The sequence below is a fragment of the Stutzerimonas stutzeri SDM-LAC genome, from assembly GCF_000235745.1.
In the GTDB taxonomy this organism is placed as follows: domain Bacteria; phylum Pseudomonadota; class Gammaproteobacteria; order Pseudomonadales; family Pseudomonadaceae; genus Stutzerimonas; species Stutzerimonas stutzeri_H.
On sequence record NZ_AGSX01000066.1, the window covers coordinates 1 to 40,760 of the forward strand.

The window sequence follows — 40,760 nt, forward strand, 5'->3', positions numbered from 1 at the left end:
ATACAGCGTCTAAACCCGCTGTCAACCACCTCTTTCAACCGCTTCCGATCAACCTGACCGAAGCCACCAACAGCGCAAAACCACCACCCTGTCAGCCCGGCGCATTCTACTTGAATTTGCCGTCCGTGCAAGCCTTAATTTTTGCTAACTTCTTGATTTACAAGAGGTTTCGCCTAAGGCCTGCGCCGGAGAAGGTGCGCATTATAGGCACTCAGAATCTGGCGTCAACCGTTTTCTATCGCCTGGCTGGGCGTGCTCCTCCTCCACCTATATAGAAGATTGAAACAGAAGATTGAAACCTTCTACGAACAAGCAATCTCTTTACGTAATCGGGGCCACGAGACACGTTTTTTACGTCCGGGTTCCCTAGCGGCTGCTTCCGACAAGTTAACTACCGCACATCCCTGACTTACACCCCCCTTCGAAGGGTCGCTCCGTCGCCTTAGATGGAACCACTTCACAGTCATCCTCGGCCTTCCTGTCTAGGATTCGCACCTCAATGGCGTGCGGGCATTGCACGTAGTAAGTCGTTGCGCATGAAGCGCACCTGTAAAGCGAAGCGCTGACGCAGGCATCAACTGAGTCATGGAATGACGTTTTCAAGCAAGCTAGCCGCCCACGTATTGGCGGTAGCGAAAGCTCCCATCACAGCTACCTGCTTCGCCGGCGACGATGTTCGCTATGCGGGAGAGTACGAGTTCTTAGAGCAGGAGCTTGGCAAGGCAGCGTCGCTGCACGCCGCCGGCTCCGTTGACTGGGAATCCGTTCGGGTCGGGAGCGAAAGCCTGCTAAGCACCCAGACAAAGGATCTGCGTATTGCGGCTTGGCTGACTTGGAGCCTGTATCAGCGTGATTCGTTTCTCGGATTGCATGCTGGCCTGTCCATGCTCGGCTTCTTCTGTCGCGACCATTGGGACGATATCCACCCACGCAAGGACCGCACTCGTACCGCTGCGATCACCTGGCTGGTCCCACGCATGGAACAGGTGCTCGCCGACCATGTGCCGATGGGCGAACAGCTCCCACTGTTCGAGCAAATCGCGGTCGAGCTGCGCAGCCTCGAAGGCTGCCTGGCGGCGAAGCTAGGACCACAGGCGCCTCTCCTATTGCCTCTATGCCGCCGGCTCGAGGAAATGGTCAAACGAGCCGGCGCTGCGCATCCGCAGCCAGGAGCTGTCGGTGCAGCTATAGCCCAGGTCAAGCAGGTAGCGGCGCAGGTATTCACGGCCACAACCCCAGTCGAGCACGAGAAAGACGCCCACAAGAGCCTGCGCAGCTTGCAGGATCAAGCCCGACCACTTTGCGGCTGGTGGCTCAAGCAGAAAGCCACCGACCTCAAGCCGCTACGGCTGGCTCGCACCCTGCTTTGGCTGTCCATCGATAGCCTTCCCGAACGCAACGCCGAGCAGATCACAGCGCTACGCGGCATTCCAGCAGACAAGCTAGCCGGCTATCGCGAACGCTTCTCTCAAGGACTTTACGCCGACCTGCTGGCCGACCTAGAAGCCAGCATTGCCCGCGCGCCGTTCTGGCTCGACGGTCAGCGTCTAGCCTGGGAATGCTTGAGCGAGCTGGACGCCGAACAGGCGATGCGCGAGGTTGAGATTCAGCTCGCCCTGTTCCTGCAGCGCATGCCAGGCCTCGACGAATTGCGATTTCACGACGGCGCTCCGTTCGCCGACACCGAAACCCGCGCCTGGATCAGCGCCAATGTGATGCCTCATGTGCAGCCGGCGCAGACCGTAAGTGAATCGCACGCCAACCACGGCGGAGCCACACTCGTATGGGAAGAGGCGCTGCAGGAAGTGCTCCCACAGTTGCGCAAAGACGGCCTCAAAAGCGCGGTACAGAAGCTCAAGATAGGCCTCAACCAAGCCCGCGGCGGGCGCGAACGCTTCTTCTGGCAACTGACCCTGGCCCGCTTGTGCTTCCAGGCCAAAAAATACGACCTGGCCAAGACCCAACTTGAATCCCTCGATCAGACGCTGCAGGCCTCAGGCCTCGGCGACTGGGAACCCGATCTCGCCCTCGAGGTGCTGCGTCTGTTGCATAGCTGCTGCGAGCTGCTGCCGCAGAACCACGCCGTGCGTGAAAGCAAGGATGAGATTTACCGCAGGCTGTGCCACCTCGATCTCGAAGTGGTACTCGATTAGGCCCCCGGGCCGTAAATGCAAAGGAGAAGACCCATGGCCAAAGAAGGCTCGGTAGCCCCAAAAGAACGCATCAATGTCACCTTTAAGCCCTCGACCGGCGGCGCTCAGGAAGAGCTGGAGCTCCCATTGAAATTGATGGTGCTCGGCGACTTCACTCAGCGCCCTGACGATCGCAAGATCGAAGACCGCAAGCCGATCGCCATCGACAAGAACAGCTTCGACGAAGTCTTGGCCAAGCAGGAGCTGAACCTCACCTTCTCGGTGCCAAACCGCCTGCAGGATGAACCCACCGACGAAGAGCTGGCCGTGCAGCTGAACATCAACTCGATGAAGGACTTCAACCCGGCCAACCTGGTCGAGCAGGTTCCGGAACTGAAGAAGCTGATGGAACTGCGCGACGCGCTGGTCGCCCTCAAAGGCCCGCTGGGTAACGCGCCGGCCTTCCGCAAAGCGATCGAAAGCGTGCTGGCCGATGACGTCTCGCGCGACCGCGTACTCGGTGAGCTGGGCCTCGCCGCGAAAGAACAACTGGACGCCTGAATCTCCCGACAAGGAAAGCCAACACAATGAGCACCAATGCAGCAGCCGTCGAAAGCGGCAAAAACCTCGCCGAGGTCGGCATCCTCGACCGCATCATCGCCGAAACCAAACTGACTCCCGATGACGAGGCTTATGACATCGCCAAGCGCGGTGTGTCGGCTTTCATCGAAGAACTGCTAAAGCCACAGAACGAGCACGAGCCCGTCAAAAAGGCCATGGTCGACCGTATGATCGCGGAAATCGACGCCAAGCTCAGCCGTCAAATGGACGAGATTCTCCACCACCAGCAATTCCAGGCGCTGGAATCCTCCTGGCGCGGCCTCAAGCTGCTGGTCGATCGCACCAACTTTCGCGAGAACATCAAGCTTGAGGTTCTCAACGCGTCCAAGCAGGACTTGCTCGACGATTTCGAAGACAGCCCGGAAGTCGTTCAATCCGGCCTGTACAAGCACGTCTACACCGCTGAGTACGGCCAGTTTGGTGGCCAGCCGGTCGGCGCGCTGATCGCCAACTACTTCTTCGATCCGAGCGCGCCCGACATCAAGACCATGCAGTACGTCGCATCGGTCGCCAGCATGTCTCACGCGCCGTTCATCGCCGCAGCCGGCCCGAAGTTCTTCGGCCTGGAAAGCTTCACGGGTCTGCCGGACCTCAAGGACCTCAAGGACCACTTCGAAGGTCCGCAGTTCGCCAAATGGCAAAGCTTCCGCGAGCAGGAAGATGCCCGCTACGTCGGCCTGACAGTTCCACGCTTCCTGCTGCGTAATCCCTATGACCCGGAAGACAACCCGGTCAAATCCTTCGTTTACAAGGAAAACGTGGCTAACAGCCACGAGCACTACCTGTGGGGCAACACTGCCTACACCTTCGCCAGCCGTCTGACCGACAGCTTCGCCAAGTTCCGCTGGTGTCCGAACATCATCGGTCCACAGAGCGGTGGCGCGGTGGAGGACCTTCCCCTGCACCATTTTGAAAGCATGGGCGAGATCGAAACCAAGATCCCAACTGAGGTCCTGGTCTCCGACCGTCGTGAATACGAACTGGCCGAAGAAGGCTTTATCGCCCTGACCATGCGCAAGGGCAGCGATAACGCCGCCTTCTTCTCGGCCAACTCGGCGCAGAAGCCTAAATTCTTCGGCAACAGCGAAGAAGGCAAGAACGCTGAGCTCAACTACAAACTCGGCACCCAGCTGCCTTACCTGTTCATCGTCAACCGCCTGGCGCACTACCTCAAGGTGCTGCAGCGCGAGCAGATCGGCGCCTGGAAAGAGCGCACCGACCTGGAGCTGGAACTGAACAAGTGGATCCGCCAGTACGTGGCCGACCAGGAGAACCCAAGCTCCGAAGTTCGCAGCCGTCGTCCGTTGCGCGCCGCGCAGGTCGTCGTCAGCGATGTCGACGGTGAGCCGGGCTGGTACCGCATCAGCCTGAACGTGCGCCCGCACTTCAAGTACATGGGTGCCGATTTCACCCTGTCGCTGGTTGGCAAGCTGGACAAGGAATAAGCATCCATGGCCTACGGCAGCCTGTTCGAACGCCTCGGCGGCGACGCCGACAAGCGCGCCGGCTGGAGCCGCGAAGTCGCGGCAATGGCTTCGGTGGCTGCCCATCTGGCCAAAATGCTCAGCACTCGGGCGGGCAGCGTGCAAACGTTGCCCGACTACGGGTTGCCCGATTTGAACGATATGCGCCTGTCATTGCACGACTCGCTGCAGCAGGCGCGTATTGCCATCGAACGTTTTATCGAGGCGTACGAACCGCGTTTGAGCGAGGTCCGGGTGCTATCCCTGCCCCGCGACCACGACCCACTGAGCTTGTCTTTTGCCATCGAAGGCCTGCTGGAAGTCGACGGTTTCAAGCGTCACGTGAGTTTCTCCGCGAGCCTGGATGGCAGCGGACAAGTAAAAGTCCACTAAGGAGAGCCTGATGTCCGGTCAACCCGCAGCCCGTTTGGGCGACCCCACCGATTGCCCGAAAAAGGGCCACGGCACTAACCCGATCGCGGCTGGCTCTCCTGACGTGCTATTTGATGGCATGCCCGCCGCGCGCATGGGCGACGCCTCCGCCTGCGGCGGTGCGCTGTCGGGCAGCGTAATCCCGACCGTGCTGATCAATGGCAAACCGGCCACCACCATCGGCACCGTGGGCAGCCACGGGAATGTGGTGGCGGCGGGGTCCGGAACGGTATTGATTGGCCTCAATGGGGGTGGCGCAACCATCGGCCCGGTCGGGCCAGTGTCTTTTGTAGCGGGTGCCGTAGCCGCTCTCGCTGACGCACTAATCCCAAGCGCCGAAGCGGCCAAGCAGAACAGCGAGGCGCTGGATTATCGATTGGAGTTGAAATCAGGCGGTAATCGCATCCTGACTCCATTGGAAATTCCTGACTACGACGAGCTAGCCCGCGGCATCACGAAGAATCTGGAAACTATCGATTTTCTGGTCAGCAACCGCGAGCAGCCCGCCGATAGCCTAACCCTGGAGGTACTGGACGGCAGCACGCTGATCTACGCCGAGGCCGATACCTCCAAGCTGCTGCCCACCGGCGAACACCCGTGGCAATGGGATGGCTACAGCTTGGCCGGCGTCCTTGATACCAAGGTGCTCAAGAGTGCCGCGCTCAAGGTGCGGCTGATTGCAGTAAAGGGCGGCGTACAGCAGATTGTGGACATGCCATTAGCAAATGAAAGCGAAGAGGTGGATTGGGTCGATGTACGGATTGATCGAAACGCCGCAACGGCACAGATTGACGTCCGCCCCAGTTTCTCCGACGGAGGCGTCAGCGGCCGAAACACCAGCCTCACCGCCAAGACCTACGAGCAGTTGAAGACCATGGCCAAAGCCGGCATCGAGCACTACTGGTCTCGCAACGGCAGTCGGCCGAATGGCATTGGCGCCCCAATTAGAACGACAAACGGGGAAATAGAAATAACCGTCATCGCGGACGTCAATGGCCGCCCCAGCGCCAGGGATTTCCCTCTGATCGAAAAACTGGACGCCAACTTCGGCCGCTCCACCAGCTTCGCCATGTTCAAGAAGATCTATCACAACGCCGGATTCTGGGATGCCGCTCGCTATCCGACCGGTTTCGCCGATGGCCACTTCGAACATACCGCCGCCCATGAGTTCGGCCACTTGGTGCTGAACGACTATGGCGATGGCGGGCTGATTCCGGAGTACTCCTGGAGCCACAAGCAAACCTCCAGCGTTCTCACCCAATCCCCGAACGACAACCATCCGGTTCCCGGCAACGGTGAAATCGATGTGATGCATTACCACTCCGACTATCCACGCGGCCCCCAGGGGTACCAGGACTACTGGAGCCGCTCGGTAGCCTCCGAGCAAGACGTCAAGGGCCTGCTGTGGCTCTCCCGGGTACGTTTCAATGACTAAAACTATCGCTTTCCTATTCGCGTCTTTGCTGGCCGGCTGCAGTGCTCAGACCAAAACCGTATTTATCGCAGACTTCGAAAATGCCTGTTCCTTCCCGGTCCAGGTCCGGGTTCAGGATTATTCCAACGCCAAGGGCAGCGGCGTACAGAATCAATACCTGGAGCCTGGACGCGTCGCGGAAGTGCTCTCCTACATATCCTTCGGAGACGACCTGGAGAGCAGCTTTCCCGCCACGTATCGCTTGACCCTCTCGGCCAACGGCTCCCAGCGTTCGCTCAACAAGCAGCAGTTTCTCGCGCAACTGAAGCGGTCCGACTACCAGCGAAAGGGCAACGCCATACATACCTGGGCGATCAGGGATGCCTCGTTGTGCCCACGAACAGCTCCATAGGTAGAACCTCGATGTCCTTCAACCACTACTACCAGAGCGAACTCACCGCCCTGCGCCAACTCGGCAAGCGCTTCGCCGAGCGCAGCCCTGCGCTAGCGCCGTTTCTGGGACAAGCGGGGCGCGACCCGGATGTCGAACGGCTGCTGGAAGGCTTTGCCTTCCTCACTGGCCGGCTGCGGCAAAAGCTCGACGACGAGCTGCCGGAGCTGACTCACTCACTGATGCACCTGCTTTGGCCAAACTACATGCGCCCGCTGCCGGCGTTCAGCATGTTGCAGTTCGACCCGGTCAAACGCCCAGGGCCCGCACTCATGGTGCCGCGCAATACACCGGTCGAGTCCAAGCCGATCCAGGGCGTTACCTGCCGTTTTCGCACCGCCTACGCCACGGAAGTTCTACCGTTGGCGCTCGACGGCCTGGATTATTCGGTTAAGGGCGGCGGCGCTCTGCTCAGTCTTCGCCTGCAGATGACGGCCGACGGTCATCTCGGCGAATTGAACCTCAAACAGCTGCGCCTTCATCTCGCCGGCGAGCGTTATATCAGCCAGATGCTTTACCTGAGCCTGCTGCGCAATGTGGCCGGCGTGCAGCTGGTCGCGTTGGATGCCAATGGCAAACCTTTCACCGACGGGTTCGGCATGCCTCTGCCCGCCCTCAATATCGATCCGTCAAAGCTGCAACCGGTAGGCTTTGCTGAAGACCAGGCGTTGATTCCCTACCCACTCAATACCTTCCGCGGTTATCGCTACTTGCAGGAATATTTCGCCTTTCAGGAGAAATTCCTGTTTGTCGACCTGCAAGGTCTGGATGCAGTCAAGCGCCTGCCGCAAGAAGTGCTGGAGCAGGCTCGCGGCTTCGAATTGCGCTTCGACATACACAAGGCCGGCGTGCAGCGCATCCGCCCGACCCTGGAAAACGTACGGCTGTATTGCACGCCGGTGGTCAATCTGTTCGAGCACGATGCGATCCCAATTCGCCTGGATGGCAAGCAGGATCAGTATCTGTTGATGCCATCGGAGCTGGACAGCAATCAGTGCGGCGTCTTCTCGGTCGACCGCGTCACCGGCTGGAAGCCCGGCGGCATGGGCTATGAAGAATACGTGCCCTTCGAATCGTTCGAGCATGATCCAAGCTTCGATGTCCCCGTGGCGCGCCCGCATTACAGCGTGCGCCAGCAGCCTTCGATGCTCGGCGATGGGCTCGAGACATACCTGAGCTTTGGCCTGCGTAACCTCGATCAGCACGAGACGCTGTCCATCGAGCTGACCTGCACGAACCAGAACCTGCCGCGCCAGCTGCGTCTCGGCGATATCTGCCTGCCCAGCGAAGACACGCCGGAGTTTTTGACCTTTCGCAACATCAGCGCCGTGACGCCGAGTTACGCGCCACCGTTGCACCGCGACTTCCTCTGGAAGTTGATCAGCAACATGTCACTGAACTACCTGTCGCTGGCCAACGTCGAGGCGCTCAAGGTCATCCTTGAAACCTACGACCTGCCGCGCTACTACGACCAGCACGCCGAAAAGGTCAGCAAGCGACTGCTGGGCGGCCTCAAGCAGATCGGGCACCAACATGTCGATCGGCTGCACCGCGGTCTGCCGGTGCGCGGTGTGCGTACCGAGCTGGTGATGGACCCCGAGGGCTATCTGGGCGAAGGCGATCTGTTCCTTTTCGCTTCGATACTCAATGAATTCTTTGCCTTGTACGCCAGCCTCAACTCGTATCACGAGCTGCGCGTCAGGAGCACACAAGGAGAGGTGTACCAATGGACGCCGCGCATGGGGCAGCAACCCCTGCTCTAAACCGGATCAGCCGGGGCATCCGCGAGTACAGCCTGTTCCAGGGTGTGCTGCTGGTGATGGACCGTCTGAAGGCCGCACATCCCGATCTGGACGAAGAGGCGCTCTACGAACACCTCGAATTCCAGGCCAACCCAAGCCTGGGGTTTCCCGGCAGTGACGTTGATCGCGTCGAGTTTTTTCAGGAGCACGGCGAGCTACGTGCACGCCTACGCATCAACCTGGTCAGCTTGTTCGGCGCCGGATCGCCACTGCCAGCCTTCTATGGCGAGCAGGCCCTTGGCGACAGCACGGAAGGAAACCCGACACGCGAGTTTCTCGACCTGTTCAACAACCGCTTGCAGCGCTTGATGCTGCCGATCTGGCAGAAGTACCGCTACCGTGCGCGCTTCACCAGTGGCGCGCGTGACCCGCTGTCCGAGCAACTGTTTGCCCTGATCGGGCTGGGCGGTGAACAGATCCGGGCCGCCTCCGAGCTCAATTGGAAGCGCCTGCTGCCCTACCTGGGCCTGCTAAGCCTGCGTGCGCATTCGGCCGCATTGATCGAGTCGGTGCTGCGCTACTACTTCAAGCATGCCGACCTGCGCATCGAGCAGTGTCTGGAGCGTCAGGTCGAAATACTTGCTGAGCAACAGAACCGCCTCGGCCGAGCCAATAGTCAACTGGGCGAAAGCCTGGTGCTTGGCGAACGCGTTCGCGATCGCGGCGGCAAATTCCGCATCCACATACGCCAACTGAGCTGGGACCGCTTCCACAAGTTTTTGCCCGTGGGCAGCGGCTACCAGCCGCTCTGCGCGCTGGTTCGCTTCACCCTGCGCGACCCACTCGACTACGACATACGCCTGGAGCTGCGTCGCGACGAAATCCGCGAAATGCGCATCGGCGCCGAAAACCCCTGCCGCCTCGGCTGGACCAGTTGGCTTGGCAGCGAACGCGCCGACGGCATGGTCACCTTGGGCAGCCAGACTCATTAAGGACGATGAAATGATTAACGTAGACCTTCAACAACTGGTACAGGCACTCGACGCCGAGACCAAGCGCGACTTGGAAGCCGCAGCCGAGCGCTGCGTAGTGCGTGGCGGCAGCAAGATTCTCGTTGAAGACCTGCTGCTGGGCCTGCTAGAGCGGCCCGAAGGCTTGCTGATGCGCGCCTTGCAGGACGCTGACGTCGATGCCGGATCCCTAGCTCACGCTCTGCAGCCGCGCGGCGAGCACAGTGAATCGCGTAACCCGGTCTTTTCTGCCGAACTGGTGCAGTGGCTACAGGATGCCCTGTTGGTAGGCAACCTAGAGCTCGGCCAGAGTCAGATCGATCAGGCCGCACTGATCCTGGCGCTGCTGCGCAATCCGATGCGCTATGCCGGCAGCCACTACCAGCCGCTGTTGTCGCGCCTGAACACCGAACGACTGCGCGAGTTCGCCTTGGCTCAGCAACCACAGGCGGTCCCTGGCAAGGCGGCGCCAGCGGGCGAGTCCAACCTGTCGCGTTTCACCCACAATTTCACCCAGCAAGCCCGGGACGGCAAACTCGATCCGGTGCTGTGCCGCGACGCCGCGATCCGCCAGATGATCGACATTCTCGCGCGCCGTCGCAAAAGCAACCCTATCGTGGTGGGCGAAGCCGGCGTCGGCAAAACGACAATCGTCGAAGGCCTGGCGCTGCGCATCGCCAATGGTGAAGTGCCGGACGCGCTCAAGGGCGTCGAACTGCTGTGCCTGGACCTTGGTTTGCTGCAGGCTGGCGCGAGCGTGAAAGGCGAATTCGAACGGCGGCTGCAAGGCGTTATCGACGAGGTCAAAGCCTCGCCCAAGCCGATCATCCTGTTCATTGATGAAGCCCACACCCTGATCGGCGCTGGCGGCCAGGCTGGGAGTGGCGATGCCGCCAACTTGCTCAAGCCGGCATTGGCCCGAGGCGAGTTGCGCACCATCGCGGCTACCACCTGGAGCGAATACAAGAAGTATTTCGAGAAGGACCCGGCCCTCGCACGCCGCTTCCAGCCGGTTCAGCTTCACGAGCCCACCGTCGACGAAGCAGTGACCATCCTGCGCGGCCTCGCCCCGGTGTATGAAAAGAGCCACGGCATCTACCTGCGCGACGACGCCGTGGTCGCCGCCGCCGAGCTATCGGCCCGCTACCTGGCCGGCCGCCAATTGCCCGACAAGGCGGTGGATGTTCTAGATACCGCCTGCGCCCGGGTACGCATCAGCCTGGCGGCCGCACCTGAAGCGCTGGAGCGCCTGCGAGGCGAGATCGCCGAGGGTGAACGCCAGGGGCTCGCGCTGCGCCGTGATCTCGATGCTGGCCTGCACATCGACACCGACATTCTGGACAGCCTGGAAACGCGCCTGGCGGCAGCCCGCGCAGAACTCGAGCAATTGGAAACCCGCTGGGCCACTCAGCGTTCGCTGGCCGAGAGGCTATTGGATCTGCGCAAACAATGCGCAACTGCTCGAACATCGCCCGAGTGCGTATCCGATGACGAAACCCGCCCTGATCTTGAACAGCTCGAAGCCAAGCTAAGGGACCTTCAGCTCGAGCTTGCCAGTGCCCAAGCCGCCGAGCGGCTGGTGAGTTTCGAGGTCTGCCCTCGTTTGGTGGCCGAAGTCATTAGCCACTGGACCGGCGTACCGCTCTCCCAGCTGGCGCGCGAGCACAACAGCAAGGTGCTCAGCTTTGCCGCCGATCTGCGCCAGCGTGTGCGCGGGCAGGAACAGGCCATCGAAGCACTGGACCGCTCCATGCGTGCCACGGCTGCTGGACTGAACAAGTCCGATGCGCCGGTCGGTGTCTTTCTGCTGGTAGGCCCAAGCGGCGTCGGCAAGACCGAAACCGCACTTGCGTTGGCCGACCTGCTCTATGGCGGCGAGCGTTTCCTCACGACCATCAACATGTCCGAATTTCAGGAAAAGCACACCGTATCTCGCCTGATCGGTGCGCCACCCGGTTATGTGGGTTACGGCGAAGGCGGCATGCTCACCGAGGCCGTGCGCCAGAAGCCCTACTCGGTCGTGCTGCTTGATGAAGTCGAAAAAGCCGACCCGGACGTAATGAACGTCTTCTACCAGATCTTCGACAAGGGCGTGGCCAACGACGGTGAGGGACGGGAGATCAACTTCCGCAACACCCTGATCCTGATGACCAGCAACCTGGCCAGCGATCGTATCGCCGATCTTTGCCAAGGCGGCCAGCGACCAGAGACCGAAGACCTGGAGCTGGCGATTCGACCTGCACTGACCCAGCACTTCAAACCGGCCCTGCTAGCCCGCATGCGGGTGGTCCCCTATTACCCAATTCAGGGTGACGTGCTGAACGAACTGGTGGCGCTCAAACTGTCGCGCTTCGGTGATCGCCTAACGCGGCGCCAGTTGCAGTTCAGTCACTGCGAGGCACTGGTCCGGCACCTGGCTGAGCGTTGCACTCACAGCGACAGCGGTGCACGCCTGATCGATCACCTAATCGATCAGCACCTGCAGCCACTGGTCGTCGATCGGCTGCTCGACGCCATGGCGAGTGGCCAAGCATTGCAACGTGCGCATGCAACTCTCGACGGCGACGGGGCGGTGGTTTGTGAGTTCGCTTAAGGTGCCGCCTATGCTGACTGAGCATTCCGCGCCTGCCAGCGCGCTACTGGATCGCTTAGCCGAGCTGGCCTGGACGACGGATACAAGCGGCTGGCTGGACGGGCTGGTACAAACGGCGGCGCAGCTGGCGAGCTGCCCGCTCGCCCAGCTCTACCTGCTCGATGCGACCCACACACGTCTGACCCTGTCGGCCGAGTGGTTCGATGGTGCCCGGCGGCAAGAAACCGCGAGCCTGCCCAGCGACTACCGAGACGAACAATTGCTGCAGTACTGTCTCAGCCAGAATCGCCAGCTGAGCATCGTCCCGCTGGACGCCAACCTGCACGAAACCGGTTTTCTTCCTGAATCGTCGCGCCCTTGGCGCAGCCTGCTCTGCTTGCCGCTGGAGAATGCAGAAGGTCATGTCGTCGGGCTGATGGTGGCTGCCAGTACCGCCACTCAGGACCTCACCGCTGCGACCGCAACCTTGACCAACCTCGGCCGTTTTGCCCTCGGCCAGGCCCATCTGCTCAATAGACTACTCGGCGTGGCCCAACCTGCACCTGGCGAGATCACCCCGAGGCGCCCATGCACCAGCGGGTACGGGCTGATTGGTGAGAGCCCGCGCATGCGTGCGGTTTACGGGCTGATCGGCAAAGTCCTGCACAACCCCGTCAGTGTTCTGCTGACAGGTGAAACAGGTACTGGTAAGGAACTGGTGGCACGCGCTATCCATGATTGCGGCTCGCGGCGCAGCCAAGCCTTCATCGTGCAAAACTGCGCGGCTCTACCCGAACACCTGCTCGAGAGCGAGCTGTTCGGTTATCGAAAAGGCGCCTTTACCGGTGCCGAACGCGACCACGAAGGCCTGTTCGATGCGGCCGACGGTGGCACGTTGTTCCTCGATGAAATCGGCGACATGCCGCTGACCCTACAAGCCAAGCTGCTGCGTGTTCTGCAGGAAGGCGAGGTCCGACCGCTTGGCAGCACGCGCACCCATAAAGTTGACGTCCGAATCGTCGCCGCAACTCACCAAGACCTGCACAAGCGAGTCGAGGAGGGGCGCTTTCGTGAAGACCTGTACTACCGCCTGTCCATCTTCCCGATCGAATTGCCGCCGCTTCGGGACCGCGATCAGGACGTCCTTCGTCTAGCCCGCCACTTTGCCGACAAAGCCTGCGGTTTTCTGCAGCGCGATACCGTGCGCTGGTCGGACGCGGCGCTTGAGCAACTGGCTGACTATGCCTTTCCCGGCAACGTGCGCGAGCTCAAGGGGCTGGTCGAACGTGCCGTGCTCCTGAGCGACGGCGGCGAACTATTACCGGAACATTTCAGCCTGCGCACGGTGGATAACGACCTGGACAGCACGCTGGATTTACGCGCGCGGCTGGAACGGGTCGAGCGCAACCTGCTGATTGACTGTCTGCTTAAGAACGGCGGCAACCAGAGCCAGGCCGCTCGAGAATTAGGGCTACCGCGCCGCACCTTGCTCTACCGCATGGAGCGCCTGGGTGTTAACGCCAGCACCCTCTGAGCTCAAGGAGATGAGCATGAGTGTTCATAGATTGCTGACTGTTGCTGCCTTGGCGGGGTTTGTAACAGCGCTAGCCGGCTGCGGCACTTTAATCGGCCTCGATACGGTGCTGCTACCGATTGACCTGACAGACATCGCAAACGCTCCGATTGATAACCGGTAGCCTCGCCCCTCGACCTGAACGGCTTCATGGAAGCGCTCCGAACAAGGATTTCACATGTTCAACCCGGCCAACGACACCCATTTCAGCCTCGCAATCGAAGGCATCGAGCACGATCTACAGGTTCTGGAATTCAAGGGCCGGGAAGCGCTTTCGCAGCCCTTCGCATTCGAGCTCGAACTGGTTAGCGAACGCCCCGATCTGGAGCTGGAAGACATGCTGCATCAGCCGGCCTTCCTCGCCCTCTCACCGGCCGGCACCGGCATCCATGGCGTGATCTACCGCGTCGCTCAGGGCGATTCCGGTAAGCGCCTGACGCGCTATCACATAACCTTGCGTCCGCAGCTCGCTTATCTGGCTCACCGCACCAACCTGCGAATCTTCCAGCACCTGACGGTTGAGCAAATCATCAGCCAAGTGCTCGAAGAGCATGGCATCCAGGCCAACGCTTTTCGCTTCGCCCTCGGCTCGGTCTACCCCGAGCGCGACTACTGCGTGCAGTACGACGAGACCGACCTTCACTTCATCCAGCGCCTGTGCGAAGAAGAAGGTATTCACTACCACTTCCAGCACAGCACCGCCGGCCATGTATTGGTCTTTGGTGACGACCAAACGGGCTTTCCCAAGCTCGCGCCGGTTGCCTATCAACAGGACTCCGGGTTGGTTGCCGATCAGCCGGTGATCAAACGTTTCGCCCTGCGCATGGAAACCCGCACCAGCCGGACCACCCGCCGCGACTATGACTTCGAGAAACCGCGCCTGATTATGGAAGGGTCCTTCCAGAGCGAATTCCAACCGGACCTGGAAGACTACGACTACCCCGGCCGCTTCACCGAGCGCCCCCGCGGCAAGCACCTGTCGCAACGCGCTCTGGAACGCCACCGCAGCGACTACGAGTTGGCTGAGGGTGAGAGTGACCAACCACAGATGATCACCGGCCACTTCCTGGCCATGAACGAGCACCCGCGCAGCGGCTGGAACCAGCTCTGGCTGCTCAATGAAATTCACCACGAAGGTAAACAACCGCAGGTACTGGAGGAATCGGTGACGAGCGATAGCCTCGCCCGTGACGGTTTCACCCAAGGTTACCGCAACCATTTCACCGCAACGCCCTGGGACATTCCCTATCGCCCAGCCCTAAGCCATCCCAAGCCCAAGGTCCTCGGTAGCCAGACCGCAGTCGTTACAGGCCCAGCCGGCGAAGAAATCCACTGCGACGAATACGGTCGCGTAAAAGTCCAGTTCCATTGGGATCGCGAAGGCCAGGCCGACGACAAAACCAGTTGCTGGCTGCGTGTTTCCTCAAGCTGGGCCGGCGACCGCTACGGCAGCATCGCCATACCGCGGGTAGGCATGGAAGTACTGGTGACTTTCCTTGAAGGCGATCCCGACCAGCCTCTGGTAACCGGTTGCCTGTACCACAAGGAACATGTCGTCCCCTACGACCTGCCGGCCAACAAGACCCGCAGCGTCTTCAAGACACTATCGAGCCCCGGCGGAGACGGCTACAACGAACTGCGCATTGAGGACCGCAAGGGCCAGGAGCAGATCTACCTCCACGCTCAGCGCGACTGGGACGAAAACATCGAGCACGACCAGAAGATCCGCGTCGGCCACGAGCGCCACGACACAGTCGTGGCCAACATCTACACGGAACTCAAAGCCGAAGAACACCGCACCACCCACGCCAACCGCAAGACCGAAGTCCGCGCCAATGATCACCTTACCGTGGGCAACAGCCAGCACGTGAAGATCGGCACGGGGCAGTTCGTCGAGGCGGGTAACGAAATCCACTACTTCGCCGGCAGCAAAGTCGTCATCGACGCGGGCATGGAGCTCACCGCGTCAGGCGGCGGCAGCTTCCTTAAACTCGATCCCAGCGGCGTTACGTTGAGTGGCGCGACCATCAAGATGAATTCCGGTGGCGCGCCCGGCAAAGGCTCGGGCATAAGCATCCTCACTCCCCAAATTCCGCGGGCGGCCGACAAGGACAGGGCTGGAACGAAACCCAAGCTCGCGCTGGCCAACACCCAGCTGCAATTGGCCCGCAAAGCTCGTCAAATCGGCGCCAGCCGCTGCCCGATTTGCGAAGCATGCAGAGAAGGAATGTGTGAGATTGGAGCGGGACAATGAACAAAACGGTTGAAGACTGGCTCAGCGCGCAACAGGCCGAACAGAGGCAGCTGCTGCTCGTTATCGATAGCCTCGCAGAGCCCGCTCCGCTGCCTCGTCTGTTTTCAGCGGACCTGGTGCACAGCTACGCCAATCTCTACCAGGGCACCGAGGTCGCCGAGATGGCCAGCGTGGGCCCCTGGCTGATAGTGCTGAACGAGCTGAACCTCACGCAGCTAGCGCCACTCACCGACGCACCGGAGCAGAATTGGGGCTGGCTCGCCAGCGTCGAATACGCAGACCTGGCGGCGCTCACGCAACACTGGCACGCCCGTATCTTCGCCGACGAACAGGGGCAACGGTCGCTCTATCGGTTCCAGGACAACCGCATCGTTGCGCGTCACCTCGCCGAACTGGACGTCTCACAACGCCCTCTGCTGCTTGGTCCACTGACAAGCGCGCTCTGCTGGGATGATCACGACTGGCAATGGTTCGATAACGAGCAACCAGGCGAGTATCCCGAACCCTTCGAAAAACCGTGGTTGTCTATCCCAGAACCCGAGCACGTAAGGCGCGCTGTGACACACCACAATCTCGAGTTGTGGCTGTGGGAGAACCACACGCTGGCGACCACCAAGCTCGCAGAGACCCAGGTGCTGAGCGAATGGCTGGACCGTCAACTCGACAATGCGAAGGAGTGGCACTGGCACAGCGAGCCGCAACTGCACTTCCTGCTCCGCTACCAGCTCGACCCCGCACTGGCGGACCATCCGGCCTGGCTGCCAGCTGACCGGGAAACATCGGACGCCCACTATTCACGAGTCAGTTCAGTGCTGACTTCAAGCCATTCAGCACAGGGTTGATCAGATGACGTCTCACACCTTTTCTCGAAGCCACTTCCTGCCCATTCACGCATGGTCTGTACTGTTTGGCTTTCTGCTCAGCGGTTGTAGCACGCTCGGCTCGGTCGGCGCCGATACCTTTACGTTGAAGGGCGAGCTACCGGCTGACTTCGCACTGAAGGCCCAAGCGCATTACGGCGGGGCCGAGGGATGCAGTGATCGCGGCCATGTGAAGGGTTTCAAGAAAGAGTATGAAAAGGTGCCGCATGGGTATGAGTTCGAAATTCCAGTTAGTTATCGCGACGGACTTTGTGAACTGCAATTGACCAGGGTCGGGCTTTTTATTCATGCGAAGTACGGCGAGCAGGACTGGCAACATAGCTACGATAACGGCGGGTTAGTGGTTGTTGAAGAACTTCCGCCGAACGGCACACATTATCAACGCGACGAAACTGTATCTAGAACGGCTCAATGTTCATGGCTCTTTCAAATCAGCAAGCTGGAGTTAGGGATAGCCAAAATGCTGGACTGTAAAGGCGCCGGGACGTATTTGTTACGCAATTCGCTTTCGCAAACCAATGTTAGGCTCAGCTTTGAACTAAGTAACAATGACCGTCCTTATATGAGGAACTATTGGTCAAAAACAACGACAGGCTGGAAGCCGTGCACGGGACGATGGGGAACAAAGTTCGAAGAGCTTTGTACAGCCCCTCCGCAGTTTCGTACTTTCACTATGGATGGCGGTGAATGCACGGTCTATCCGAACTGCACAGAGTGACTAACGGATGAGCACGTCAACCTCGCAAACTTTGCTCCAATGTCCGATTCGCTTGGCCCGGGTAAGCTTTCGTTTAGTAGACGAGCATGGAAGTGGCAAGCCCTACGCTGGACTGACCTGCCAAGTTACAGATCGGCAGGGGTTTGATTGCTCCCCGACACTAGACAATGACGGCTATGCAGAGGTGCATAACGTTAACGGCGGTCCACTAGTTGTATCTTTTCCAACCGAGTATGTCGGCAACGACCCATGGTATACGGGCTTACTTAACAGGCAATATTTCCCAGTGCCTCTTTCGGCCCTTCAAGTTGCAGCCGAACAATCGCCCGCCGGCCCTCGGCGCACTGACGGGAAGACCTATCTAGCGCAAGAACGTGCAGCGAAGGAAGAGGCTTTCTTCATACGGGCCGAGGTAAGCGATTTCGTAAAGAGCAACAGCCATCTGCCGACGCCAGACCCAAACTGGACGACCCCATCTGCACTGAAGCATAACGCAGGCTCAGCAGCAGAGCTGCCTGGCGTTGCGCTTGGTTGTAACAGGCATCATGTCATCGAGATAAAGGCGCTACGCGCCTATAGCCCGCTGCTTTCCCGCGGCGCTGATTTTTGCGCGCTGAACGCCTATCACCTGGCGGTCATGAGCGCTTTCGTCTACGCACCTTTCAGTGCAGCTACAAAGCCTTACCACTCAGCGCCGCCACCCTATACATCGCTTGGCAGCATCGGACACGTGCTTCAGAACCAGTTAGGGCGCCGGATTCGGCCTACGCAATTCAATACCGCCTCCCCTTATCATCTGCTCTGTGAAGAAGTGCCTTATTCGAAGCGCCTCGAGATCGTGCCTTACGATTCGACGCGCTACGAAAAGGAAACACAGGAGGGCTGGCGAAACCCCGAAGATGTGCACTTCCTGCACGATACGAATAACGAAACGAACACCAACACCCAAGCGTTCATCACCCATAGCGACAAGGTCGTGTTGATCTCTATTCGGGGCACGCAGGAGCCTCTAGCGGATGCCAGTCGAGACGCAGACGCTCGACAAGTGCCTTACGAAGAGGGTGAAGGTCAAGCACACCGCGGCTTCTATAGAGGCTTCCAGGCAGCAAAGCCCTTCGTGGAGCGCTACCTCAATGCTTTTTATACGGGCGAGCAAACGTTAGTCGTCTGCGGCCACAGCCTTGGTGGAGCAATAGCGCTTTTAATCGCCGAGTGGCTACGTCGCAAACCCACTAAACCGAAAGTCGTTCTATACACCTTCGGCGCCCCACGTGCGGGCGACGCTGCCTTTGTCAATGCAGCCCAATCCCTAATCCATCACCGTATCGTCAACCACAACGATCCGGTCCCAGCCCTTCCGCTGCCTTGGATGGACGCGGAGTGGAAGCTGGCGCTTCCCGGTACAGCTCTTCTTTTCAGCTCGCCAGTAACCGGCATCGCCTTGTTGCTTGCAGGGCTCGTTAATCTTCAGGGCGACCCCTACGAGCACCACGGCGAGCAGTGGCATTTCATGCCACGCAGGCCTGGGGCCGGGAGCGAGGCCGCAGTTTTGTGGCAACCGGGATGCGCACTGATCGATGAGCAGATCTGTGCGCGCTACGTTGGGGAAATCGGGCTTGATGGTGATATGCCCAATCGGCTCGCACTTGGAGGGACTCACCATTCCAGCGATAGCGGCTACGCACGTGCGGCACTCGCCAACCTTCTGCGCTGGAATACCAGCGTCGAGGAGCGAAACGGAAAGTTATTTACCGAAGCTGAAACCCGTGACATCTACGCCCAGCTGCTGAGCACCGCCCAGCTATTGGAGAGCTGGCAAGCACGCTCCTTCAATGAGTTTCGATGGGAAATCAGGCGCAGGGGCGTGATGCGCTTCTATGGCAAAACGGATCTCGAATTGCGCGCCATCTACGCCGACGCGGTGGAGCAAGGCGAACGGGCTCGAGCCGAACAAAGCCCCGCGTTGACTCGCACGCAACAGCGCCTGCTCGCCCAGGCAGAGCGGGTGGTGACGCTGCGCAGCGTATTTGGCGAGCATGCGGAACGCTCGGACCTGGATGAGCTGGTCGCGCAATGGCGTGCCATCGAGGACAACCAGGCCGTCGAGCGATTGGCAGGCAGCAAACAGGAACCCGCCCGCGCCTTTGCCTAACGGCTTCCCGGCGCGGCATATTTATAGCCCTAGCTCTCGTTTCGGTACCGGCCCCGCCCGGTTTCGTGACCTCGTTCACCCACGGTGACAGCCGGGTGAACTTCAATGCTCAGCCTGAGTCTCGCGCCGCGCTTCGGCGCCGCGCGGCTGTCTGCCCACACGCTTTCAAGGAGGAAATCGCGTGCTAGCCCGCTATTGCGCCCTCGTTTTATTCGCCGCATCCCTCGCCCTTGCCGGTTGCTCCGGTAACTACACATTCAACGACGACGAGTATCGCCCCTTGGGTGATCCGCAGGCGCCTGCCCGCAGCAATTGATCCACCAGGAGAAAGGGACCATGGAACTGGTTTTCGATATGGTCAGTGCTCAGCAATTCGCGCCAGGCCTGATCAGCAGCAAGACGTTCAAGCAGGCCGGCGGCATCATCGGCCGTGCGGAGGATTGCGACTGGGTCATCCCAGACCGCAAACGTGTGTTGTCTAGCCGCCACGCTGAGGTGAGCTACCGCGACGGCGCGTTTTTTCTCACCGACACCAGCAGCAACGGCATTCAGCTCAAGGACACTGGCGCCAGCCTGTCTAAGGGCCAGGCGCAGCAGATCGAGCATGGCAGCGTCTACTGCCTGGGTGACTTCGAAATACGTGCCCGACTGATCCAGAATCCCGCTTCTTTCGAAGGCGACGTTGGGCGCCCACAGCCGGCCGGCAGCATCATTCCCGACGACGCCTTCCTCGACCTCGACCCGCTGACCGCCATGGAGCAGCAGGAGCGCGTCTATGCCGAGGTCGACGACCTGACCGCCGTACTGGCTCCGCCACGCACCCAGGCCCAGCAGCGCGACTACTCGCAGATCGATGAGGAGAACCTTCAGGTTCCCGAACTGGTAATGCCCAAAGCGGTTGTGCAACCCAAAGCCGCCCCTGAACCCGAGCGGCTGCCGCCGGACTTCTGGGCACGCTTCGGCGAGGCGCTCGGTGTCAGCCTAGACGACCTCGACGAAGAAGCTCGCCAGGCGCTGGCGCTCAGAGCGGCGAGCCTGCTCAAGCAGAGCGTCGGCGGTTTGCAGCAGGCGCTGCGTACCCGTGGCGAGTTGAAAAACGAGATGCGCCTGTCGTTGACCACCGTGCAGAGTGCCGGCAACAACCCACTTAAACACAGCATCGACAGCGGGGAAGCGCTGAACCTCCTGCTGCGCGGTGGAAAGGCGGGGCAGCTGCCGGCCGAACAGGCCATGGGGCGCGCTTACCGTGATCTTCAGGCACACCAGGTAGCGATGCTGGCAGCCAGTCGCGCCGCGGTCAAAGGCATCCTTGAACAGCTTTCACCCGATCAGCTAGCCCTCCGCTTCGAGCGCGATAACAAGCCGCTTGTGTCCACTTCCGGTAGCCGCTGGCGTGCTTTCAAGCGGCTTCACTCTGCGATGCAACGCGACGACGATTGGAGCGAACGGTTGTTCGCTCGTGACTTCGCCCAGGCCTACGAAGAGCAGGCCCGGCTGATCGCCACGCTCAATACAGACCTTCAAGGATGATCTTCATGTCTCGCTTTCTTCCCGCCGCGGCGCTCGCGGCGCTCGCCGTTCTGAGTGGCTGCTCTGCCCTCTCGCCCAACTCTGACTTGACCAAGCTGGACCTGTCACTGCAGGGCAACGACCAGCTCAACCCCGACCTTAACGGCCGCCCTTCGCCTGTCGTGATTCGCCTCTTGGAACTCAAGCATCCGGTGGCCTTCGAGAACGCTGACTTTTTTTCGCTCTACCAGCGTCCCAAGGAAGCGCTATCGCCGGACCTCGTCATTCAGGAAGAGCTGGAACTGCGACCGGGCGAGCAGCGCGACCTCAAGCTGTTTGTTCAGGACGGTAGCCGCTACGTTGGCGTGCTGGCCGCCTATCGCGATCTGCCCGAATCAAGCTGGCGCTTCGTCATTCCTCTTCAACACAAAGCGCAGAACCGAATCGAGCTAAAGCTCGATGAACACGGCATCAAGATCATCGATCCGCTCGTGAAGGGAGACTGATCGATGAGCATGAACAAAGTCATATGGCAGGAAGGCATGCTGCTGCGTCCGCAGCACTTCCAGCAAAGCGACCGCTATTACGACGCGCAGCTCAAGCAGCGGACCCAGAAGTTGGGTCACTACGCCTGGGGTTTTTTTGAGCTGGAGATCGACCGTCAGTTCCTTAACATGGGCAAGCTCGTGCTTAGCCAGGCGAGTGGGCTGCTTCCAGATGGCAGCCTTTTCGAGATCGGTGCTGAGCGTGAGCCGCTGGCCCTGGACGTGCCGCCCAACACTGGCAACACGCCGGTGTATCTGGCTTTACCGCTTGTTACCGGCAACCACATCGAGAGTCGCCGACCCGAGCAGAAGGACGTGTTGGCGCGCTACACCGCGTTCGACGAAGAGGTCACTGACTCCAACGCCGGCGATAACAGCAGCAGCCAAGTCAGCACCGGCCGTCCGGACTTTCGGTTGCTGCTGGGCGAGCAGCAGAGCGATCAGGCTTACGTGAAGCTCAAGCTTTGCGACATCCTCGACACCACGCCGGACGGCGTGATCAGCCTCGACCCTGAGTACATCCCTACCTTTATCGACTTTCAGGCGTCCAGCTACCTGCTGTCGTGCCTGAAAGAAGTGATCAGCATGCTCGGCCATCGCGGCGACATCCTGGCAGAGCGTATCCGCGCCACCGGTAAAGTCGGCGGAGCGGAAGTCGGTGATTTCATGATGCTGCAGCTGATCAACCGCTACGAGCCCGTGCTACGCCATTACATGGGCATCGACCGGATCCATCCCGAACACATCTACCGTGAGCTGCTGGGGTTGCTGGGCGAACTGGCGACGTTCTCCAGCGAGACCAAACGACCTCGCCTGGATGGCCGTTACCTGCACAACGACCAAGGACTGTCGTTCCGCAAGCTGATGGATGCGATTCGCCAAGTGCTGTCAATGGTGCTTGAGCAGCACGCCATCGAGCTGCTTCTGCAACAGCGTCAATACGGCATTCAAGTCTCGCCGTTGCACGACCACAAGCTGCTCGGCAGCGCCTCGTTCGTACTCGCAGCCAGCGCCCAATGTGACTCCGAAGAGCTGCGCACCCGCCTGCCGGCCCACCTCAAGGTTGGTCCGGTTGAGCGTATTCGCCAGCTGGTCAACCTTCATCTGCCGGGAATCAAGGTCAAGCCACTGCCCGTCGCGCCACGGCAGATCCCGTTTCATTCCGGCAAGACCTACTTTGCTTTGGAGCTCAGCTCCGAGGAACTGGCGCAATTGGAGCGCTCTGGCGGCTTCGCCTTCCATGTGTCCGGTGAATTTACCGGGCTTGAGCTGAAATTCTGGGCGATCAGGAACTGACCGACATGATCAGAGAAATGGACTACGCACAGGACGACAAGACGGTCATCCTCAATCGCCACGGCGAAGCCCCGGCACAGAGCCCGCTGACCGACTTCAGCGCACCGCCGAAATTCGAGCAGCTCGAAGAGCGGATGATTTATGCCGCGCGGCTGCGTCCGGCCGAGACGTTCAATATCAGCCTCAATCCGCTTGTCGCGGCAGCATCGTCATTGCTCTCGGAAGTCGTGCGGCTCAAACACAGCTATGAAGGCGAAGACCTGCATGCCCTCAACCAGCGCTTATCTGGTGAGCTCAAGCTGTTCGAGCACCGCGCCTTGCACGACGGCGCCGAGAGCAGTCAGGTGATGGCCGCTCGCTACGTGCTATGCACCGCTATCGACGAAGCGGTCGTTACCACACCCTGGGGGAACGAGAGCGAATGGTCGCAGATGAGTCTGCTATCGAGCTTTCACAACGAGACCTTCGGCGGTGAGAAGTTCTTTCAGTTGCTCGAGCGCCTCTCGCGCAACCCGGTCAAGCACCTGCCGATGCTGGAACTGATGTATCTGTGCTTGTCGCTGGGCTTCGAAGGCAAGTACCGAGTGATGCCACGCGGCATGCTTGAGCTCGAAGCAGTACGCGACAGCCTCTACCGGCAGATCCGCCAGCTGCGTGGCGACGTGCCACGGGAGGTATCGCCGCACTGGCAGGGACTGCGTGATACGCGTCGGCGTCTAGTGCGCATCGTGCCCTGGTGGCTGGTCGCGCTGTTCACATTGATCTGCCTGGTAACGCTGTATGGGGGCTTCGCCTGGGTGCTGGGCGAGCAACGCGATGCCGTACTGCAACCGTATCAACCTGTCGATCCGACCGTTCAGGTCGAGCCCAAGCCGTAACAAGGACGTACTGCCATGAAGGTTTTTTTCGGCAAGCTTGCCGCGTTTTTCCGCAAGACCTGGGTATGGAGCCTGTGCGTCTTGCTGGTGTTGGCCCTGCTCGTGTGGCTCGTTGGGCCACTGCTGGCGGTAAACGACTATAAGTTCTGGGAATCGTCCACCAGTCGCCTGCTGACCATTGCCGGTCTCTGCCTGGTCTGGGGCCTGTTCATCGTGTTCGCCAGCTGGCATAGCACTCGTCGCAAGCAGGCCGAAGCCAGCGACGAAGAGGTTCAGGAGCGTCTTCGCCGTGAAGGCTTGGTCAGCGAAGAGCAAGGCATCCTGAGCCAGCGCTACCGCGACGCCGTTCGTACCCTCAAGAGTTCGAGCCTGTACCGCGGCCGCAGCGAGAAATGGCGCAACGACCTGCCCTGGTATTTGCTGCTCGGTCCTCAAGGCAGCGGCAAAACCTCATTGCTGGATTTTTCCGGCTTGGACTTTCCGCTCAACCGCGGTGAAAACCAGCGACTGACCAAGGATGTCTCAGGCACCCGCTACGCAGACTGGTACTTCGCCGACCATGCCGTGCTGATCGATACGGCCGGTCGCTACCTAACTCAGCCCGACTCAGGTGTCGATGGCAAGGCCTGGGAAACGTTACTCGGTCTGCTGCGCCGCCGCCGTGCACGCCCGCTTAATGGCGTGCTAATCAACATCCCGGTCGAGCAACTGTTGCATTCGAGCGAACTGGAGCTCGAAACGCTGGCGCGCCAGAGCCGTCAGCGCCTGCACGAGATCCACCAGCGCCTGGGCGCCGACGTACCGGTTTATCTGGTGCTGAGCAAAGCGGATAAGGTGCTTGGCTTCGACGAGTTCTTCGATCAGCTCTCGCGCGAAGAAAGTGATCAGGTACTCGGCGCCAGCTTCCGCAAGGAGCAGGACGGTACCGACGTCAACGTCGTTCGGATCGAATTCGAGGAGCTGCTGCGCCGACTCAACAGCCAGGTCATCCTGCGCATGCACCAAGAGCGCGACACCCAGCGCAGGGGTCGCATCCTTGATTTCCCGCACCAGCTTGGCCAGATTGGCGAGCGTTTATGCCTGTTCGTCGAGCTGGCGTTCTCCGGTAACCGCTACCAGCGTGCCAGCCAACTGCGCGGTTTCTACCTCACCAGTGCACCGCAGCTCCAAGGTGGACTCGATCCGCTCACCAGCGGCATTGGTCGCAACCTCGGCCTGTCGAGCAGCGCGTTGCCGACATTCCGCAGCGGACGTGCTCGGTTTATCAATCACTTGCTCAGCCGCGTGATCTTCCCCGAAGCCGACCTTGCCGGTCTCGATCAGAAGGAAGTACGCCGCATCGATTGGGGCCAGCGCGCCCTGTATGCCGCGAGTTTCGCCTGCCTGGCGCTGTTCGCCGCCCTTTGGGCCAATGGCTTCTCCAACAACCATGAGCGGCTTGAGCAGTTACGCGGCCTCGCTGACCAGCTGGGCCGCGAGCATCAGGGCATCACGGCTGAAGATGACGCACTGCGTACGCTCAAGGCGCTGGATATGAGCTATGCGGCTACTCAGGTATTTCCGGATAAGGCTGACGTGTCCTACTTGCAGCGCGGCGGGCTTTACCAAGGTGAGGTAGTCGATCCCACCGTCCACCAGGCCTACCGCCGTGAGCTGGAAACCCTGCTGCTGCCTCGCGTTGCGCGTCAGCTCGAAGCTCAGATACGCGCCAACTTGACTGATCGAGAGCGCCTGCTTGGTAGCCTGCGCGCCTACCTGATGCTCAGCCTGGAAGAGCGTCGCGACGACGGTTTCCTCAAGGATTGGATAGCCGCCGATTGGTCGTTGCGTTACGCCGGCAATGCCGTTGCGCAGAACGGCCTCAACACCCACTTTGAGCGGTTGCTCGGTGACGGCTTCGCGCCTTACGCGCTCAATGACCAACTCGTCGTCGAGGCACGTCAGGTGTTGCGCAGCGAATCGTTGGCCAATGTCGTCTACCGCATGCTGCGCGATCAGGCTCGTAGCCTGCCTGACTACCGGTTCAGTCAGCATCTCGGACCGCAAGGCGCGCTGTTCAGCGGCAGTGATTACACCATTCCTGGTTTCTATACCCAGAATGGCTATCAGAAATTCTACGTCGCCCAGGGCAGCGAGCTGGTGCGCGAGATCCTGCGCGATAACTGGGTGCTCGGCGAAGGCGACAGCTTGAGTCTGAAAGATCTTGGCCGCTTGATGGTCGAGATGGAGCAGCTCTACTTCCGGGATTACGCTAACTATTGGAGCGAAGCTGTCGCCCAGCTGACGCTGGAGCCTATCGCAGGTGCCGGCAAGGGCTCGGTGCTGCTTAGTGGGTTGTCTGCGGCTAATTCGCCGCTGTTGCAACTGCTTGTCGAAGTCCGGGACAACACCCGCTTTGCCGGCGCAGTCGATACCGCCGGCGAAGCGGTGGACGCAGCCGATGCTCTCAAAAGCGCCAACGGCAAACTTGGCAAAGCCGCCAAGCTTGCATCTGCGGCAGCAGAGCAGGCCCAGGCCGCACTGGCCAAGAACGTACCCGATACGGCGCGCAAAACACTCGAGCGCCGCTTCGAGCCGCTGCATCGCCTGCTGGACGACAATGCAGGGGCCAGCGCCGAGCTTGTTCCCACCCTGCAGGCCCTCGATGCGCTTCAATTGCAACTGGCAAGTCTGGCCCACGCCAGTGCGCCTGATCAGGCAGCTTTTGAACTCGCCAAGGCGCGCATGGCTGGTCAGCGTGATGCCATCAACCAGCTGAGAGCCAGCGCAGCACGGCTACCACAACCGATCGGCAACTGGCTCGGCCTGCTCGCCGAAGACAGCTGGACGCTGGTCCTGAACGACGCTTACCACTACCTCAACCAGCGCTACCAGAGCGAACTGTACGCGTTCTACAAAGGTTCCCTACGCCAGCGCTATCCATTCAGCGCACACAGCGAGAGCGACGTCGCCATCGCTGACTTCCGGGAGTTCTTTAAGGCGCAAGGCGTGGCTGACGGGTTCTTTGACCGCTACCTGAAGGCATTCGTCAGCGGGAGTGCTGGCCAATATCAGCTTCGTCGAGTCGACGGTCGTGGCTTGCCCCTGTCACGCGAGTTTCTGTCGCAGATGAGCAACGCGCAAACCATCCGCCGCAGTTTCTTCGCAGAAAACCCGAACGAACCGCAGATCCGCTTCAAGCTAGAGCCTTACTCCCTCGATTCGAGCCTGGGTCGCGCTGACTTCCGCTTTGGCAATCAGCAGATGGAATACCGCCACGGTCCGATCGTGCAGACCGCCTTCAGCTGGCCAGCCGACGCAGAGGACGGCCGCACCAGCCTGGTGGTCGAAGAACTAGGCGGGCGTCGTGTCGGTATCGAGAAGAACACCGGCCCCTGGTCGCTGTTCCGCCTGCTAGACCTGATGCAGGTCGATTACCACAGTGGTCGCGACGTGCTGATGCTCAAGGCCAATCTGGGCGGCCGCAACGCCAACTACCTGTTACACAGTCAGCGTTCGCCGAACCCGTTCGACATCGCCTTGCTGCGCGACTTCAAACTTCCGGCGACACTTTAATGTCAGCCACTGCGAACTTGGCGTACAGCTGGCGCAGCGCCGCGCGGACCGATACGGGCAAAGTCCGCGCACGCAATGAAGACGCCTTTCTCGACCTCCCCGAGCAAGGCCTCTGGGTCGTGGCCGATGGAATGGGCGGCCACCACAACGGCGCGCTGGCCAGCCGCCTGATCGTCGAGCAGCTCGCCGCGTTGCCCGAAGGCAGCATGGCGGAGCGCTTGATCGGTCTGCGCCGCTGTCTGCACGACCTCAACCGCAGACTCGGGCAAGAACTGACGGTCACGGCAGATCGACCCGATCCGGTGATTGGCAGCACAGTGGTCGCGCTGTTGATGGAGGCCGAACGCGCCGCCTGCGTATGGGCTGGCGATAGCCGCTGCTACCTCTGGCGCCGCAGACGGCTTTATCAGCTCTCGCGCGACCATTCACTGCTACAGCAACTGATCGACGAACAGAGCCTGAGCCCGCAGGAAGCCGCGCGTCACCCAGCCGCAAACGCCCTTACCCGCGCCATCGGCGCCAGCGAACAACTGACACTGGATATCCTTGAGTTCGATGTTTATCCAGGCGACACCCTGCTGCTATGCAGCGACGGGCTCTACCAAAGCCTGTCACCGGACAGCCTGGGAGCAGCGCTCAATGCGCCATCCACAGGCCTCGCCCTGCAAAGGCTGTTTGAGGAGGCCATGGACGGTCCGTGTCGAGACAACCTGAGTGCAGTGGTGATAAGGCTATGAGCGAGCCCCTGCGCGCCGAGCCGGCGTCGGACCTCACCTACTTCGCCTTTGCGGCCACAGCCAGCACTCCCGCTACGCCGAGCCCGCAGACCAACCCCGTTGCGTCGGGGGTGCTACCGGAGGTGCTAGCTGGGCGCTATCTGATCGAGCGACTGCTAGGCGTCGGCGGCATGGGAGCGGTATATCGGGCGCGGGATTTGCTGCGCGAGCAGTTTGGAGATCCGGAGCCGTACGTCGCCCTAAAGACGTTGAGCGATGAATTTGCGCAGTATCCGGACGCCCACGCGCTGCTGTACAGCGAGTTCGCGCTGACCGCCCGGTTGAGCCATCGCCATGTCGTGCGCCTGTTCGGGTTCGATGTGGACACCCTGAGTCAACGGGCCTTCATCACGCTTGAATTGCTCAAAGGGCCGACACTCGATCAGCTCCTTAGCGAGCGACCCGAGGGACTGGTCACGGAGGCACTCAACGAAATCGCCGTACCGTTGCTCGAGGCGCTCGACTACTCCCATAGCCGGGGCGTGATCCACGGCGACCTCAAACCAAGCAACGTGATACTCGCTGAGGACGGGCTACGCCTCTTCGACTACGGGCTCGGTCAGCCCATCGAGGGGTCTCTCAAAACGTTGCCACGCCTGTCCCGCAACCGTTTCAAGGCATGGACCACACGCTACGCCGCGCTGGAGCTACTAGACGGCGCCGAGCCCAGCGCCGCCAGCGATATCTACGCGCTTGCCTGCCTGCTGTTCGAGCTTGCGAGCGGCCAGCACCCGTTCCGCCGACTGAGCTCCAAGCAAGCCAAGGCCATGAGCCTGGACAACGAGCTGCAATGCCCGGCGAGCTTTCCCGCCCACGGCTGGCCAGCCCTGCGCACTGCCCTGGCGTTCGATAGTGACAAGCGCACATGCAGCGTCGGCGATCTGCTGGAAATTTTTCGCCGCCCCGCACCCAGCCGCCTACAGCGCTGGTTCGGGCGCACCCACGGATGACATGAGAACAAGGAAGCGCCATGTTCAACACGGCCAATGACACCCATTTCAGCCTCACGATCGAAGGTATCGAGCATGACCTGCAGGTACTTGCCTTTACCGGTCGCGAGGCCATCAGCCAGCCTTACCGCTTCGACCTGGAGTTGGTCAGCGAGCGCCCCGATCTGGATCTGCAGAGCCTGCTGTATCAGCCAGCCTTCCTTGAGCTCTCGCCTGCAGGCAACGGCATTCATGGATTGATTCACCTCGTTGCGCAAGGCGAATCAGGGAAGCGCCTGACGCGCTACCGGGTGACCCTCGTTCCGCAGCTTGCCTACCTCACGCACCGTACTGATCAGCGCATCTTTCAGCACCTGACCGTGCCGCAGATCATCGCCCAGGTGCTAGAACGCGATGGCATCCAGGCGAACGCCTATCGCTTCCAGCTCGGCCCGGTGGTCTATCCCGAGCGCGACTACTGCACCCAGTACGATGAAACCGACCTGCACTTCGTCCAGCGCCTATGCGAAGAAGAAGGCATCCACTATCACTTCGAGCACAGCCCGCAGGGCCATGTACTGGTGTTCGGTGATGACCAGACGAGCTTTCCCAAACTTGGCCAGCCCACCGCGTATGTGCAGGACAGTGGGCTCGTGGCCGACGAGCCGGTAATCAAGCGCTTCGCAGTTCGCCTGGAAACTCGTACCAACCGAGTGAGCCGACGGGATTACGACTTCGAGCAGCCACGCCTGGTAATGGAAGCCGGCCACAAGGGCACAGATCAAACGGCCACGCCACGACCGGACCTGGAAGACTACGACTATCCCGGCCGTTTCACGGATCGCGCCCGTGGTAAGCATCTTTCCCAGCGCGCCCTGGAGCGTCATCGTGCCGACTATCGACTGGCCGAAGGCCTAAGCGACCAGCCCACGCTCGTCAGCGGTCACCTCCTGGAAATCTCCGACCACCCTCGGCAGGAATGGAACGACCTTTGGCTGCTGAACGAGGTGATACACGAAGGCAAACAGCCGCAGGTGCTGGAAGAGTCGGTGACAAGCGACGTCACGTCACATGACGGTTTTACCCAAGGCTACCGTAACCGGTTCACCGCCACGCCCTGGGATGTCGCCTATCGGCCCGCCCTGAACCACCCGAAGCCTCGCGCCCTTGGCGCTCAGACTGCCGTCGTCACCGGCCCTGCGGGGGAAGAGATCCACTGCGACAAGTACGGCCGGGTTAAGGTCCAGTTCTTCTGGGACAGGGATGGCCAGGCCGACGACAAGACAAGCTGCTGGCTGCGCGTCAGCTCAAGCTGGGCCGGCGACCGCTATGGCGGTATCGCCATCCCGCGCGTCGGTATGGAAGTACTGGTTACCTTTCTCGAAGCTGACCCCGACCAGCCCTTGGTAACTGGCCGCCTCTACCATGCCGAACATCAGGTCCCCTACGACCTGCCAGCAAACAAGACCCGTAGCGTTTTCAAGACACTGTCGAGCCCCGGCGGGGGCGGCTACAACGAGCTACGCATCGAGGACCGCAAGGGCGCTGAGCAGATATACATCCACGCCCAGCGGGACTGGGACGAAAACATCGAGCACGACCAGAAGATCCGCGTCGGCCATGAGCGCCACGACACCGTGGAAGCTAACAGCTACAGCGAGCTCAAGGCCGAGGAACACCTGAGCGTAAGCGGCGATCGCAAGGTAGAAATCAAACCCGACGACCACCTCACCGTCGGCCAAACCCAGCACATCAAGCTTGGCGCCGCGCAGCTGACCAAGGCCGGCCGCGAGATTCACCTCAAGGCCGGCCAGAAGATGGTCATCGAAGCCGGCATCGAACTGACCCTCAAGGCCGGCGGCAGCTTCATCAAGCTTGATCCGGGCGGCATTACAGTCTCTGGCCCGCTGGTGAAGATCAACGCCGGCGGCGCACCGGGTAAGGGATCGGGGATCAAGATCAATTCACCGGTGCTGCCGGGCCAGGCAGACAGCGACAAGGCGGGGAGTTTGTTGGAGCAGGCGCAGCCCGGAAATCAGCCTGCCGAGCCGCGTCGGCGCAAGCGCTCACTCAATTTTTCCGGCTAATAGAAGGACAGGCTTGCCTACCGGCAATCCTATGAACAGGACGTATCGAACATGGCGGAAATCAACTGGGCTCTTCCCTTCCCGAGCAAGGAGCCGAACAGTAATCCCTTGCAGCTCCTGACCCACATGGCCAACGCCAAGGGCGGCCACTACCCGACCGGTGAGAATGGTTTGTGGCATGGTGGTGTGCACTTCGACGAGGGCACGGTGGCATTTTTCGATCAGTCGAGCGTCCGTTGCATGGCGGACGGAGAGGTGATTGCCTACCGCATCGACGAGCGCTATCCGGTCAGCGAGTTCCTCGACGAGATCCCTCGGATCAAACGCGCGCCTTTCTCCACAGGGTTCGTCCTGGTGAAGCATAAGCTTCAGCCGCCACCGCTGCGCAATGCTGATGGCACCATCACCGAAGGGCAGATGCCTCCAAGTCTGAACCTCTATAGCCTGTACATGCACTTGCTAGATTGGGCAGGCTACCAAGCGCAACCGGACCTCCAGCGCCCCGCCTTCTGGAAAGCCAAACGCTATACCGTGAACACGGAGAGCGGCGGCCTGAGCGTCCGCGCAGGTCCGAGCAAGAACGCCACTCGACTATCCCAGCTGCCCAAGGGCGCCGAGATCACCATCGGCACGGCAGAAGGTGAATTCAGCAAGCTGGTCAGCTTAGTCAGCGGGACGGCACAGCCCCCTCTGGCAGCTGACGATGCGGGGCAATTGCCCGGCTATGTATTCACCAGCTTGCTCAAACCGCTGAGCGAGCCTGCGGAACACGGAAAAGTCGTCGTCCTTGAGAACGGGTTGCCGATCAAGGCCGGTGAACTAATTGGCCATCCGGGCCTGTACCAGAACCACGACAGCGCTGCTCAGCGCATGGTCCATGTCGAACTGTTCAGCTGCGACGAAGTGCTCGCGTTCATCGCCCAGAGCCGCGCTTGGGCCAGCCGCTTGCCTGAGGATCAGAAAACACTCCTCAAGGTCTACAAGGGCGCCAGCAAGCTGATCGCGCATCGAGACGACATCAATGCGGAGAATCCGCCGAAGCTGGACGATGACGGCACGCAGATCGGCGTCGACCTAATCATTCCGCAGTCCCAGTTGGATGGGCTCCCCGCTTCGAGAAAAATCCGCGTCAAGAATGGCGCCAACAACACTATGTACTGGTGGCGGCTGGACGGTCTGTTCGCCGACGCTAACGGCAACCCCATCGACGGCTGGCTCGCCGAACAGGAGTTGATCACCACCCGCCACAGCCCATGGGAGTGGGAAGGTTTCCAATGCATAGAGGAAACCGGAACGCCCGTCGAAAAGCTCGCCTATGCCTTAGATGCCAGAGGCCTGCTAAGCGCAGACGAACAGCGTAACTACCGGGCGCAGATCAGCAAAGCCGATGGTGGCCCAATCGTAACGCTCGCTCGACTCTACGATATCGTCGATACCGATAAGGATGGCGTATTAACCAGCACTGAAATCCAAGCAGCGCTGGCCAGGCCTTGGCACGCTCAAGTGCTTGGCCAACTGGCCGCCAAATATGAAAGCGAGTGGTTTTGGAACAAGGGCAAATGGGATGAGCTTGATCCCTTGTTAGCGGACGAGCCCAAAAAACCGAACCTTGTTTGGGAGGTGGAAAAGCAGCGAATCGAGACGTTGAGTTGGTGGAGCGATTTAGCTGAGAAGCACGCAGTCCGGGCGGATGGAATAGCTTGGCACTTGAACCCAATCAGGATTGTGAGCCTAGTCCGCCAGGATGAAAGCACCGACTGTGGATGTAACTTAGGGAAAATATTTTCTTGTGTCCGCTTCAAAGGGCAAAGCGCGACAATTTATGGTCCGCTATACGCTGGCTCAATTGACTTACAAAGCTACGCTAATTGGCACGAGACTGTAGCTACAGGCATCGTGACCGAAGAAGAAAAAAACATATTTATTGCGATGTCTCCCAACGAGGGAAAAATCGATTCACTACAATCTTACGACAGCGAAATACTTACTGCAGGCGCCATGCAAAAAACGATAAACCTGTACGGCGCAGGAGAATTCCCTATTCAGGTTTTTGATTTTAAAGAGCGCCAACCTCAGCTCTATAGAGAATTATTCGAAAACTGTGGATGGTCAGTAGAAGGCCCTCGCACAGCCGCTAAAATGTACTATAAGCACCAAAGCCTCACAAAAGGTGATAGTTATACTGGCGCCGAACTTAAACGACTACTACGCGAAGGGTTTAACGAAACTGCTTTCTCTCGAAAACAGAAAATTGGCTCCATTCCTTTAAGCTCAATCCTAAAAGCAATAACCCATGAGAAATTCCAAGAACAACAAGTCTTGGACTTCGTAAAACGCCTAAAACATGAGGTAATGGAGATTAAGCCTTCCGGCTCCAGATTTAAACTTAAGGATTATCTAAAATCACCCCTCGGAAAAGCGACCGTACTTGACCACCATATCAACCGCCCAGGCTATGTAAGTCGCGATTTTGGTGCTGCGTTACAGCGTTTCTTTGACAGCAATCCAAGTGCCGCCCAAGAACCAATTAGCTGGGGTGACAATCATGAAAAATATGAACATTCAATTCTAAACGATTATGGAAACACGAGAAGAATGGCTATAGTAAATGGCCAGAGTGTCGCACCAACCAGATATCAACATCTTAAGGACAAGCTATGAGGTTGATGAGCATGAAAATCTTACTAGCAGTATTTATTTTTTCCACTGCAGCTCATACTGCGGCTTGGGCTGAAACTCAATCGGCCCTGAAGGCACACGGCGGTCAAGTAATTTTTACTGACCCCGAAAAGGGCTTTTGGCGTAGCGTGTATTTTTTGAAAAATGGTAACCATTATAAATTATTCCCCAAAGAGCAAGCCTACTTTGATGCAAGCCTACCTTCTGACTTTTCTGAGGACAGCAGATATCTAAAGATCGAAAAAACCATCCGTGGAAGTATTGAAGGAAGCGCTCTAGAAGAAGATTACGATCGTGCTTATTGCGCCTTCGTTGAAATGGCGAGCGGTTGTATCGTACGACAGGAAACAGGCTCATTCTGCGGGGGACAATGGGGGGAGGACAATAACGATGTTTGGTTATGGGCTGGCGAAGAGATAACTATTGATCAGCGCAACCAAAACACGGCGTCAAAGAATTCTGGCATGGAAGCGCTCGCAGAAATTAATGGAGATGCAAATTGGCACCTTTGCCATTGACCCCATAATTTGAAGCTTCCCAAAAAGCATATTGCCATCACCCCAAAACCCTGCCATAAACGCGCACTCGCCATGACGCTACAAGGATGTACCGATGCGATTGCCCCTGCTTTTGCGAGAATCTCGAAAGAGCTTGCGCACCATTGTGAAACTCATCAATACGCATTACCAAAGCAATCCCGAAAAAGCGAATAACTCGCTTATATGTTCGCCACAGCACGCCATGAAGCCTACTATTTTCCCACGGGAGAATTTTTCAGCTCAAAGCCCGAAGTTGGCGGAATATCTTACTTCAACAAATATGACCCTATGTTAGCGAGCACCCAAGAGCATCGAAATCGTGCTATCGAGAACGGGAATACGCAAGAGGGTGATGGTCAAAAATATCGTGGACGTGGCCTCGTACACCTTACTTGGAAGAATAACTACCGTAAAGCTCAGGTACATTTTGGTGTCAACTTCGTAAATCAACCGGATAAGGCAGCCGACCCCGAGCATTCCGTGCCTATTATGATCTGGGGCATGAAAGAATGAGTGTTCACTGGCAGAAAATTAAGCCATTACATCAGCGCTGATGGTGTAGATTACGTACACGCTCGTAGAATCATCAATGAAACCGACCAGCAGCAACTTATAGCGGGCTATGCAAGAAGGTTTGAATCCATTCTACAAACCACATCTTCGGCGAAGGAAAGCTTTGTACCATGAGACACATACTCTTTTTAGAAATATTTATTTTATCTGCGCTAGCCACAACCACTTATGCAAACACCTACGCCGTTTCGATCCACAACGATGAGATTTCGGAAGCTTATACAGCCAATATGACCACCGGCAGTTTGACGATTATGCGGGGATCGAAAACTATCGTTATCGACGAAATAGTTGGCTACACAGGGCAAGCCGCCAGGAGTTTAGTTTCATTCAATGGCGGCCCTGCACTGACCTATGAAAACTCTGGATCAAATACACACTTCGAGGTGTTTTACACCCTCACTCTTAATGAGAGCGGTCCAGTTATCGACTGCATATACGGCAATATTCGTAATGGGCAAAACGGCGCCTCGATTCCAAAAGCGGTATGCAACCTTCAAAAAACATTAACGAACGATTATCAAGATCTGATCTTCAGTTACTCGGACGCGTGGATTGAAGAGTCTAATAAGACGTCTCTTCAATCAGTTATGGCAGAGCCAGCTGAGGTTGCCGTAGCACCCCTTGGTCAACTAGGCAGTGTTTTTGTAGGGTTGCGCTACGATTCAGCCGACGACCTAATGTCTGCTACCCCGAAGACCATTGCTACTGTAGGCGAAAAAACTCATATAGTGACCAGAGGCAACGCTTACTTAGTGTATGACTATAATAATGCTACGGCATTCTCGCTGGATATTGAGACGGACCCGGTAACACATTCATTGAAGCGCCTGACACCCACAGAGCTATATAAATCCATAGGACACACTGATACTTTTCGCAGTCAATAACGGCCTAAGGATGGTCTGAAGTAGCCCTGTGTTTCCGGCCGACTTCTGCCCTTGCCAATTTTAGAAGCGGCGATTCGACCAAAATCGACCAAGTCATCCGCTCATTTCTGAGTTTTTAGCCGCCGCGAACACCTCTCAGCGGCCATTTCCCACATTACAGGCGCACCTCTCCTGCATTAGTCAGCAAATGCCGGCGCGCCATCCACAGGTTCGACAGGGCAAATAATGTCACCAGCTGCGCCGTGTTCTTCGCCAGGCCACGGAAGCGTGTCTTCACATAACCGAACTGGCGCTTGATCACCCGGAACGGGTGCTCGACCTTGGCGCGCACCTGGGCCTTGGCCTTCTCGATCTTGCGCTTGGCTTTGTACAGCGCGCTGCGCTTACTCAGCTTCTTGTACGTACTGCGGCGGGCCGCGATCTGCCAGATCACCTCCCGGCCTTCATGTTCCGGGCGCTTCTCGACGCCGGTGTAACCCGCGTCGGCACCCACCATGTTTTCCTCACCGTGCAGCAGCTTGTCGACCTGGGTAACGTCTGCAACGTTGGCTGCCGTCCCTACCACGCTGTGCACCAGGCCGGACTCGGCATCGGCGCCGATGTGGGCCTTCATGCCGAAGTAATACTGGTTTCCTTTCTTCGTCTGGTGCATTTCCGGGTCGCGCTTGCCGTCCTGATTCTTGGTCGAACTCGGCGCATGGATCAGCGTGGCATCGACGATAGTGCCTTGGCGCAACGACAAACCGCGGTCGCCCAGATAACCATTGATCACCGCCAGAATCCCAGCCGCCAATTCGTGTTTCTCCAGCAAGCGACGGAAGTTGAGGATGGTGGTTTCGTCGGGAATGCGTTCCAGGCTCAGCCCGGCAAACTGGCGCAGGATCGTGGTCTCGTACAACGCTTCCTCCATCGCCGGATCGCTGTAGCCGAACCAGTTCTGCATCAGATGTACACGCAGCATCGCCATCAGCGGATACGCCGGACGGCCGCCTTCACCCTTGGGGTAGTGCGGCTCGATCAGGGCAACCAAACCCGTCCACGGCACCACCTGATCCATCTCGATCAGGAACAACTCCTTACGGGTCTGCTTGCGCTTACCGGCGTACTCGGCGTCGGCAAAGGTCATCTGCTTCATCGGGAAACTCCGGCAACGGGATCGGCGTATTTCACCAGAAACGGGAAGTCTTCTTCAGGATTTCCCTAAGGAGGCGGTCGCGCTGGCATCTTTAACGCAAACGATTAAAAGCATATTGCCACCACGCCACAACCGATGCGCGGCTCGCGTCGGCCAACGATATCGTCAACACCACGGCTCCAGAGGACGTCCTGGCGCTGGGGCTGGTGGGTAACCCCAGTCATCTTTGCCTAGCAGCAGGGCTGCTGGATTTGCGCAGCAGTGAAGTCACCGCGCCGGTTTCACCCGCCCTACAAAGCCATATTCAAATCGGGACGTAGCGCGGGTGAAACCCTCGGCATTTATCGAGCTGAAATAAAAAAAAGCAGGCTCAAAGAGCCTGCAAAAGGAGCATCACAACGCAGGAGAAAACTTTGGATCGTGCAGCCAGCCGGGCCGCGCCTCAGCCAGGCAACTGGCGCAGCAGGGCGAACGCATCCTGCAGACGTCCTTCGCTGACCACGAAACCGCGCAGTTGCGCTTGCGCATCGAAGGCGCGGGCAAGCATGCCCAGTTCGTCGAAACTGAGCTGCCAGTCGAGGTGGTGGCCGGTGGTCTCGCCGGCCAGTTGCAGCGGCAGGCGCGGGGTCTTCACGCGGATCAGCATGGGCGGCAGCTGCAGCGCCTGTGGTTGACCGAGCAACTTCCTGGCAAGGGCACTGGCCGCCAGTTGCGTCGGCTGCAGGAACGGCAGCACGCGGCCGTCGATCTCGGCGCAGTCGCCCAGGGCATGGATATGCTCGTCGCTGCTGCACAGGAGGCGGTCGACCTGAATGCCGCGACCCACTGCTAGCCCGCTGCGGCGCGCCAGATCCACGTTGGGGCGCAGGCCGATGGCGGCGATCGCACTGTCGCAGTCGACCACATGACCATCGTTCAGGTAGGCGCGAATGCCGTCGCCGCTTCGCTCGAGGCGCTGCAGGCCGCTGCCCAGGCGCAGCTGAACACCGCTGCCGACCAGGCAGGCCTGCAGCCGCGCGCTGACGGTCGCCGGCATCAGCGATGCCAGGACGCTGCTGGCCTGGTCGACCAGCACCACCTGCTTGCCGCTGCTGTGCAGGTCCATCGCCAGCTCGCTGCCGATCAACCCGGCGCCCAGTACCAGCACGCGACGGGCGTCACGCAGCTGCGCCTCGGCAGCCTGGTACTCGCCCTGGCTGTTGAGCGTCAGCAGCAGCTCATGACCCGGTACGGGCGGCACCACGGCATTGGCGCCGGTGGCGAGCACCAGCTGGGCGTAGGCATGGCTGGCGTCGGCGGTATGCACGCGGCGCGCCTGCGGATCGATCGACTCGACCCGGGTGAAGGGCTGCACGGTCACCTGGTACTGCTCGGCGAAGCGTGCGGCGCTCAGACGGGTCAGTTCCGCGCTGCTGCGGCCCTGGCTGAAGACGTGGCTGATGTCCGGCTTGTTGTACTCGTCGCCGCTGTCGGCGGTGAGCATGCGGATGGGCACCTCCACGTCCAGTTTGCGCAGGCCCTTGACCAGTTGGCAGGCGGCGAACCCCGAGCCGATGATGAGGATTTCGCGGCTCATGCGGCTTTCTCCCGCAGCACGTCGAAGACATCCTTGCCCAGGCTGCAGTCGGGGCAGAGGAAATTGTCCGGCACCTCGCTCCAGGGGGTACCGGCAGCGACGCCTTGGATTGGTTCGCCGAGTTCGGGTTGGTAAACCCACTGGCAGACGCTGCACTGCATGGCCGGGCCGGCGTCGCCCGAACGCTCGTCGGACGGCTGGTTCGCCGCTTCGGGCGTGACGGGCGTGGCGCTCGGGCTGGCGCCTGGCGGTGTATTCAAAGCCCATTCGCGCGCCAGTTGCCGGCCATGTGCGCGGCAGGCTTCCAGGGCACTGCCGTCGGGGCGCCATTTGCTCTTGAGCGATAGCGAGGTGCTGAAGCCGGCATCCATCAGGCGGGTCTGGATACGGTCTACGGCGCCGCCGTTCCAACCGTAGCTGCCGAAGGCCGCCGCCTTCTTGTTGCGAAAGCGCAGGCCTGTGATCTCCTCCAGCATGCCGGCGATCTTCGGCATCATCACGTTGTTCATGGTCGAGGAGCCGACCAGGATGGCCTTGGAGCGGAACACCTGGGTGAGGATCTCGTTCTTGTCGTGGCGGGCGACGTTGAAGATCTTCACCGCCACGCTCGGATCGGCCTCGTGGATGCCTTGGGCCAGAGCGTCGGCCATCATCCGGGTGTTGTTCGACATGCTGTCGTAGAACAGGGTGATGCGATTCTCCTGATAGTGATCAGCCCACTCCAGATAGTTGCCGATGATCTGTGCCGGATCGGTGCGCCAGACCACGCCGTGGGCGGTGGCGATCATCGACAGCGGCAGATTGAAGCCGAGCACCTCGTTGATCTTGGCGGTGACCAGCGGGCTGAAGGGCGTGAGGATGTTGGCGTAATAACGCAGGCACTGCTCCAGCAGCTCCGGCTGATCGACCTCGTCGTTGAACAGGTGCTCGTCGCAATAGTGCTGGCCGAAGGCGTCGTTGCTGAACAATACGGCGTCGCCGCTGAGATAGGTCATCATGCTGTCGGGCCAGTGCAGCATCGGCGTTTCGATGAACACCAGTTGCTTGCCATTGCCGATGTCCAGGCTGTCGCCGGTCTTCACCGGGATGAAATTCCAGTGCGGCTGGTGGTGATGGCCGGTGATCGAATCGATAGCGTTGGCGGTGCAGTAGATCGGTGTGCCCGGGATGTGCGCCATCAGCTCGGACAGTGCGCCGGCGTGATCCTCTTCGGCATGGTTGATGACGATGTAGTCGATGCTCGCCAGGTCGATCTGGCTGGCCAGGTTGAGGATGAACTCGCGGCTGAAGCGATGATCGACGGTGTCGATCAGTACGGTCTTCTCCTCGCGGATCAGATAACTGTTGTAGCTGGTGCCCTTGAGGGTCTTGTACTCGGTGCCGTGAAAGTCACGGACTTCCCAATCGCGTTGACCGACCCAGTGAATGTTGTCCTTGAGCAGAGTTGTCATGCGGAGCATTACCTTGCAGAGGTGGATAAAAAGCCTGCCCGCCTCCATTGCAGGTGCCGTGCCATTAATTAAGTAGTTGATGTATAACGATTTTTTGTTTTTTATTTGTCGTAATGACAAAGCCTCTGTATTGTCCGATCGACATATATAAGTCAAAAGGACATAGGATGGCGCTTTCGATGGACAGCCTGGCCCGCATCGCACTCGACCTGCAGTGGGGCATCTCCAACCAGGACCGTTTCCAGCAACTGATCAACAGCCTGCGTCAGTTGCTGCTATGCAACGCGCTGGCCCTGCTGCGCTACGAGGGGCAGATGTTCCGCCCGCTGGCGATCGACGGGCTGGCACCCGACGTGCTCGGCAGGCGCTTCCGCCTCGGCGAGCATCCGCGCCTGGAGGCCATCGCCCGCGCCGGTGACGTGGTGCGCTTTCCTGCCGACAGTCAGTTGCCGGACCCCTATGACAACCTGATCCTGCCGAGCCGCGAGCAGCTCAAGGTGCATGCCTGTATCGGCCTGCCCCTGTTCGCCAACCAGACGCTGATCGGCGCGCTGACCATCGACGGTTACGACCCCGCCCAGTTCGATCACTTCAACGACGAGGAGCTGCGCCTGATCGGCGCGCTAGCCTCGGCGGCGCTGAGTAATGCGCTGCTGGTCGAGCGTCTGGAACAGCAGACTGTGGCGCCCATCAGTAACGCACCGGCAAACAAGCCCGGCGCCGACGAGATCGTCGGGCTGGCGACCAGCATGTTGCAGCTGAAGAGGGAGATCGGCGTGGTCGCCGGTTCCGATCTGAACGTGCTAATCACCGGCGAGACTGGGGTCGGCAAGGAGCTGGTGGCCAAGGCCATCCACCTCGCCTCGCCTCGCGCCGGCCATCCGCTGGTCTACCTCAACTGCGCGGCGCTGCCCGAGTCGGTGGCCG

Annotated in this window: 31 protein-coding genes; 28 read left to right on the plus strand and 3 right to left on the minus strand. The window is 59.6% G+C overall.

The annotated features are described in order from the left end of the window. Positions 1-590: 590 nt before the first annotated feature. The 27 genes from tssA (at position 591) to PSTU_RS0107775 (ending at position 35,671) form a co-directional block, all read left to right on the plus strand. The gene (gene tssA / locus PSTU_RS0107645) at positions 591-2,153 is read left to right on the plus strand and encodes a type VI secretion system protein TssA (RefSeq protein WP_019340451.1); all 1,563 of its coding nucleotides are present in this window, start codon (positions 591-593) and stop codon (positions 2,151-2,153) included. A gap of 33 nt (positions 2,154-2,186) precedes the next feature. Then, positions 2,187-2,693 (plus strand): type VI secretion system contractile sheath small subunit, encoded by a 507-nt coding sequence (gene tssB / locus PSTU_RS0107650; protein ID WP_019340452.1) that lies wholly within the window; start codon positions 2,187-2,189, stop codon positions 2,691-2,693. 26 nt (positions 2,694-2,719) lie between these two features. Further along, positions 2,720-4,198 (plus strand): type VI secretion system contractile sheath large subunit, encoded by a 1,479-nt coding sequence (gene tssC, locus PSTU_RS0107655; protein WP_019340453.1) that lies wholly within the window; start codon positions 2,720-2,722, stop codon positions 4,196-4,198. A 6-nt stretch (positions 4,199-4,204) separates the two neighbouring features. After that, the gene (gene tssE / locus PSTU_RS0107660; RefSeq protein ID WP_019340454.1) at positions 4,205-4,609 is read left to right on the plus strand and encodes a type VI secretion system baseplate subunit TssE; all 405 of its coding nucleotides are present in this window, start codon (positions 4,205-4,207) and stop codon (positions 4,607-4,609) included. Positions 4,610-4,619: 10 nt separating this feature from the next. Further along, on the plus strand, positions 4,620-6,083 hold the full coding sequence (locus PSTU_RS0107665; protein WP_019340455.1) for a PAAR domain-containing protein: 1,464 nt from the start codon (positions 4,620-4,622) through the stop codon (positions 6,081-6,083). Continuing rightward, a complete protein-coding gene (locus PSTU_RS0107670) occupies positions 6,076-6,474 on the plus strand; it encodes a hypothetical protein (RefSeq protein WP_019340456.1) in 399 nt (132 codons plus the stop codon). Before PSTU_RS0107665 ends, PSTU_RS0107670 begins: the two co-directional genes overlap by 8 nt. A gap of 11 nt (positions 6,475-6,485) precedes the next feature. Beyond that, a complete protein-coding gene (tssF, locus tag PSTU_RS0107675; protein ID WP_019340457.1) occupies positions 6,486-8,276 on the plus strand; it encodes a type VI secretion system baseplate subunit TssF in 1,791 nt (596 codons plus the stop codon). Beyond that, entirely contained in the window at positions 8,240-9,247 is a 1,008-nt protein-coding gene (gene tssG, locus PSTU_RS0107680) for a type VI secretion system baseplate subunit TssG (RefSeq protein WP_019340458.1), read from the plus strand. The genes tssF and tssG overlap by 37 nt, the downstream gene beginning before the upstream one ends. A gap of 10 nt (positions 9,248-9,257) precedes the next feature. Continuing rightward, on the plus strand, positions 9,258-11,858 hold the full coding sequence (gene tssH / locus PSTU_RS0107685; RefSeq protein ID WP_019340459.1) for a type VI secretion system ATPase TssH: 2,601 nt from the start codon (positions 9,258-9,260) through the stop codon (positions 11,856-11,858). A gap of 10 nt (positions 11,859-11,868) precedes the next feature. Next, the gene (locus PSTU_RS0107690; protein WP_019340460.1) at positions 11,869-13,371 is read left to right on the plus strand and encodes a sigma-54 interaction domain-containing protein; all 1,503 of its coding nucleotides are present in this window, start codon (positions 11,869-11,871) and stop codon (positions 13,369-13,371) included. A 217-nt stretch (positions 13,372-13,588) separates the two neighbouring features. Next, complete coding sequence (locus PSTU_RS0107700) at positions 13,589-15,664, plus strand: type VI secretion system tip protein VgrG (RefSeq protein ID WP_019340462.1); 2,076 nt, start codon at positions 13,589-13,591, stop codon at positions 15,662-15,664. Continuing rightward, positions 15,661-16,506, plus strand: a complete 846-nt coding sequence (locus PSTU_RS0107705; protein WP_019340463.1) for a DUF4123 domain-containing protein — start codon at positions 15,661-15,663, stop codon at positions 16,504-16,506. The genes PSTU_RS0107700 and PSTU_RS0107705 overlap by 4 nt, the downstream gene beginning before the upstream one ends. Before the next feature lie 4 nt (positions 16,507-16,510). Next, the gene (locus PSTU_RS21265; RefSeq protein ID WP_237709850.1) at positions 16,511-17,263 is read left to right on the plus strand and encodes a hypothetical protein; all 753 of its coding nucleotides are present in this window, start codon (positions 16,511-16,513) and stop codon (positions 17,261-17,263) included. A 184-nt stretch (positions 17,264-17,447) separates the two neighbouring features. Continuing rightward, the gene (locus tag PSTU_RS0107715; RefSeq protein ID WP_237709851.1) at positions 17,448-19,415 is read left to right on the plus strand and encodes a lipase family protein; all 1,968 of its coding nucleotides are present in this window, start codon (positions 17,448-17,450) and stop codon (positions 19,413-19,415) included. Between the two features lie 181 nt (positions 19,416-19,596). Continuing rightward, positions 19,597-19,731: a type VI secretion protein gene (locus PSTU_RS21995; RefSeq protein ID WP_080571187.1), complete on the plus strand. Its 135-nt coding sequence runs from the start codon at positions 19,597-19,599 to the stop codon at positions 19,729-19,731. A 20-nt stretch (positions 19,732-19,751) separates the two neighbouring features. Next, positions 19,752-20,945 (plus strand): type VI secretion system-associated FHA domain protein TagH, encoded by a 1,194-nt coding sequence (gene tagH, locus PSTU_RS0107720; protein WP_019340466.1) that lies wholly within the window; start codon positions 19,752-19,754, stop codon positions 20,943-20,945. Between the two features lie 5 nt (positions 20,946-20,950). Further along, a complete protein-coding gene (gene tssJ, locus PSTU_RS0107725) occupies positions 20,951-21,430 on the plus strand; it encodes a type VI secretion system lipoprotein TssJ (RefSeq protein WP_019340467.1) in 480 nt (159 codons plus the stop codon). Positions 21,431-21,433: 3 nt separating this feature from the next. Beyond that, positions 21,434-22,765: a type VI secretion system baseplate subunit TssK gene (gene tssK, locus PSTU_RS0107730; RefSeq protein ID WP_019340468.1), complete on the plus strand. Its 1,332-nt coding sequence runs from the start codon at positions 21,434-21,436 to the stop codon at positions 22,763-22,765. 5 nt (positions 22,766-22,770) lie between these two features. Beyond that, positions 22,771-23,643: a type IVB secretion system protein IcmH/DotU gene (icmH, locus tag PSTU_RS0107735; RefSeq protein ID WP_019340469.1), complete on the plus strand. Its 873-nt coding sequence runs from the start codon at positions 22,771-22,773 to the stop codon at positions 23,641-23,643. Positions 23,644-23,658: 15 nt separating this feature from the next. After that, complete coding sequence (gene tssM / locus PSTU_RS0107740) at positions 23,659-27,198, plus strand: type VI secretion system membrane subunit TssM (RefSeq protein WP_019340470.1); 3,540 nt, start codon at positions 23,659-23,661, stop codon at positions 27,196-27,198. Further along, positions 27,198-27,935 carry a PP2C family protein-serine/threonine phosphatase gene (locus PSTU_RS0107745; protein ID WP_019340471.1) on the plus strand — a complete coding sequence of 246 codons (738 nt, stop codon included), beginning with the start codon at positions 27,198-27,200 and terminating at the stop codon, positions 27,933-27,935. Before tssM ends, PSTU_RS0107745 begins: the two co-directional genes overlap by 1 nt. Then, a complete protein-coding gene (locus PSTU_RS0107750; RefSeq protein WP_019340472.1) occupies positions 27,932-28,924 on the plus strand; it encodes a serine/threonine-protein kinase in 993 nt (330 codons plus the stop codon). The genes PSTU_RS0107745 and PSTU_RS0107750 overlap by 4 nt, the downstream gene beginning before the upstream one ends. Positions 28,925-28,944: 20 nt before the next feature. Beyond that, complete coding sequence (tssI, locus tag PSTU_RS0107755; protein WP_019340473.1) at positions 28,945-30,990, plus strand: type VI secretion system tip protein TssI/VgrG; 2,046 nt, start codon at positions 28,945-28,947, stop codon at positions 30,988-30,990. A gap of 51 nt (positions 30,991-31,041) precedes the next feature. Next, entirely contained in the window at positions 31,042-33,651 is a 2,610-nt protein-coding gene (locus tag PSTU_RS22000; protein WP_019340474.1) for an SH3 domain-containing protein, read from the plus strand. An 11-nt stretch (positions 33,652-33,662) separates the two neighbouring features. Then, the gene (locus PSTU_RS0107765) at positions 33,663-34,187 is read left to right on the plus strand and encodes a hypothetical protein (protein WP_141566887.1); all 525 of its coding nucleotides are present in this window, start codon (positions 33,663-33,665) and stop codon (positions 34,185-34,187) included. Positions 34,188-34,496: 309 nt separating this feature from the next. After that, positions 34,497-34,721, plus strand: coding sequence for a glycoside hydrolase family 19 protein (locus tag PSTU_RS21685; protein ID WP_237709853.1), 225 nt, complete (start codon positions 34,497-34,499; stop codon positions 34,719-34,721). Positions 34,722-34,891: 170 nt separating this feature from the next. Further along, a complete protein-coding gene (locus tag PSTU_RS0107775; RefSeq protein WP_019340477.1) occupies positions 34,892-35,671 on the plus strand; it encodes a hypothetical protein in 780 nt (259 codons plus the stop codon). 154 nt (positions 35,672-35,825) lie between these two features. Here PSTU_RS0107775 and PSTU_RS0107780 read toward each other — a convergent pair whose 3' ends face one another. From PSTU_RS0107780 to norV, 3 genes are all read right to left on the minus strand, one after another. Continuing rightward, positions 35,826-36,806: an IS5 family transposase gene (locus PSTU_RS0107780; protein WP_019340478.1), complete on the minus strand. Its 981-nt coding sequence runs from the start codon at positions 36,804-36,806 to the stop codon at positions 35,826-35,828. Positions 36,807-37,248: 442 nt separating this feature from the next. After that, complete coding sequence (gene norW, locus PSTU_RS0107785; protein ID WP_019340479.1) at positions 37,249-38,382, minus strand: NADH:flavorubredoxin reductase NorW; 1,134 nt, start codon at positions 38,380-38,382, stop codon at positions 37,249-37,251. Beyond that, positions 38,379-39,833: an anaerobic nitric oxide reductase flavorubredoxin gene (norV, locus tag PSTU_RS0107790; RefSeq protein ID WP_029404670.1), complete on the minus strand. Its 1,455-nt coding sequence runs from the start codon at positions 39,831-39,833 to the stop codon at positions 38,379-38,381. Before norV ends, norW begins: the two co-directional genes overlap by 4 nt. 167 nt (positions 39,834-40,000) lie before the next feature. On the opposite strand from norV, the gene PSTU_RS0107795 reads away from it, so the two are divergent. Then, positions 40,001-40,760, plus strand: a 760-nt coding sequence (locus PSTU_RS0107795) for a sigma 54-interacting transcriptional regulator (RefSeq protein ID WP_019340481.1), incomplete at its 3' end; no start/stop codon positions are given.

Coding starts and splice junctions, on each gene's coding strand:
- tssA (WP_019340451.1), top strand. CDS start 591: ATGACGTTTTCAAGCAAGCTAGCCGCCCACGTATTGGCGGTAGCGAAA.
- tssB (WP_019340452.1), top strand. CDS start 2,187: ATGGCCAAAGAAGGCTCGGTAGCCCCAAAAGAACGCATCAATGTCACC.
- tssC (WP_019340453.1), top strand. CDS start 2,720: ATGAGCACCAATGCAGCAGCCGTCGAAAGCGGCAAAAACCTCGCCGAG.
- tssE (WP_019340454.1), top strand. CDS start 4,205: ATGGCCTACGGCAGCCTGTTCGAACGCCTCGGCGGCGACGCCGACAAG.
- PSTU_RS0107665 (WP_019340455.1), top strand. CDS start 4,620: ATGTCCGGTCAACCCGCAGCCCGTTTGGGCGACCCCACCGATTGCCCG.
- PSTU_RS0107670 (WP_019340456.1), top strand. CDS start 6,076: ATGACTAAAACTATCGCTTTCCTATTCGCGTCTTTGCTGGCCGGCTGC.
- tssF (WP_019340457.1), top strand. CDS start 6,486: ATGTCCTTCAACCACTACTACCAGAGCGAACTCACCGCCCTGCGCCAA.
- tssG (WP_019340458.1), top strand. CDS start 8,240: ATGGACGCCGCGCATGGGGCAGCAACCCCTGCTCTAAACCGGATCAGC.
- tssH (WP_019340459.1), top strand. CDS start 9,258: ATGATTAACGTAGACCTTCAACAACTGGTACAGGCACTCGACGCCGAG.
- PSTU_RS0107690 (WP_019340460.1), top strand. CDS start 11,869: ATGCTGACTGAGCATTCCGCGCCTGCCAGCGCGCTACTGGATCGCTTA.
- PSTU_RS0107700 (WP_019340462.1), top strand. CDS start 13,589: ATGTTCAACCCGGCCAACGACACCCATTTCAGCCTCGCAATCGAAGGC.
- PSTU_RS0107705 (WP_019340463.1), top strand. CDS start 15,661: ATGAACAAAACGGTTGAAGACTGGCTCAGCGCGCAACAGGCCGAACAG.
- PSTU_RS21265 (WP_237709850.1), top strand. CDS start 16,511: ATGACGTCTCACACCTTTTCTCGAAGCCACTTCCTGCCCATTCACGCA.
- tagH (WP_019340466.1), top strand. CDS start 19,752: ATGGAACTGGTTTTCGATATGGTCAGTGCTCAGCAATTCGCGCCAGGC.
- tssJ (WP_019340467.1), top strand. CDS start 20,951: ATGTCTCGCTTTCTTCCCGCCGCGGCGCTCGCGGCGCTCGCCGTTCTG.
- tssK (WP_019340468.1), top strand. CDS start 21,434: ATGAGCATGAACAAAGTCATATGGCAGGAAGGCATGCTGCTGCGTCCG.
- icmH (WP_019340469.1), top strand. CDS start 22,771: ATGATCAGAGAAATGGACTACGCACAGGACGACAAGACGGTCATCCTC.
- tssM (WP_019340470.1), top strand. CDS start 23,659: ATGAAGGTTTTTTTCGGCAAGCTTGCCGCGTTTTTCCGCAAGACCTGG.
- PSTU_RS0107745 (WP_019340471.1), top strand. CDS start 27,198: ATGTCAGCCACTGCGAACTTGGCGTACAGCTGGCGCAGCGCCGCGCGG.
- PSTU_RS0107750 (WP_019340472.1), top strand. CDS start 27,932: ATGAGCGAGCCCCTGCGCGCCGAGCCGGCGTCGGACCTCACCTACTTC.
- tssI (WP_019340473.1), top strand. CDS start 28,945: ATGTTCAACACGGCCAATGACACCCATTTCAGCCTCACGATCGAAGGT.
- PSTU_RS22000 (WP_019340474.1), top strand. CDS start 31,042: ATGGCGGAAATCAACTGGGCTCTTCCCTTCCCGAGCAAGGAGCCGAAC.
- PSTU_RS0107765 (WP_141566887.1), top strand. CDS start 33,663: ATGAAAATCTTACTAGCAGTATTTATTTTTTCCACTGCAGCTCATACT.
- PSTU_RS21685 (WP_237709853.1), top strand. CDS start 34,497: ATGTTAGCGAGCACCCAAGAGCATCGAAATCGTGCTATCGAGAACGGG.
- PSTU_RS0107775 (WP_019340477.1), top strand. CDS start 34,892: ATGAGACACATACTCTTTTTAGAAATATTTATTTTATCTGCGCTAGCC.
- PSTU_RS0107780 (WP_019340478.1), bottom strand. CDS start 36,806: ATGAAGCAGATGACCTTTGCCGACGCCGAGTACGCCGGTAAGCGCAAG.
- norW (WP_019340479.1), bottom strand. CDS start 38,382: ATGAGCCGCGAAATCCTCATCATCGGCTCGGGGTTCGCCGCCTGCCAA.
- norV (WP_029404670.1), bottom strand. CDS start 39,833: ATGACAACTCTGCTCAAGGACAACATTCACTGGGTCGGTCAACGCGAT.